Genomic DNA, 55326 nt, shown 5'->3' with positions numbered 1-55326 from the left:
CATGCGCGGCGATGTCGGGGAAGGAGACTTCGATCGGATACGCGTGCGTGCTCATTCGAGTCCGCCCTGGCAGAGATACTTGATAGACAGGTAGTCGTCGAGGCCGTACTTCGAGCCTTCGCGCCCATAGCCCGATTCCTTCACGCCGCCGAAGGGCGCTGCTTCGCTCGCGAGCGCGCCTTCGTTGATGCCGACGATGCCCGCTTCGAGTTGCCGCGCGACGCGGTCGATGCGGCGCACATCCTGGCTATAGAAGTACGACGCGAGGCCGAACGGCGTGTCGTTGGCGGCGTGGATGGCTTGCGCTTCGTCGTCGAAGCGGAACAGCGGCACGACCGGGCCGAAGGTTTCTTCGCAGCTCAACTGCATCTCGGGCGTCGCATCGGCGAGCACGGTCGGCGCGTAGTAAGTCGGGCCGAGTTCAGGCAAGCGCTTGCCGCCCGTCAGCACACGCGCGCCGCGGCTCACGGCGTCGTCGACGTGACGCGCGATCTTGTCGATCGCACGCGCATTGATCATCGGACCGATCTGCGCGGCGGGATCGGTCGCGGGCGCGACCTTGAGCGCGGCGACGCGTGTCGTCAGCAGGTCGGCGAAACGCTCGTACACGCCCGATTGCACGTACACGCGATTCGGGCACACGCAGGTCTGCCCGCCGTTGCGGAATTTCGCGGCGAGCAGGCCCGTGACGGCGGCGTCGACATCGGCGTCGTCGAACACGATGAAGGGCGCATTGCCGCCCAGTTCCAGCGACAGCTTCTTCAACGTGCCCGCCGATTCGCGCGCCAGATACTTGCCGACGGGCGTCGACCCCGTGAACGTGATCTTGCGCACGCGGCTGTCGGCGAGCCAGTCGGCGACGGCGGGCACCGCGTTGTCGCGCGAAGCCGAAATCAGGTTCAGCACGCCCGCCGGCACGCCTGCTTCATGCGCGAGCATCACGAGTGCGAGCGCGGTGAGCGGCGTGTCCTCGGCGGGCTTGCCGACGACCGTGCAGCCCGCCGCGAGCGCGGGCGCGATCTTGCGCGCGATCATCGCGAGCGGAAAATTCCACGGCGTGATTGCCGCGACGATGCCGATGGGTTCCTTGATCGCGCTCATGCGTTTGCCGCGCTGCTGCTGCGGAATGATGTCGCCGTAGATGCGCGTCGCTTCGTCCGCGAACCACGCGACATAGGACGCGCCGTACATCACTTCGCCGCGTCCTTCAGCGAACGGCTTGCCCTGTTCGAGCGAGATCAGTCGACCGAGCGCGTCGGCGTTTTCGACCATCAGCGCATGCCAGCGATGCAGCACGGCAGCGCGGTCCTTCGGCAGCGTATCGCGCCATGCGGGAAACGCACGTGCGGCGGCATCGGTGGCGGCGCGGGCGTCGGCGGCGTGACTGTCGGCGACCTGCGCGATCACCTTGCCCGTCGCCGGATCGGTGACGTCGAAGCGTTTGCCTCCCGCCGACACCACCCACTTTCCATCGATGAAATTGTCGCTGCGGATCAATTCATTCAACTCGTATCGCTTTGTCATCGAAACACTCCTATGCGTATCAGGCGGCATGCATCACGCGAGCCGGTGCGCAATCGCGGCGCCCACTTCAGCGGTGTTGGCCTTGCCGCCCAGATCGCCCGTATGCGGGCCTTCCTTGAGCACGGCTTCGATCGCGGCGAGGATCGCATCGTGCGCTTCGCGCTCCTTGCCCTGACCGTTGCCGAGGAAATCGAGCATCATCGCCGCCGACCAGATCATCGCGACGGGATTGGCGATGCCCTTGCCCGCGATATCGGGCGCCGAGCCGTGCACGGGTTCGAACAGCGACGGGAACGCGCGGTCCGGATTCATATTGGCCGACGGCGCAATGCCGATCGTGCCCGTGCAGGCGGGACCGAGGTCCGAGAGAATGTCGCCGAACAGGTTGGTCGCGACCACCACGTCGAAGCGATCCGGATTCAACACGAAGCGTGCACAAAGAATGTCGATGTGCTGCTTGTCCCACTTCACGTCGGAATAGTGCGCAGCCATTTCGGCGGCACGCGCGTCCCACCACGGCATGCTGATCGAGATGCCGTTGCTCTTGGTCGCCACCGTGATCTTCTTCGCGCGGCGTTGCGCGAGATCGAATGCGAACTTCAGCACGCGCTCGGAACCCTTGCGCGTGAAGATGGACTGCTGCATCACGAACTCGCGCTCGGTGCCTTCGAACATCGTGCCGCCCACCGACGAGTATTCGCCTTCCGTGTTCTCGCGCACGATCATGAAGTCGATATCGCCTGCCTTGCGGCCCGCGAGCGGCGACGGCACGCCTTCGAACAGACGCGCGGGGCGCAGGTTGATGTACTGGTCGAACTCGCGGCGGAACTTGAGCAGCGAGCCCCACAGCGAGATGTGATCGGGCACGGTGTCGGGCCAGCCGACGGCACCGAATAGAATGGCGTCGACATCGGCGAGTTGCGCTTTCCAGTCGTCGGGCATCATCTGGCCATGCTGCGCGTAGTAGTCGCAGCTCGCCCACTCGATATGCCGATAGTCGAACCCGATGCCATAGCGCTTGCTGACGGCGTCGAGTGCGCGCAGCGCTTCGGGCATCACTTCCTTGCCGATGCCGTCGCCGGGAATCACTGCGATGCGATAGTTGCGGGTCATATGCGTCTCCTCGTCGGGAAAGTGTCGGAATTGAGTCGGGAATGTTCGGCATCCACTGCCATAACGGCTAGTCTATTCCTGAATAACCGTCATAAAATCGCGCTTTCGGTTAAGCCACTATGCACGAACTGTGAATAAATCGCCGAACCTCGACGACCTGCGCGTGTTCTGCACCGTCGCCCGCCAGGCCAGTTTCAGCGCGGCGGCGGATGCGCTGTCGGTGTCCGCCGCGTATGTGAGCAAGCGCGTGGCCATGCTCGAAGCCGATCTCGGCACGCGGCTCTTTCACCGGTCCACGCGCCGCGTCGCGATCACGGACGCGGGCGAGCGCGTGTACGCGTGGGCCGAAAAGATTCTCGACGACGTCGACCGACTCGTCGAAGACGTGTCGACCACGCGGCGCGTGCCGCGCGGCACGTTGCGCGTGTCGAGCAGTTTCGGTTTCGGCCGGCACGTCGTGGCGCCCGCACTCGCGCGGCTCACCGAGCGCTATCCGCAACTGAGCGTGCGGCTCGACTTGTTCGATCGCATCGTCGACGTCGCGGGGGAAGGCTTCGACCTCGACATTCGCATTGGCGACGAGATCGCCCCGCATCTGATCGCGAAACGCCTCGCATCGAACCATCGCGTGCTGTGCGCGGCGCCTGCCTATCTGAAGCGGCACGGTACGCCGCGTCAACTGGCGGATCTCGGCGCGCATCAATGCCTCGCGATCAAGGAGCGCGATCATCCGTCCGGCATCTGGCGTCTGACGGAGCGCGGCGAAACCGTGTCCGTGAAGGTGACCGGGCCGCTCTCGACCAATCATGGCGAAGTGGCCGTGCAATGGGCGCTGGCGGGGCGCGGCATCGTGCTTCGTTCGATGTGGGACGTGCGCGGGCTGCTGGACAGCGGCGCGCTGGTGCAGGTGCTGCCGGGCGTCACGCAGCCCGCGAACGTGTGGGCGGTGTATCCGGCGCGGCTCGCTTCGTCGGCGAAGGTGCGTGTGTGCGTCGACTTTCTGGCAGACGAGTTCGGCCGTCTGGCCGAACCCGGCGCGCCTCAGTGATGGTTCTGCGAGAAGAGCGTTTCGAGCGGGTAATGCGTCTTGATGAACGGCGTCTTGATGATCACGTAGCTGAAGTATTTCTCGATGCCGATATCGCGCTCCAGCAGCCCTTCGATGATGCTCTGATAGTGGCTGACGCTGCGCGTGACGAACTTCAGCAGATAGTCGTACCCGCCGCTCGCCAGATGGCATTCGACGATCTCGTCGACATCCTTGATCGCGTTGACGAACTTGATGAAGTCTTCGCGGCGATGGTCGGCGAGCGTGACCTCGGTGAACACGATCTGCACGTCGCCGAGCTTCTCCAGCTGGATCTGCGCGCCGTACCCGACGATGTAGCCCGCCTTCTCCAGCCGCTTCACGCGGATCAGGCAGGGACTGGGCGATAGCCCGACTGCGTCGGCCAATTCGACGTTCGTGATACGCCCTCGCTTCTGCAGTTGCGAGAGGATGCGCAGATCGATTCGGTCCAGCTTGCAGTCGGTGCTCATCGTGAGTCGGTCGGTCCCGCATGTCGAAGGGTCGGTCGATGTTATCACGCAGCCGCGCGGCGTTTAAATTCGTTCGAACCCTTCAATGCGGCACGCACATCGGCTTGTGCGAGTACGTCGTCGAGCGTTTTTTCGAGGCGCTCGAACAGCATGTCGAACTCGCTTTCCGTGTAGCACAGCGCCGGCGCGAAGCCGAGGATGTTGTCGCCGAATGCGCGGAACACGAGGCCGTTCGCATAGGCGGATGCGGCGATGCGATCGGGCAGCTTGAGCGACGCGTCGAAGCCCTGTTTGCTGCTCTTGTCCGACACGAGTTCGAGCGCGCCCAGCAGCCCGCGATGCCGCGAGTCGCCGACGAGGGGATGCGCAAGCAGCGCGTCGAGCCCCTGCGCGAAGCGCGGCGCACGGGCGATGCCGTTCGCCAGCAGCCCGCCTTCGTGATACAGACGCATCACTTCGAGTCCGATCGCCGCGCTCACAGGATGCGCGGAATACGTGTGCCCGTGGCCGATCGCCGCCGTGACGTCGCCGCCGTCGGCGATGCCCTGATAGACGGCATCCGACATCAGCACCGCCCCCATCGGCGCATAGCCCGCCGTCAGGCCCTTGGCGACCGTCATGAGGTCCGGCTCGACGCCTTCGGCTTCGCACGCGAACAGCGGTCCCGTCCGGCCGAAGCCTGTAATGACTTCGTCGGCGACGAACAGGATGTCGAGCTTGCGGCACGCGTCGCGCATCGCTTTCAGCCAGCCGACAGGCGGCACGATCACGCCGCCCGAGCCCTGGATCGGCTCGCAGAAGAACGCGGCGACGTTGTCCGCGCCGAGCGCTTCGACCTTCGCTTCGAGCGCGGCGACGGAGGCTGCGATCAGCGCGGCGTCGTCGGCGAAATCGTTACGGTACGCATACGGCGACGGGATGTGATGCTGCGTCGGCAGCGGCACGTCGAAGTGGCGATGGAACGCGGGCAGCGCGGTGAGCCCCGCGCCGATCGACGACGAGCCGTGATACCCGCGTTGCAGCGCGACGATGTGCTTCTTCGACGGGCGGCCCGTTGCGTTGTAGTAGTGCGTGATGAAGCGCAGGGCGGAGTCGACGGCATCCGAGCCGCCCAGCGTGAAGTACACATGCTGCAGCGACGCGGGCGACAGTTCGACGAGCTTCGCGGCCAGTTCGATCGCCGGCTCCGAACCGAAGTGGAAATAGCCCGTCGCGTAAGGCAGGCGGGCCATCTGCTTCGTGGCCGCGTCGACGATGCTCTGATGGCCGTAGCCGGTGTTCACGCACCAGAGGCCGGAGAAGGCGTCGAGCAGTTCGTTGCCGTCGATATCGCGCAGGAACACGCCCTGCGCGGAGTCCAGCACGGTGACGCCGCGCGCTTCATGCGCGCGATAGCTGACGACGGGGTGGATCAGATGTTTGCGGTCGGCTTCGATGAGCGATGGGTTCGGCATGGTGCGGTTCTCTTCTCGGAATGGGCTGCGGACCGTTCCATACTACTGAGAGAGCCTGATAGGCCGATGCGCCAATTAAATCGCGGAAAAGCGCAAATGCGGCTTTTTGCGGGGCGCGCGCAGCATTTTGTGCTGTGCGCGGTTCGAGGCGTCGCGAACGCGTCTAGTAGCCGCGCTTGCGGTCGATCTCGCCCAGCATCGGCAGGCCGTCGCGATGACGGCGAATGTTGTCCAGCACGACATCGACGGCCGTCTCCGGGCGCGTCGCGCTCGCGATATGCGGCGTGATCCGCACGCGCGGATGTGTCCAGAACGGATGCGACTCCGGCAGCGGCTCGGGATCGGTCACGTCGAGTATCGCGTTCTGCAATTGGCCGCTGTCGAGCGCATCGAGCAGATCCTGCTGGTTCACCTGCGGACCGCGACCGACGTTGATGAACGACGCGCCCTTCGGCAGCTTGCCGAACAACTGCCTGTCGAGCAGGCCGCGAGTTGCATCGGTGAGCGGCAGCAGGCAGACGAGGATATCGGTGCGGGCCAGAAAGGCATCGAGCGCGTCCACGCCCGCATGGCATTCGACGCCTTCGATGCTATGCGCCGAACGGCTCCAGCCCGCGCACGGAAAGCCGAACAGGCGCAGCCGTTCGAGGACGGCCGTGCCGAGCATGCCCAGCCCCAGCACGCCGACGCGCCGCGTGGCCGCCGCGCGCACGGGCAGCTCGCGCCAGACGCGCTGGCGCTGCTGGAGCGCGTAGTCGAACAGATCGCGATGAATGGTGAGGACAGCCTGCGTCACATACTCGACCATGCCTTCGACGATACCCGGCTCGATCATCCGTACGACGGCGATATGCGGCGGCACACGCGACAGATCGAACTGGTCGATGCCCGCGCCCACCGAAAAGATCACTTCGAGATTCGGCAGCGTGCGCGCCGGGTCGTCGGGTGGCTGCCACGCGGCGAGATAGCGGACGGACGCCGCGTCGCCGATGTCGGGCCACAGGCGAAAGGGAATCTCCGGCGCGTTGTGCGCGAAGCGTTGTGCCCATTGCTTGCCGCGTTCCGGGTCGGCCTTGTAGAGGAGCGTCATGTTCTAACCGAGAGCCTGGTTGACGATGGCGAACTGCGTGACGGAAGGGTCGCTGGCAGGCGCGCCGTTGCGCGACATCTTGACGACCGTGTCGACGCGTTTGAGGCCCAGTTCTTCGAGCCATTGCATGAGGCCGCTGTCGCCGGGCGTGTCGATGCGGGTGAACGCGCCGGCGTTTGCCGCGAGGCAATGCGCGATCAGCGCCTGCGCATGGCGCGTCGAATCCTCGCCGGTGTTCCCGGCGACGACGGGGCCGATCGCATGTCCGCGCCCGAAGGGCCGCAGCAACGCGAATCCGGCGATTTCGCCGTTGCGTACCAGGGCGACGCCTTGTGCAATGCCGAGCAGCGCGGGCAGCAGCGCGCTGCGGTCGAGGCCGCTCGCGCGCGATGCGAGATCGATCAGGCGCGGCGTGTCGGCGGCTTGCAGCGCACGCAGTCGTTCGCCTTGCGCCAGTTCGATCTGCGGCACGCGAAAGTCGACGGCCTGATGCTGGTGGATCGTCCCGATCGCATTGAAGCCGAGCTTCTCGTAGAGCGGCTGGCCGGCGGGCGTCGCGTGCAGCACGGTGGTCCGTGCGCCGAGCGCTTCGAGCAGACGTTCCATCAGTTCGCGCCCGATGCCTCGCCCTTGCTGGTCGGGCGACACGATCACCATGCCGAGCGACGCGCCGTCTGCGCCGTACTTCCAGCACAGCGCCGTGCCGGCTACCCGGTCTTCGCTCTCCGCAACGAAGCCGCTGCCGACGCCGGCGACGAAGCGCCAGTCGTCCGCGCGATGCGGCCAGCTGACCTGCAGCGACAGCGCGTGCGCAGCGGCGATGTCGTCGGCGGTGAAGGGGCGGAAGGTGACGGGGGCGGGCTTCGGAACAGGTTGGGGCGCGGACACGAACGGCTCCTCTGGCTGGATACGCCCGTCACTGTGTCATGCCGCACGCCTGGCGGCTAGGACGATCCTGTTATGCGGCGCTGATGCGTGCCTTTTCATGCTGGCCGAATCGTCATTCGCGAGCCGTTTTGCGCGCCGCCGCAAAGCCTGCGGACCAGGCCTTCCCGCGAGAAACAACCCGCCGCGATGCGGTCTATCATGGTAAGGACAGCATTTGTCAGCGCAGGAGCCCAACATGCCCTCCGATCCGCCCGCCAAGCCGGCGGGGAAACCTCTCGACCCCGCACGCACCTCATCCGGCAAGCCGCCGGCCAAACCCGCGAAAGACGACCTTCCCGACGCCGCCGCGGCCGAGCCCGTCCCGCACGAGCATCTTCCGAGCCGAAGCGACGACAACTGATCCGCGCGCCGTTCCTTCGTAGCTCGTTCCGGTTCGAACCGGAAGGGAGCGAATCATGAAAAACATACTCGTAGGCTATGACGGATCGCCGTCCGCGCGTCACGCGGTGACCTTCGCCGTCGATCTCGCGAAGCGCTTCGATGCACGCCTGCATGTGCTCGTCGTTGCGCGCGCGCCGGACTGGGGCGCGATCGAGCTGGAAAGAAAGGAAATGGTCGACTACGAGCTGCGTCACGCGAACGAAGTGCTCGACGACGTCAAGGCCAAGCTCGCGTCGTCGAACGAATACCCCGACTTCGATCTCGTGATCGGCCAGCCGGCGAAGGAGATCGTGCTCTATGCCGAGCAGCACGACATCGATCATCTCGTCGTGGGCCATCGCGGCCATACGCCGTTCGACCGCTGGCTGATCGGCTCGGTGGCGCGTCAGGTGCTCGCCTATGCGCCGTGCGCCGTGACCATCGTGCGCGATCCCTCGACGATGAAGAAGCGTCACGCGAAGTCGGGGCAGCACGCCGCCGACGAAATGCCGCTCGTCTGAAGCCTGCCTGGACGAGCGCTTGCGCAGCCCCGGCGAGGGTCAAGCGCCGGTGTGTGCCGTATCGCGTCCGAACTCGCAGGGCGCGGGCCGCGTGCTGAAGCGCGGCTCTTCGATCCATGCCGCGAGCCAGTCGTGAAACTGACCCCAGTCGTCGGCGAGGTCGAGTTCGTGTGCGCCCGATGTGGCGCAGGAGTCGTGGTCTGCCTCGTCGCCGATCCACGCATAGACCACGCGCGAGCCGTTCCACCACCCGATCATTCCGTCCGTCAGTTCGGCGATTGTGGCGGTCGGCATCGCGCGTAACATCTGCGACAAACGCGAATCGAATGCTTCGAACTTCATGTGCGGCCCCTCAATGCACGGTGCCGAAGAACGCGATCGCGCCTTCGACGGGTGTCAGTCCGGCCTTGAAGTAGCCTTCGAGCCGGTCGGCGATCGCTTCGTCGAGCGTGAAGGGCGGACGAACGAAGCCCACCTTGAACGCGTGGTCGTACCAGTCGCTGATCCATGCGCGCAAGTCGATGACGTATTGCGGCAGTGCGTTCGTAGCATCGTCAATCATGTGCGTCTCCCGTCTGATGCTGTGCTTCCTTCGCGAGCCCGATGTCTCGCGGACGAGTCAGGCCGCGATGCGGCACAGGCCCATCTCGGGACGGCGCCGGTCCGGCGGAAACACATGCCACGTGCCGTCGGCGTGGCGAAAGAAGAACAGCGAAAACGACCCCGTCGGCCGTTCGAACTGGATGCAGACCCGGCAGGTGCCACCTGTTCGCGAACGCTCCAGCAGACGCACGCGTGCCTTGTCGCCGCGCGTCGAGCCCACCAGTTTCTCGACCTGAAAGCGAAGTGATGTGTTGCCCGCCGTCATGCGTATCCCCTCGATGCCCGATGAACCGATGCTAGGGGCAACGCCATTCGCATCCAATCGGCGGCGGCGGAATGTGCATTCAGGAAGTGCTGATTTCAAGCGTCAGGATTTCCCTGGTCGAAAGCGCGCCTTTCTATGACTTACAAGGGTTTTTACGCACCGGCGGCGGGTTTGGCGCGCTGACGGCGTTCAGGATTTCCTGACACGGGAATCAGGATGTCGCACGCGGATTTTCCAGCCTGCGCTGACTGCGACAGAAAAACGGCTCGCGGATGATGAGTCATCGAAACGCCTTACCGGGTTCCGCGTCATGATTGCCTATCCGTCCGAACGTGAGAACGTTGTAGAGCAGGTTGGTTCGCTCTGTTTGCGGCTCTTCGATACATGGTGCGAAACGCGCAGCGTCACCGCGCTTGCGTACCTGATGCATTGCTGGCCGCTGATCGACAGCACGCCTGCCGCGTTGCGGCGTCTGGGCGAAACGATGCGCGACCTGCAACGCTATCACGGCGATCAGCTCGACGACGAAGCCTTTCACGCGCTGTGCGAAATGGCCGCGCTGATCGACGAGCTGCTCGGGCGGCCGGCGCGCACGGTCAGGCTGACGGTGCCGGGCGAAGTGCCGGAAACGATGGAGTAAAGATCGGACGTTTGAAACCCAGTGTGGGCGCGGTAGACCGTTGTTTGGCATCGAGTGCAGAATAGGACAACCAGAACGGCGGCACTCGCGGGGTGATATGGCTCTCGACAGGTTCGACGCATGGTGGAGCGGGTTCCGTTACGTGCGGCGCAGCGTGGTGCTGCGGCTGCTCGGGACGGTGCTCGCGTTCAGTTGCGCGATCACGCTGATTCTGACCGCGCTGCAGCTCTACCGCGACTACGAACGCGGCTTCGAGCAGATTCAGAATCGGCTGGTCGATATCGATCGGAGCTATCGCGACAGTCTGGGCGAGGCGCTGTGGCGTCTCGATCAGCCGCAACTGAAGCTCGAACTCGACGGGATGCTGCGGCTCGCCGATATCCGCGCCGCCGAAGTGCGCGAGGTGCCCTCGTTCAGTTCTTCGATGGTGGTGAGCGTGGGCGAACGCGCGCGCAGTTCCGGCATGAGAGTCGCGCGCGAGTTCCCCCTCATGTATCACGTGCAGGACAGGATGGAGCAGATCGGCACGCTGTATGTCGAAGCGACGCTCGCCAACCTCTATCACGACCTCGCTCGCACCGCGCTCGTGATCCTCGTGAGCCAGGGCGCGAATACGTTTCTGGTCGCGCTGTTCACGTTTTACATTCTGTCGCGGCTCGTCACGCGGCATCTCGCGGCGATCGCGCACAGCGTGATCGACTACGACTTCCACGAGCCGCCGTCACCGTTCGTGCTTCAGCGCAAGCCGCCGCGCGAGCCGGACGAACTCGATCGCGTGGTGTCGGCATTCAACGCGATGGGAATGCGGCTGCATCGCGCCTATCTCGACGAGCGCGAAGCGGCCGTCGAGCGTGAAGCGCGGCACATGGCGGAAGCCGCCAACCGCGCGAAAGGCGAGTTCCTTGCGAACCTGAGCCATGAATTGCGCACGCCGCTTAACGGCATTCTCGGCTATGCGCAGATTCTCGGACGCGACGACACGTTGAGCCTGCGTCAGCGCGACGGCGTCGCTGTGATCCAGCAAAGCGGAGAACATCTGCTGACGCTGATCGACGAAACGCTCGATTTCGCGAAGGTCGAGGCGGGCAAGCTGCGCATCGAGATTTGCGACGTGCCGCTTGCGGGTCTGGTCGATACGATTCGCGAGATCATCGGCGTGAAGGCGGAACAGCGGAGGCTCGCGTTCGAATGCAGCATCGCAGCGGACGCGCCATGCGGCGTGCGCGCGGACGAGCATCGCTTGCGGCAGGTGCTGCTCAATCTGTTGTCGAATGCCGTGAAGTTTACGGATCGCGGCGAGGTGCGCCTCTTCATCAGGCGCGGCGAAAGCGGCGCGGTTCGCTTCGAGGTGCATGACACGGGCATCGGCATTTCCGCCGAGTATCACGAGACGATCTTCATGCCGTTCGAGCAGGCGGGCGGTAAGGAACGCCGCGCGGGCGGCACCGGGCTGGGGCTGGCGATCAGCCGCCAGTTCGTGCGCGCGATGGGCGGCGAGGTGAAGGTCGACAGCGTCGTCGGGCGCGGCAGCGTGTTCTGGTTCGAACTGCCGTCCGCGCTCGTCGAACCGCGCATCGCGCACGCGGCGAGCGCCACGGCGATCGTGACGGGCTACGCAGGCCCGCGTCGCAAGGTGCTCGTGATCGACGACGTGCAGGTCAACCGGACCGTCATCGTCGAACTGCTGACGCGAATCGGCTTCGCCACGACGGAAGCAGCGAGCGGCGCTGACGGCATCGCGATCGCGCAGGCGGAACGTCCCGATCTGATCCTCACGGACATTGTGATGCCCGGCATCGACGGTCTCGACGTGACGCGCCGTTTGCGCGCGATGCCCGGGTTCGCGTTCACGCCGATCATCGCCATTTCGGCGTCGCCGTTCGGCACGGACGGCGCCAGGAGCCTCGCAGCGGGTGCGAGCGCGTTCATCACCAAGCCCGTCGATTTCGACGTACTGCTCGCGCGCATCGGCGAACTGATGGGAATCGAGTGGATTCGCGCCGTCGTGCAGGTGGACGCCGGGTTGGATCTGCCGGTGACTTTTCCGTCAGGCATGGACGCCGACGCGATGAGCGAGTTGCACCGGCTCGCACGCGACGGCAACATGAGCGGCATCGCGCAATGGGCGGAACGGATCGCAGCAAGCGATCCGCCGCACGCCGCGTTCGCTGCGCGGCTGCATCAACTGGCGCGCGCGTATCAGTCGAAGGCGATCCTGCAACTGGTGGAGCAGTATCTCGAAGGGAACACGGCGTCATGAGCCATCTCGCCGCTTCCGACGCGCAAACGGGGACGATCCTGATCGTCGACGATACGCCCGCCAATCTCGGCGTGGTGGTCGAGAGTCTGGAGGCGCGCGGCATCCGTGTGCTGGTCGCGCTCGACGGTATCGAGGCGCTCGAACGCGCGGCGTTCGCGCAGCCCGATCTGATTCTGCTCGACGTGAAGATGCCAGGCATCGACGGCTTCGAAACCTGTCGACGCCTGAAGCGCGACGCGCGCACACGCGACATCGCCGTGATCTTCATGACCTCGCTGACGGGGGACGAAGACCGCGTGGAAGGCTTCGCGGCGGGCGGCGTCGATTACGTGACGAAGCCGCTGCGCGTCGACGAGATGCTCGCGCGTGTCGGCGTGCATCTCGAACTGCGCGCGATGCATACACAACTCGTCGCGCAGAACCGGCAACTGCTCGCCGAAGTGGCCGTGCGCAAGGAAACGGAAGCGGCGCTCAAGCAGGCTCGCGACGATCTCGAACGGCGCGTCGCGTTGCGCACGGATGAACTGGCGCGCGCCAACGCGAATCTGCAGTCGCAGATCGACGAACGCCGACGCGCCGACGCGCGCTTGCAGGCGAGCGAGGCACGCTTTCGCGCGATCGTCGAAACGAGTCCGGTGCCCTTGTGCATCACGTCGATGCCCGACGGGCGCATCCTGTACACGAACGAACCGCTGCGCGCGCTGTTCGGCATGAACGCGGGCGTGGCAGAGAACATCGCGGATTTCTACGCCGACCCGCTCGAACGCGAGCGGCTGATCGATCATCTGAGAACGGAGGGCAGTCTGCGCGACACAGAAGTGCGATTCCAGCGTCCCGACGGGACGCGGTTCTGGGCGATGGCGACGGCGCGCGTTGCGACCTACGACGACTCGCCCGCCATCTATGTCGGCATGAACGACATCACGGGGCGCAAGCAGATGGAGCAGGAACTGGTCGAATCGCGCGAGCAGCAGCGCGAGTTGTCCGCGTACATGGAAGGGATCCGCGAAGAGGAAAGAAAGCGCATCGCGATGGAGATTCACGACGAGCTCGGCCAGTTGCTGACCGCGCTCAAGATGGACGTCTCGCTGCTGAAGATGCGCCTCGGACAAGACCCGGAAGCGACCAAAAAAGCCGACGACATGCGCGAACTCGTCGAAGGCACGATCTGGATGGTGCGCAATGTCGCGAGCCATTTGCGGCCCGCTGCGCTCAACTTCGGCATCGTGTCCGCGCTGGAGTGGCTCGTCGACGAGTTCAACCGGCGCAACGCGATTCCCTCGGAACTGCGCATCGAAGGCGGCGAGCCCGCGCTGTCGGACGCGCACGCGACGGCCGTGTTCCGTATCGTGCAGGCGTCGCTGACCAATGTGGCGCGGCATGCGAACGCGACGCGGGTCGACGTGTCGCTGGTTTCGAAGGCCGACCGGCTCGAACTGCGCGTACGCGACGATGGTCGCGGCTTCGACAGGGAGATGGCGCGCCGCGAATATTCATATGGGTTGCTTGGCATGTATGAGCGTGCACGGCTGATCGGCGCGACGCTTTCTATCGACAGCAGGCCGGGCGCCGGCACCACGGTTTCGATTCACATTCCGCTCGATGGCGGCCTCAAAACATGATCAGGATACTCATCGCCGACGACCACGCGATCGTCCGTGGCGGACTCAAGCAGATCATCGCGACGACCAGTGACATCGTCGTCGCGGCGGAAGCGGCGCAAGGCTCGGAAGTCGTCGACAAACTGCGCACCTGCGCCGTCGACCTGCTGCTGCTCGACATGACGATGCCGGGCATCAGCGGCGTCGATCTGATTCGCCGCGTACGGGCGGAGCAGCCTGCGCTGCCCGTGCTGGTGCTGAGCATCCACGACGAGGCGCAGGTCGCGTCGCGCGCGCTGCGCGCGGGCGCGACAGGTTATCTGACCAAAGACAGCGATCCCGACGTGCTGCTCGCGGCGATTCGCAAGCTCGCGGACGGCGGGCGTTTCATCGATCCGAAGCTCGTCGATGCAATGGTCTTCGAGACGCATCGCGGCGACATGCCGCCGCATGAAGTGCTCTCCGACCGCGAATTCCAGGTGTTGCAGATGCTCGCCGCAGGCAAGAGCATCAACGAGATCGCCGACATCTGCGCGCTCAGCGCGAAGACGATCAGCACGCACAAGATGCGGCTGATGCAAAAGCTCGGCCTTGCCAACAACGCCGAGGTGATCCGTTACGCGATCCGGCACGGGCTGATCGTCGAGTAGACGTGGACGCTGCGCCCATATGCGATGCGCTTGAATGCGTCGAGTAAGCATTGCGTCCGCAATATGTCAGCGGGTTTGTCCGAATGTCGACGCCGGGATGGTCCGTGACACGATCTGCTCATGCTCGACATTGCGCGAGCGACCCGCACGTTCCTGTATTCGTCGTTACGCGTATTTATGCATCGCAGGCGTTTCATTTTCGCCGCGGCAAGTGCCGCGGGCGCAGCGCTCACTGCGCGAGCCGCACCGGGCGAACACTTCGATATCGTCTATCCACAGATCAGGCCCGGCAGGGATGTGCACGCGGCGTTCGCGCTCGCCACGCTCGATCTCGCGATGAAAGCGGCCAACGCGACGTACACGACGCGCCAGCTCGAACTCGTGATGGAACGCGGCCGCGCGCTCGCCGAACTCGCGAGCGGCACGACCATCAATCTGCACTGGACGAGCATGGAGGCGCAGGCCGAGCGCGGCCTGAACGTCGTGCATATTCCGATTCACCGCGGGCTCATTGGCTACCGCGTATTTCTGATCCGGCAGGACAGGCAGCCTGATTTCGACAGGATCGAAACGCTCGACGATCTTCGCTCGATGACGGGCGTGCAGGGGCTGGGCTGGATCGATACGGAGATCATGCGCAAGGCGGGGCTCCCAGTGCAAACGCCCTCGACCTACGAAACGATCTTCAAGATGGTGGAAGCCAGGCGCGTCGACTACTTTCCGCGCGGTGTGATCGAGGCGTACCCGGAGATCGAGTCGCGCAAGGAAACGGAGCCGAGCCTGGCTGTCGAGAACCGTTTGCTGCTCGCGTATCGCTCGGATTTCCTCTTCTACGTATCGCCGAATCACGAGCGGCTCGCGGCGACGATCGCGCGAGGTTTTGCAGCGGCTTGGCGCGACGGCTCGTATCTGAAGCTGTTCAATACGCATCCCTATATCCAGAATGCGCTGAAGCGCGCGAATCTGGGCGGCCGGAAAATCATCCGTCTGGACAATCCGTTTCTGTCGGATGAGGATCGCGCGATTCCCGATATGTACTGGTTGCATCTGTAGCGTGCCGGGATCGGCCGAAAGCACGAATTGCGCTGTAATTCGTGCTCTGATCGAAGCTTAAGCGGCCTCAAGGTGGCGGCCGGCATGCCGAAAACCAGTGCATGGATATGGATCACGTACAGGCGCTGTTTCAATCTGCGCACGAAACCGCAAAAACCATCGTGAAGGCTCGCGGATGGCGCGACAGGACGAATCCCTCACTCTATGACCGTATTTTCTATGCGCTTTTGGCTAATCATCTGGATGAAGCGGAAGAAGAGGAGAGCGATGGGGACCGCGACGATTAGCGCTGTCGCGCGTTGGCAATGTGCGCTGCTTTGAAGCAGAAAAACCACTCGGGTTTAAATAGATCACAACATGATATAAAATGGAAGTGACCTTCGGGCGGCTGCAGCATGAACGGGAATTCGCCACCGATGCGGGCGGACACCATCCGCGCCGCAAGTTCATACCTCCAGGAAGTAGCGAGCGTTTTCCCCGGGGACGCAACCGCCACGAAGGCCCTGAAATCACTACAGGGGAGTCGCCTTGCTCGTCACCTTCCAGTCACCGGCCACGCCGGACGTCATCATGCTCCGCGACCTCGCGCAATATCTGCTGGGGTTGATCGGCAAGCGGCTCGACAATCGGGGCGTTATCGCACACGACGATCTGCCCGAAGCCATCCGTCGCCTCGAAGAAGCGATCGTCGACGACAAACAGACGGCCGCCGCGTATGAAGCGTCGGTTGCGTCAAATGCCGAACGTCATCAGCACGCAGGCTTTTCGCAGCGCGCGTGGCCTTTCCTCGACATGCTGCGCGAAGCGCGCAGGCAGAACGCCGATATTCTTTGGGGACTCTGACCGCTCAGGGCGCGGTGTCGGGTGAAACTTCGAAGAGAATGCCGCAACCCACGCGGTCCAGGAGTTGCGCGTGACGTTCTCCCGTCCACCAGCGCGCGAACGGTCCGAGATGATGATGGCCAATCACGATCAGATCGGCGCGCAGCCTGTCGGCCATCGTCGCGATGCGGTCCACGGGATCGCCTACGCAGAAATGTCCCGTCGCGCTGACGCCGCACGCGGATAACCGTTCGATACCATCGCTCAGTACCTCACGTGCCGCCTGTTCGTCGATGTCGAATGCCATCGCCGAGAGCACGTCGTAGCCGCTCGACCACCACGACAAATCGACTACCGAAAGCAGGTGCGTTTCGGCATCGAGTTGCTGCGCAAGCGATGCGCCGCAGCGCAACGCACGGCGACCCTCCGACGTGCCGTCATAGCAGAGCAGAATGCGTTTGAAAGGAATCACGCGGGCGCTCCCATTGGCACTTTATTCACCGAGCCGCTCAGGTGATGAGCGGCACGGCCTCGATCAGCGCAATACCCAGCAACGCGCCGATTGCCGCGCCGATCAGCTTCGGGTGCCATCGATCGAGATGCGTCGCCGTCAACAGCGTGCCGACGAGAATCACGCCGAGCAATGTGAACGAACCGACGAGAAAAGCGATTTCGAAGTCGCTGTTGATGACCATGATGTCGTCTCCCTGATCCGGATATCCGCTGCATCCTTTGTTTTGATTATATATCACAACGTGATGTAAGTGATCCGGGTCAATTGCCGTCCGCAAGGGGTTTCCGCATGAGCAAAATGCGACGTCGAACCCACGTTTTGACCAACCCGACCGGCCGGTTGCTGTTGCAAATTGTCCCAACATGTAGAAAAACGGAACAACAACCCAGGGTAACTACTGACGTAAGAGTGTGGAAGAATTGTCAAATGATGTGTTTAGAATGATGGTTCTAATGGTGCTTCGCACAAACAATGTGTGGGTTGCGAACACCCATGCTATTTGCATTGCACAGTGCGGCCCCGCTGTGTATGTCGCAAAGAGCTAATTAGTAAGACTAACGGAGTCGCATCAATGAACACTCGGAATTCCGCAGGTGTCATATCGGCTTGGGAGCCCGGCATTTCTGCTTCCTACGCGTGGGCCAATCCCGTCGTTCGGGAAACGCAAGCGGTTGTAGCACTCAATCTGCATACGATTAACCAGTTGAATGGCGAAGCGCTGAAAGCCATGAGCACGCTCGGCAGTGCCCGCAGTCCGGCCGATTGGCCCGCGCTCCAATGGAGCGCGGCGAACGCCGTCGTCACCCTGCTTGCGGGATACGGCAGCGAACTGGGCAGCATCGTTTCGCGGCTGAATGGAGCACTTCAGGAAGTCGGACAAACACAATCGAAAATGAACGACATCCAGGTACGCTCCTTCGTCGACGCATTTCAGAGCCGCACACAAGCGGCTGCATCCGCAGTGACTTCGGCGGTTGCGACGGCGCTTTCCAATGCGCCTGCGCCCGAAGCGCTCGCACGACAGCAAACCGAAGACGCGATCGCGCGCGCCTCGAGCGCCGCCGTCACGCGTCCGCACAAAGCGGTTGTCGATTAATCACCTTAAGCACAGGCATACGCCGGATCATCTACCGACACGCGACGTCGCAGTGAATCGCGAAACGCGCATGCCGCACTGAGCGGCGAAGATAAAGGATCAGTCGGGGAGACCAGTCAACGGCTGCATCTGCGAACCAGCCGGTTGAGCATCGGGAAGTTTCGCATTGAACGTCTGATAGGTGTAAAGGATGACTAATCGAATTGCTGTGGTAACGGGCGGCATGGGCGGTCTTGGCGAGGCCATCAGTATTCGCTTGCACGATGCGGGCTACCGCGTGGTCGTGACGTGTTCGCCCGGCAACACGTGTAGCGACGAATGGCTTGCTTCGATGGAAGCGGCGGGCCGTGCCTTCTATGCGTATCACGTCGATGTCGCCGACTACGACTCATGTCACGCATGCATCGCGAAGATCACGGCGGAGATCGGTCCCATCGACATCCTCGTGAACAATGCCGGCATCACGCGCGACATGACGCTGCGCAAGCTCGACAAGGTGAACTGGGATGCCGTCATGCGCACGAATCTCGATTCCATTTTCAACATGACGAAGCCCGTCTGCGAAATGATGGTCGAGCGCGGTTGGGGACGTGTCATCAATATCTCGTCGGTGAACGGCTCGAAAGGATCGGTCGGGCAGACCAACTATGCGGCGGCGAAAGCGGGCATGCACGGCTTCACGAAGTCGCTTGCGCTTGAAGTGGCGCGCAAGGGCGTGACCGTCAACACGATTTCGCCCGGCTACCTTGCGACGAAGATGGTGACGGCGATTCCGCAGGACATCCTCGATTCGAAAATCCTGCCGCAGATTCCCGCCGGCCGTCTTGGCAAGCCGGAAGAAGTGGCGGCGCTTGTTGCGTTTCTGTGCTCGGACGATGCAGGCTTCATCACGGGTGCGAACCTGGCCGTGAACGGCGGCCAGCACATGAACTGATGAATTGATCTTGTATCGACAATAACAAGGGCTCGCTCATGCCGTCAGGAAGACGGAGTCAAGGCCCGACAAGGAAGAAGTGGTGGAGACAAAACAACAGCTTTATCAATGCCGGTGCACGAATCAGGTCGTCGTCGTGAACCGGACTTTTGGGCCGCGAACGCCTGCGGATCGCGATGCGGGCCGCTTCCGGGAACTGGTTTTCGAGCAGTGCATGCATGCGATCAATTGTCCGAAGTCCGGCCAGTGTCCGCTATGAAAACCTCGCGCGTTGCCGCAGGTGCAGTTGCTACAGGGGATGGCAATGAACGAAACATGGATTGGTGTAGCGCTTGGAGGATCCGTGCTGTTGATTGCGTTGCTGTCGATGGTGCAGCACTACCGTCGCGAGCGGTTGCGCGCGGAGTTGCTGAAGAATCTCGATCACCATAGCTGGTGCCGCTTTTCGCGCGCGCGACGTTGAATGATCTGAACAGCGGTTGAACTACGCTGCCGCGATGCTGATCGTGCGCGCGACGTCGACGACGGCAAGACGTATCGCGTCGATCAGCGCGCGCGCAGCGGGCGACGGCGTGCCCGCCGCGCGCAGCGTCAGGCCGATATCGCGCCGCGTGTTGTGCAGCTTCACATCGAGCACGACCAGTTCTCCTGACTGACATTCATAGTGCAACTGCTGCGCGGACAATGCCGCCAGCATGTCCGTGCCGAGCAGCAGGCCGCGTATCACTGCGAGGTCGGCGGTTTCGACCGACGGCATCGGCGGCCTGAGTTTGACTCGTTTGAATTGCGCTTCGAACAGGCCGCGCGCGGGTGCATGACTGCGCGGCACGATCCATTGCACGTCCTGCAGGTCGGCAACCGTCAGGCCGCGCTCGTTCGCGAGCGGATGCGAGCGGCGCGCGAGCACGACCATATCTTCCGACATCAGCCGCTCGTTCATCAGGCCACTCGACGCGTCGTTCTCGCGCAACGCGCCGAGAATGAAATCGATATCACCGGCACGCAGCCCTGCAACCAGCGTTTCGTACGCGCTTTCGTCGGTGATGATGCGCACGCCAGGATGCTTCGCGCTCATGCTCGCGATCGCTTTGGGCAGAATCAGCGTGCGGCCGAGCGGCAGCGCACCCACCGTCACCGCGCCCTGAATATAGCCATGCAATGCGGCGATATCGTCGGGTACGTGACGCAGTTCGTTCAGCGCGCGCCGCACGTGTAGCAGAAATGTCTCACCTTCCGTCGTCAACAGAATGCCGCGCGGACTGCGATGAAACAGTTGCAGTCCCGAACCGCTTTCGAGCACGCGAATCGCGGTGCTCACGGCGGGCTGACTGATGCCGAACGCTTTCGCCGCGCTAGGCATATGCCGATGGCGCGCGAGCGCGGTGAACAATTGCAGGCGACGCGTGTTGAGCAGATAGGCGGGCAATGAACCTTCCGCTGCGGGACGTCGACGCGCCTGACGCGCGGCGCACCATTGCGCGAGTTCTTCGAGTTCCGCGAAGAGCCGCTCGCAGCGATGCAGCACGGCGCGGCCGACGGGTGTCGGCAGCATGCCGGAAGGCTTGCGATCGAAGAGCGGTTCGCCGAGGGCGGCTTCGAGTTCCTGAACGGAACGCGTGACGGCCGACTGAGCGCGAAACAGCGCGGACGCCGCGCGCGTCGCGCTGCCCGTATCGGCGACGAGTTTGAAGGCGCGCAACTGCGCGATGTTGAGAAAGTCTTTGCTGCTCACGGAATAGCCCGTTAGGAAATGCGGATTGCCGGAATCGACAGTGTCGGCGTCATGCCGCGCCCGCGATCAGATGCAGCGCGGGCAACGACAGATTGAGGCTTTCCTTCGATATATGCGTATGTTCCTTCATCAGTGCTTCGACGCGCGCGCCTTCGCCGTTGACGAGCGCGCCGACGATCGCATGATGCTGACGGTGCGCGTAATTGAGCATTGCGTACTGACGTTCCCGCGCGGATACGTCGAAGGCGATCGTCGATGGTGCAACGAACGGGATCTTGTCGTTGAGGCTCAACGCAGCGCTGATCGCGGCGTTCTGCGCGGCTTCGACGATCAGCGCATGGAAGCGGCCGTTCATCTCCGCGTAGCGCACGTCGTCGCCTTCCTTCAACGCGCCTGCATTGAAGATGTCATCGCCTTCGCGCAGACACGCATTCAGCGACGCAGCAAGCGCAGCGGACACGCCGCTCTCCGCGACCGTGCGTGCCGCGAGACCTTCCAGTACGCCGCGTACGTCGATCGCGTTCAATACGTCGCGTACACCGAAGCGTCGCACGACATAACCACGCGCGCCCGAACGTTCGAGCAGGGCTTCGCCCGCCAGCACGCTCAATGCGTAGCGCAGCGGCGTGCGCGACACGCCGAGCCATTGCGCGAGCTGTGCTTCGACGAGGCGCTGGCCGGGCGCCAGCTCGCCCGACAGGATCTTCTCGCGCAGCGTTTGCACAATCGCTTGCTGTGTTGTCTCGTTCATATGTTTCTACTCATTGGCTGGTCAGTATAGCGGTGCTCGCGTCGCCATCACAACGCTTATACAGGCGATTGCGACTTGGCTCGCTTGCCATCTGTTCTGTTTATCGGCGCCTAAGTCTGCGAGTTCGGGAACAGTCGCGTCGAACGCGGTGACGGGATACCAAAGTGCTTGATCCGTCTGGGAAGCAGCGTGGGCAAGATCCGTTGCCAATCCCTCCAGAGCCCTGTCTTACTGAATCTATCCGGGGTTGCATGTGGTTTACCCGCACTACCTCGAAAGCGTGCGGCGTCTATATCGTTGTATCCCAAGATAGCCGCAAGTCCAAGGCTCACATCGACGAGCGGCCGATCCATTCGGCGTGCGAGCGCTGCGCAACACGAAGTAACGGAAGACACGGAAATGTTCGACGACGACCACGCCAGAAGCGTCCTCTTCGATTGCTGCGCGCGAAGCCGCTAACTGTCCTTTAGTCGCTTTTCTCTTCGACACAACAAGACCCCGGGTTCGGCAGAAACACGGGGCGGGGTATCTATTTTCCGGAGACATCCATGCAACCCGCAGAATCAGTCGACATCAAGGCGTTCATCGACGCGCGGAAGATGTCGGCGTACCAGTGGCTCGTGCTTTTCCTGTGCTTCTGGATCGTCACGATGGACGGACTCGACACGGCCGTGATGGGTTTTGTCGCGCCCGTCATCATGCATGACTGGAGCGTGAGCCGCGCCGCGTTCGGCCCCGTGATGAGCGCTGCAATGGTGGGCCTTGCCGTAGGCGCGCTGGTCGCGGGCCCGATGGCGGATCGCATCGGACGCAAGAAGGTGTTGATCGGCTCCGTGTTCTGCTTTGGCTTTTTCAGTCTGCTGTGCGCGTTTGCAGAGACGCCCACGTCGCTTGTCATTCTGCGCTTCCTCACGGGCCTCGGTCTCGGCGCTGCGATGCCGAACTCGACGACGCTGCTGTCCGAGTACGTGCCGTCGCGCAGCCGCTCGCTGCTGCTGACGATCATGTTCACGGGCTTCAACTTCGGCTCGGGTGCGGGCGGCTTCGCCGCTGCGTGGCTGATTCCGCATCTGGGTTGGCGTGCCGTGTTCCTGTTCGGCGGCATTCTGCCCATCCTCAGCGTGCCGCTGCTGATCTGGCTGCTGCCGGAGTCCGCGCGTCTGATGCTGGTGCGCAAGGTGGTCGCCCAGCGCATCGCGCGCACGCTCGGACGCGTCTGTGGTCACCGGTTCGACGAAGACGTGCGCTTCACCGCACCGGAGCCTGTCGTTGCAGCGAAGGCGCCCGTGCGTATGTTGTTCGCAGATGGCTACGCAATGAGCACGCTGATGCTGTGGGTCACGTATTTCATGGGCCTGCTGATCATCTATCTGCTCACGGGCTGGCTGCCGACGCTCATCAAGGACGCCGGCCTTCCCGTCGAACGCGCTGCCGCGATCACGGGCATGTTCCAGCTGGGCGGCACGTTCGGCGCGGTGGCAGTCGGCTTCGCGATGGACCGGATGGATCGCAATGCGGTGATCGGCGCGGCCTATCTGTTCGGCGGCGTTTTCATCTTCGCGCTCGGCATGGGCACGCTCACGTCCGGCATGCTGCCCGTGCTCGTCGCTTGTGCGGGCTTCTTCATGAGCGGCGCGCAAACGGGTCTCAACGCGCTCGCGCCGAGCTGCTACCCGACGCGTGCCCGCGCGACAGGCGTCAGCTGGATGCTGGGCTTCGGCCGGCTCGGCGGCATTCTGGGTTCGCTCGTCGGCGGCGCATTGCTCTCGCTGGGCTTCAGTTTCGCGGCCGTGTTTTCAGTGCTCGCCGTGCCCGCCGTGATCGCTGCCTTCGCGATCGTGATGAACCGGTTTGCGTTGCGCTTCATATCGAGCCCTGTTGCCGATGCGTGATATGCGCGACTGATATGTCGCGATCGGATCGAGCGGATGCGGAACGTGACGCTCGATCAAACAAAAGAATCCAAACAGCAGTAAAACCAGGAAGATGGAGGTCAGAAGAATGAAGAGGAGTACCAGCAGCGCAAAGGCAGTCGTCATCGGGGCTGCGCTCGTCGGCAGCGTGCCGGCATTCGCGCAAAGCAGCGTCACGCTGTACGGCATCGTCGATAACGGGCTTGCTTACCAGAGCAGTTCGACGTCGCTCGGCTCGACGAGCGGCGGACACTCGGTCGTCAAGATGACGCCGGGCGTGTGGGCAGGCAGCCGCTTCGGCTTGAAGGGCGGTGAAGATCTCGGCGGCGGTACGCGGGCGATCTTCCAGCTCGAATCGGGCTTGAATTCAGCGACGGGCGCGGCTCAGTACACCAACGCGCTGTTCGGCCGCCTTGCGTATGTCGGCGTGACGAACCCGACCTACGGTACGTTCACGGCAGGCCGTCAGTACGCTTCGTATTACCAGCTGCTGTCGCCGTATAGCCCGACTACGTGGATCACGGGCTTCTATGGTGCGCACCCTGGCGATATCGACGGTCTGGACACGATCTACCGCGCGAACAACACGCTCGAATACACGTCGCCGAAGATGTACGGCCTGACCGTGAGCGGTTCGTATTCGCTCGCCGGCGTGGCAGGCAGCGTCAGCCAGGGCTCGACGTGGACGACGGCTGTCCAGTACGCGATGGGTCCGATCGGCCTCGCAGTCGGCTTCTCGCGCATCAACAACTCGACCTCGGGCGGCGGTACGTGGGGCTCGGATTCGACGACGTCGAACGGCGGCTCGCAGATCGGCGTATCCGCGCTGACGAACGGCTACCAGACCGCGCGTGCGCAACAGCGCTTCGCAGTGGGCGGCGGCTATACCTTCAACAGCGCGTGGGACATCACGGCGACATACTCGAATGTCCAGTACATCCCCGGTATCAATTCGAAGTTCACGGACACGGCGATCTTCAATACGGGTGGTCTCGTGCTGCACTGGAAGCCGGTAACGGTGTGGGATTTCGCTGCAGGCTACAGCTACACGCGTGCCACGCAGGCGAACGGCATCAAGGATAGCGCGACGTATCAGCAGTTCAATCTCTCGCAGTACTACTCGCTGTCCAAGCGGACCGGCCTGTATGCGCTCGAAGCCTATCAGCGCGCAAACGGCAAGACGCTCGGCACGAACGGCTCGAGTCAGATCATCGACGCGACCGCGACGATCGGCGATGGCTTCAATACGACGCCGTCGTCGTCGGGCACCCAGTTCGCGTTCGGCCTCGGCATCATCCACCGCTTCTGATGTAACGCGCAGCGTCCGTCGTGTCCGGTATCGGTGACGACGGGCGCTTGCGTGCCTGCAAGGACAAGCGAAACATTCGCGGTGTGGTAGCGTAGCGGCATCCGTCCGCTACGCTTATCGCACATCATGTCCACCTTTTCCAGCAAAGTCCCGCGCGTCCTGTTGACCAACGACGACGGCATCGACGCGCCCGGTCTCGCCGTACTCGAAGCCGTCGCCGCCGAACTCGCCGACGAAGTGTGGGTCGTCGCGCCCGAACACGATCAGAGCGGCACGTCGCATTCCATCAGCCTGCATTCGCCGCTGCGCGTGAGCCGCCAGGGCGAGCGCCGATTCGGCGTCGTGGGTACGCCGGGCGATTGCGTCGTGATGGCCGTGCGTCATCTGATGCGCGACGCGCCGCCGACGCTCGTGCTGTCCGGCATCAATCGCGGCGGCAACCTCGGTGTCGAGACCATGTTCTCCGGCACGGTCGGCGCGGCCATGACGGGGCTGCTGCTGGGCCTGCCGTCGATCGCCCTGAGTCAGACCTTCCGCGACCGCGAGAACGTCCGCTGGGACACGGCGCGTGCGCTCGCGCCCGGCGTGATTCGTGAGTTGCTCGCCATCGAGCACGACGCGCCCGTGTGCCTGAACGTGAATTTCCCCGATATCGATGCATCGGCTGCGGGACCGCTGACGCCGACGAAGCAGGGCGTGGGTCTCGTGGAAGGCATCGACGTGTTGCCGCATGTCGATCCGCGCGGGCTCGAATATCACTGGCTGCGATTCCAGCGCGGTCCGCGCGAGAATGCGCCCGACAGCGAAACGGCCGTGGTCGCATCGGGGCGCGTGTCGGTGACGCCGCTCTATTTCGATCGCACGGACGAGACTACCTTCGCGAAGCTCGCGGCATCATTGAAGGGGTGAAGCCTGCGTGCGCGTTGCGCCGCGCATGATGCACACGGCGCAACGTGTGTGACGATCAACCGCGTCGATGCTTCGACAGCGTGATGGTCTCGAACAGTTCATACGTGCCCGTCGGCGTCGTATCGGCGCCGGGCGCGTGATAGTAGTTCATCGTGATCGACGTCTTGCCGCCGTGCGAGCCCGGATCGTAGTCGAACACGGCGATGCCGTAGCCCGTGCCCGTATCGCGCTGCGCCGACCAGATCGCATCTTCTAGCGCATCCGCGCCGGCGCGCGTGAACGTGCCCGCTGTGGTGCCAGGAATCGGGCGATTGGGCTTCGTGAACACCTTGGCCTGCGGATTGCCATTGCCCGTGTCGACGCCATACACGTCGAGCGGCGCGCTCGTGCCGCCACCGCCGAGAATCAGATGGATCGTGCCGTGGCTCGTATCGAACGTGTTGCCGTTGCTCGCGTGCGAATGCACAACAGGCTTTGGTTGCAGCGTGTCGACCTTCTCGCCCGTGGTTGCGTCGATGCCCGCGTGGTGGTTGCAGCCGCGCACGGGATAGCTGCGCTCGTAGTCATGATCGTGACCGCACAGCACGAGGTCGACGCCATAGCGGTCGAACAGCGGCAGCCACGCTTCGCGGATGCCCTTGTCGGAGCCGTTGCCCGTCTTGGATGACGTCAGCGCGTCCTGATGCATCTGTACGACGATCCAGTCGATGTCGTCATCGTCCTGCGCATGGCGCAGCGTCTTTTCGAGCCAGCGCGTCTGCTCGCCGTCGCTGTAGCCGCGCACGTAGAGCGACGTGCCCGGCGGGATGGAAGGATGGCCGGTGCTCGCAGCGGGCACGAGCGGCGCAGGGCCCGCGACGAACGCGGCTGCATCCTGATACACGACATCGTCCGCATCGAGCGAGATGAACAGTACGGAACTCACGCGGAAGCTGTACCAGCGGCCCGGAAAACGCGTGCCGTTTTGCGGCAGCGTATAGCGCGTCAGATACGAATCGAAGCCTTGCGCGCCGTTGTTGAATTCGATTTCGTGATTGCCGGGGCACGGCATCCACGGACGATTCGCCGCCGACGTCTGCGCGTTGTTGCCGAAATCGCGCCACACGGCCGGCTGTTGCGTCGGGTTCAGGTTCGCGTAACAGAGGTCGCCGTTCAGCAGGTGAAAGAGCGGCTGGAAACGTTCGACGGCTTGTACCGCGAATCGGCTTTGCGGCGACGACAGCACCCAGTTGGTATTGGGCGTCGCGAGATCGCCGTAGCTCGTGAAGCGAAACGCCGTGCGGCCGCGCGGCGCGGTCGTGAACGATGCAGAGAACGGCGCGCCCATGTTGCTGTCGTTGTCGGCCGTGACGTCGTATTGATATGTCGTCGCGGGTTTCAGGCCGTGAAGCCGCGCGTGATACGTGAACACCACTTCACCGTTCAGTCCGTCCGTGTACGTGCGCTGCACTGCGTGGACCGTTTCCTTCCGGTCGCCGCTCGCGCCGAAGCGCACGCGCGGATTCGCGGCGGCCGCCGCCGAGCCCCACGACACCACCACTTCATTCGTGGGATCTTCGCCCCACGTCAGATGCACCTGCTCGGGCGTGCCGTCGGGTGTCGACGGATCGGCTTTGGCTGTGCCTGCGAAGGTGCCAGCCGCCGTGGCGAAGCCGGAAGCGCCCGCGAGCTTGAGAAAGCCTCGGCGCGAGAAGGTGGCCGACTGCGTGTTCGTGGTGGATTGAGCGTCGTCGGCTTCGACGGGCGTTGTATCGGGGGTGTTCTTGTTCGACATGTCGTTTGTTCTCGTGGTGGACGGCAGACGACGCACGGATACGCAACGGCGCGGGCGCGTCGATGCTGGAAAGGAACGGGAAGGAAGCGTGATTCCGGGCAACACGATATTCCCAAACCTGTTACCCCGCTGTGACAGCGCCGCCGCGACTGGTATGCATGAAAAGCCCGCGATCGAGTATTAAAGCGCCATTGCGATGATGTGATAGACGATTGAAATGCACATGTTTTCATCACGTATACGCGAACCCTAAGCGGCGCTGGTGTTGTAACGATGCACACGTATAAAGGGAATTAAATGCCGGCGTTACACTTTTCCGCCGCCACACCGTGAATCACGCTGTCGAATTCACGTTTGCTTACACACGCACACATCTTCGCTTTGCGATTTGCATAGAGTGATTCCCAAGATACGACGCTGGGAGTGCCTGATGAAAGCAAGAATCGCATTGACGATGCATGGCCGTTTCAGTCGAACTGCGCGTGTGGGGCGCTGCACATCATGACGGAAGCCTATGAACAACCGCTCGATGAAGACGTGACCGTGCACGTCGAGGAACAGCCGTCGTCGAAGGGCACGTGCGTGACGGTGCAGGCGAACGGCAGGTCGATGTCCGCCGAATACAGCGAACTGACGGGGCAGCTTTGCCTGAGACAGGACGGCGTGATGGTGCAGGAGTGGTTTCCGCCGCACTCGTGGTTCGCGATCGCATCGGTCGCGGGCGCGAGCCGTTGGGGCACGCAACCGAGCGCCGACGATCTGCATGCGCTGATCCGCAACGAACTGGTGACGCGGCGGGGCGAGTAGCACTCGCAACGCACGGGACGATGGTCGCTGCGCAATAGTATGATGCCTCGCATGTCCGCGGCTTCCGCAAGCGGATCGGTTCATGCGAGGAGGGCAACGTGACAGTCTCCCGATTGCGCAATATCCCGGGCATCGGCGTCGACAGAATGGGCGATGCCGCCGACGCGACGAAGAATCGCAACATCCTGCGGCTCGAGAACCTCGACACCGACCTGAGGCCACCCGCCGAAGCGATCCGGCGCACGCACGATGCCGTCGACGATGACGACGCCAACAGCTATCTGCCGTTCACGGGGCAGACCGCATTGCGCGAGGCGGTCGTCGCGCGAATGAAGCAGTCGACGGGCTTCGACTACGACGCGAGCAGCGAGTGCATCGTCTCCGCCGGGGGGCTCGCGGGCATCCTCAACGTGTTGCTGTCGATCCTCGATCCCGGCGATGAAGTCGTACTCACCGATCCCACCTACGCGGGCCTCATCAATCGCGTGCTGCTGGCGGGCGGCGTGCCGAAGTTCGCGCGCCTCATGCCCGCCGCCGACGGCTGGCGGCTCGACATCGATTCTCTCGCAAGCGCAGTGAGCCCGCGTACGCGAGCCTTCCTCATCATGTCGCCGTCGATGCCGAGCGGTTTCGTCGCGAATGCAACGGAATGGAATGCGATCGCCGATCAATGCCGCCGCGCGGATGCATGGCTCGTCTACGACGCGGCCATGGAGCGCATCCTGTTCGACGGGCGCCGCGCGATTCATCCTGCTTCGCTGCCGGACATGCGAGCGCGCACGTTCACGGTCGGCTCCGTGTCGAAGGAATACCGGATGATCGGCTGGCGTGTCGGCTGGATCGTCGGCCCTGCACGCATCATGAACGACGTGAGGCTGGTGAGTCTGTCGAACGTGGTCTGCCAGGTAGGCATTGGCATGCCGGGTGCGACTGCCGCGCTCACATCAGCCGACGATGGCGTTGCACAGTGTGTTGCCGAGTGGCAGGCGCGGCGCGATTTTCTGCTCCATGCACTGTGCGATCTGCCGCTGGTGCGGCCCGACGGCGGATGGTCGCTGCTGATCGACACCTCGCAATTCGGCTTTGCGCCGCCCGATGCGTCGCGTCTGCTGCTGGACAAAGGCGAAGTCGCCGCGACGCCGATGAACGGCTGGGGGCCGCAAGCGCAACGTTATCTGCGCTTCGTGTTCGCCAACGAGCCCGTTGCGCGTCTCGAGGATATCCGCGAGCGCGTGTGCGCCGCGTGGGGCGTCTGACAAGCCGCTACAGCCGCTCAGTCCGCCCGCATCCAGCGAAGCACCTGATGCCAGTGCGCGTCGTTCATCGCGCCGAACCAGTCTTCGTGATTCGCGTCGGGCAACAACATCAGATGCGCGCCGGGATGCGTGCCCGCCAGCCGTTGCGCATGGCTGATGGGAATCAGCGTGTCCTGCTGCGCGCCGATCACGACGAGCGGCCCGTCATAGTGGGCGAGCGCGGCGACGGAATCGAATGGATCGTGCAGCATCCAGCGCACGGGGAATATCGGGTAATGCGTCGAGGCGACGCTCGCGAGCGAGTCCCATGGCGTGATGAGCGCGACGCCTGCCACGGTGGCTTCATTGCCTTTGATGGCTTGCGCAGCCATCCCGGCGCCCAGCGATTCGCCCACGAGATAAACACGTCCGGGCCATTGCGCATGCACCGCACCTAGTGCGTCCCGCGATGCGGCCAGCGCCGCCAGCATCGTGCGCTTGCCTTGACGGCTTCCTTGCCCCGGATACTCGACCACGACGACGCGATAACCGTCGTGCACGAAGATCTCAGCGAGCGGCAACTTGTTTTCCGCCGTTTCCGCATTGCCGTGGAAGACCATGAACGTGCCGCGCGGCTGCGCGGTGTCAGGCGTGACGAGATACCCCGCATATTCGCCATTGGCTCGCCACGGCTTGACGTCGTAGCCGGCATGATGGCCTGTCGGCGGACCGGCGGCGTCGAGCGACGCGGGCAGCAGCATGCGGTCCTGCATGAAGTAAAGCGCGACCAGCGCGACCACATAGGCCGCGAGCGCGATGCGAATGCATAACGTAATCAGCGACATGCCCGATGCCCGTCACTCGTCGTGAATCTGATGAATCCGCGATTCGACGAACCGTCGAAGCCGCTGCCGGCTTCGAGCAGGTCGTCGGGACTTGTCTATCTCCGCTGTGGCGGAGGGAAACCGGCAATGAGGCTATGCGTGCGCGTGACGGTCTTCTTCGAGTGCTTTCAGGCGTGCTTCGCCTGCGTCTTTTGCGGCCGCGCGGTTCTTGTATGTTTCGTCGGAAACGATCGTGCGTTTTACTTCGCGTGCGCCGAAATCGACGAGTGCGATCACCCACACATAGTCGCCCGCCTGTTCGGCCGTTTGCACGAAGGCGCGTACGTCAGCCTTTTCGTCTGCTTTCATCGTGACCTCCACATGAAGTTGTGCACCAACAGCACGCAGCATGGTGAATGCCCGCGCGGCGCGCGCGGAGGCCGTGCGGCCGGTATGCACGTGAAACGATTCTAGCCGATGAAATCGTCTCCTACGAGGCAGGTCACGCCCGTGCTGTCCGGCGTGCTTCGGCCGGTAATGTGGCTGATGTATGCTGCTGGTTTTTCAGGCAGATCGACAGGGAAGAGGGGACACATGCGGCGCGTCGTATTCAATCAGAAAGGTGGTGTCGGCAAATCGACCATCGTGTGCAATCTGGCGGCCATCAGCGCCAGCGAGGGCTTGCGTACACTCGTCATCGATCTGGATGCGCAAGGCAATTCGAGCCAGTATCTGCTGGGCTCGCAGGCCAGTGATGTGCATCCCAACGTGGCGGGTTTCTTCGAAACCGCGTTGACGTTCAGCTTCAAGCCGATCGACGTGACGTCGTTCATCCATGCGACGCCATTCGAGAATCTCGACATCATGCCCGCGCACCCGGATCTCGATACGCTGCACGGCAAGCTCGAATCGCGCTACAAGATCTACAAGCTGCGCGATGCGCTCAATGAACTGGACATGTACGACGCGATCTACATCGATACGCCGCCCGCGTTGAATTTCTACACGCGCTCCGCGCTGATCGCAGTCGAACGCTGTCTGATTCCGTTCGACTGCGACGACTTCTCGCGGCGTGCGCTCTACACGCTGCTCGACAACGTGAAAGAGATCCAGCAGGACCACAACGATGCGCTGCATGTCGAAGGGATCGTGATCAACCAGTTCCAGCCGCGCGCGAGCCTGCCTCAGCAGCTGGTCGACGAACTGGTGAGCGAAGGGCTGCCCGTGCTCGGTTCGCGACTGTCGTCGTCCGTGAAGATCCGCGAGTCGCATCAGCATGCCAAGCCCGTGATCCATCTCGATCCGAAGCACAAACTCACACAGGAATATCTGGCGCTGCATCGCGAGCTGGCGGGCTGAAGGGATTACGCGGCGCAGTCAATCCTTACCAAATTCCAGAGCCCATTCACCAGACTTATCGTATCGATTCGAACGGTCGTGCGCATAGAATCGCCTCCAGACCCACACAACAATGGAGGAGACGATGAGGCCATACCGGGCCATTGCCATTGCGGCCGCGCTGTTGACGGGCACGGCCGCGCATGCACAGAGCGCGGGCAGTTTCGTTGCGAACGTCGGCTGGTTTCATCTGGCGCCGCAGGTGTCGAGCCAGCCTTTCAGCATCACCGCGGCCGGCACGACGACGACTGCGAGCGGCTCGGGCGCGGATATCGACGGCGCCGATACGATCGGCTTCACGGCGACGTATTTCGTCACCGATCACATCGCAGTCGAAGGTGTGTTCGGCGTGCCGCCGAAGTTCACGCTGTCGGGAACGGGCACCCTCTCGGGGCTCGGCGAGTTGGGCAAGGCGTATGAATGGAGCCCGACGCTGTTGCTGAAATACTATTTCAACGACGCGCAAAGCCATTTCCGTCCGTATCTCGGCGCGGGCGCGGCGTATGTCTGGTATAGCGGCGTGAAGCTCAGTTCGGCGATGTCGAGCGGCGCATTCCTCTACTCGTCGACGTACGGCACGGCGCTGGAAGGTCAGACGACGGCGAAACTGAGCAGTTCGTTCGCGCCCGTCATCAACGCAGGCTTCACGTATAACTTCGACAAACACTGGTCAGCGGGTGTCTCGCTGTCGTATATGTGGCTGTCGACGCGCGCAACACTGACCACGCATTCGGCGGCAGTCGGCACAGTGACGAGCACGTCGAAGATTCACGTCGATCCTATTGTTTCATTTGTATCGGTCGGGTATCGCTTCTAAAGAAAACCTGACTTCGTTGTTTTCCAAAAAAGGCAACCGGGGGCCCGTCAGTACGACGGGCTTTTGGTTTTTTAGCGGGCCTTTAGCGGGCCTTTAGCGGGCCTTAAGCTGGCCTTTAGTGGACTCCTGGTGGACTTTTTAGCGGTCTGCCGACCGCTTCAGTAATTCTCGACGATGGCGTGATTCAGCCCGAATGCCTTCAGCATATCGAGTACGCGTTCGGACACCACGAGTCGCGAATCGTGGGCAATGCCGAGGTCGTTGTGTCCTGCCACGCCTGTCACCGATAGCCAGAGAAACTCCGGCAATCTACGCTCCGGATAGATTTCTCTAAACGAGTCGCTGACCGTCAATTCGAGTTCGCGGCACTCATAGCCGCTCGCGTTGGCTTCATTCAGCGCGCTTGCAGCTTCGCGCGTGACGATGAGGGCGGGAAAACTTTCCAGCAGCGCATCGCCTAGCCAATTGATAATCCGGTAATGCAGTTTAGTAATGGCTGGCGGATGGACGCTTGAATCCAGCACGGTGTGCTTTCCAAGGCCGCCCGCTACTTCGGGTTCGACATAGTAATATGCCATATCGCGTTTGAGATCAGAGTGATCGCTAATTTGGCTCACTTCCGGTTATAGCATAATGGCGATCAGAAATTTTTTCCCGATACGAAAGGCAATGTAATAGCGCGGAAGAATGGCGCAATATTACGCATCGGGCATAAAACATCGCATGAGTAGGGTTTGGATTATTAGTCGTGGGTAACCGCTACTGAAGACAGGAGCAGCCGCGCACATGACGAAGCTCACAACGACGCAAAGTCCGGGTGCTGACGGACCAAACGGTCCGCATGTGTTCAGCTTCGCCCCGAACGGCGACGGCTTCCTGCTGAACGGCAAGCCGTTTCAGATCCGCAGCGGCGAATTGCATCCCGCGCGCATTCCCGTCGAGTACTGGCTGCACCGCATTCAGATGGCAAAGGCGATGGGGATGAACACCATCGCGCTATACGTGATGTGGAATTATCACGAGATGCGCGAGGGCGCATTCGACTTCCAGAGCGACAATCGCGACATCGAAGGCTTCATCCGCCTTTGCCAGGCGGAGAACATGTGGGTGCTATTCAGGCCGGGACCCTACGTATGCGCCGAATGGGATCTGGGTGGCATTCCGTCGTATCTGCTGAAACACCCGGATATCCGCCTACGCACGGATTACGCGAGCGACGCGCGTTATATGCGCGCTGTCGAGCGTTACATCGACGAACTCGTTCCTCGCGTGCGGCCGTTGATGGCGGAGAACGGTGGCCCGATCCTGATGATCCAGATCGAGAACGAGTTCGGTTCGTTCGACAGCAATCCGGCTTATCTGGAGGAACTCAGGCAGTTGTGGATTCGCGGCGGCATCCACGGACCGTTCTATACGGAAGACGGCCTCGTGCAGCTGCAACAGAACCTCTCGTATGTTGCGGATGGCGCGATCGCGTTGAGCAACGGCAACGCGGCGCAGATCGACGCGGTGCGCAAGGTCTTTCCTTCCGTGCCGGCCATGGCGGGCGAGGTCTATCCGGGGTGGCTCACGCATTGGGGCGACAGCGTATTCCAGGGCACATCCGTCGATCTGTCCGCCACGCTCGATGAGTTGATGCGCAAGAACCAGTCGTTCAATCTTTACGTGATTCATGGCGGCACGAGCTTCGGCTTTTACGCGGGCGCGAACGTAGACGTGGACTCGGACGAATATCAGCCCGACATCACGAGTTACGACTACGCCGCGCCGATCAGCGAGCAGGGCGTGGCGACCGCGCGTTACATGGCGTACCGCAGCATCATCGCGCGATATCTTTCGACGCCGTTGCCCGATGTGCCCGCGCCCATCGCAACGATTCCCGCGATGGATTCGAACGGCGTTCGCCGATTGATGCCGCGACGGTATGCGTCCCTCTGGGACAATCTTCCCGCTGCGCTTCCGCTCGCGGACACGATGCAGCCGCAGCCTTTCGAGATGTATGGCCAGGCATTCGGCTTCGTGCTGTATCGGAAGAAACTGGCGCGCTATGCGGGCGGTGCGCTGGACATTGGGGATGTTCACGATTACGCGACCGTTTTCGTCGGCGATCAGTACGCGGGTGCAGTGTCGCGCGCGCGTGTACAGGAGGATCTGGCTTCGCCACGGAAAATAATGCGTCGCCGGCCGGTCGCATTGCCTGATGCATCGTCCCGTCAGCAAGAGGCGGCTGTGCTGGAGATACTCGTCGAAGGCATGGGCCGGGTGAATTACGGGCATTCGATGATCGATCGCAAGGGCATAGTCGATCCCGTCGTCATTCATGACGCGTCTGGCGCGAGCGAGATTCCAGACGGCTGGGAAGTCGTGCTTTTGCCAATGGATGCTTCGTTCATCGAGAGCTTGCGGCCCGTCTGTTCCAGGCCGAACAAGCCGGGCATGTTCTTCGTGGCGACGCTGCCGATCGATGCCGTCGGTGATGTCTATCTGGACATGAGCGAATGGACCAAAGGCATCGTGTGGGTCAATGGGCGCAATCTCGGGCGATACTGGCATATCGGCCCGCAGATGCGGCTCTATTGCCCGGCACCATGGTTGAAGCCAGGTGACAACACCGTATTGATCTTCGATTTGCACCAGACCGAGGCGAAGCCTGTGAGTCTCGCGTCGTCTCTTTCGTAGCGTAGCCGTTAGACGGGCGACAGTTCGAGCGTCAGCACTTGAAACGGATCGAGGTGTATGGCTTGCGGGCGTTCCGCGTCCCATCGTGTTGCAACGTTCACATCGCCTTCGATAAACGGAAACCGCGTGCTGAACTGACCTTCGATACCATCCGGCAGTTCGAGATGTGTTCGCAGATCGAGCACGAAGTCTTTCGCAAGATCATCCGGATTGCGCAGCGTCACGATCGCTTTGGACGGCGTCCACGCAGCCCAGCCGTAAACCTCGAGTTCATCCGGCGCGCCGCCGATCCAGTGGCAATCGCGCAGAACGTCGGCATGAGCGCGCGCCCAGCGGGCAGCATCGGCGAGCGCATCCCAGTCGCGTGCATGCAGCAACGACGGCGTGACGTACAGTTCCTGCAACTGCGTCCCGCTGCCAAAGTATGAATGCACTTCGTGCGCAAATGCTTGCGAGGGATCGCTGTTGAGTTGCGTGTTGGCCTGCGCATAAATGATGCCGTGAAGCATCAGCGAATTGAGCGGAAACAGCGGGCTTCGACACACGACATTGCGATACGTTTGCGCGTCCCGATACGTGATCCAGCGTTCGCGCTCGCTGCCTTTACCGGCGAAACCGTAGTCCGCGCCGTCGCGCCAGATCGAGTCGACATAGCGCAGCCAGAAGGGTGACGCTTGCGTGCCCGTAGACAGATTGACGAATACATCGCGCTTTGCGCGGCGCATGTCGTCGATGAGATCTATTGCTGCATCCCAATCGCTGTTGAAGCGGCTGCCGGCGACGACCCTATTCGCGTTGCCCGTGCCGTCGAGCTTGAAATGATTGACGCCGTGTTTCGTGAGCAGATCCAACGCGACTTCGTGAAAGCGGCGATAGTACGTTGGACCTGAAAGCGCGAAGCCGTCGCCGGCCGTTTCGTAACCTGCCGCGCGGCCGCGTGTCACGCGCTCCGTTCGAGGAGGTCCATAGCCGCCCCACGGCGACAGCCACACGCCGGGTGCTGCGCCATAGCGTGCCGCTGCCTCTTTCAACGGTATGAAGCTATCGGGAAACGCATCGCTGAACGTCCAGCTACCGCTGTAATCATCCCATCCGTCGTCGAACAGGAAGGAATCGAGTGGCACGCCGCGCTTGTCATGCAGTTCGTGGCCTATCGTGTGAATGCGGTCGATGGCCTGATCCTGCGTGTAGGTCGTGAGGAAACCGATGTCGTACCAGGAGTTGTAGTGCAGGAAAGGACGATAGGGCCGCGCCCGTTCACGCTCTATGTAGGCTGCGAAATCGCGGCGCAACTGGCCTTCGCGAAACACGCCTGCAACAGCGGAATACGCGAGCGTCTTGCCTTTTTCGAGCGGCAGTGTGCGCGTGACGGTGAAGCAGGCCATGCCGTCGCGCACTTCGCTTTCCGCCATCGGAAGCTCGAAGCCGACATAGACATTGCCGTCGACGACAGGTACTGCTGCGAGGTCGCCGGCTTTCCAGGCAGACGGCGCGTGAGTCCGTAGCAGCGCAATGGATGTAACGTGCTCGTCGCGCAGCAGTGCAGTGACGGACAGGTGCTGGCGTAGATAAGGCGCCCCCTCGCGCTGCTCGACGCACCATTCGACACGCAGGCGGCGCTCGCCGTCACTGAGCGTCGCGACTACGCGCCGGCCTGCATGGCGTTCGGCTTGACGCAGCGCGTCGATATCCGCAGACAGCGTTTCCTCGCGCAATGGCGCGACGAGCCGCAACTCGGCCGCGCCAAACATGCTGCCATCCGCTAGCATGAGAACGAACGGCGCATCGACCTGCAGCATGCGCCCATGCACAGGATCGACCACGCAAACGCTGCATAGCGCACTGTCCGCGATGATCCAGTTCAGTTCGATCGCGGTATTGCCGAACGTATGACGATCGCCTTGCACACGCAAGACGGGCGCGTCCGGAATGTCGAGCGATGTGTGATGAGCGTGCATGACGCGCCTCGCCGATCACTTCACCGTCTGAAGCACCTCGAATCCTTCGAATTCCGGATGGCCGAGATAGAGCGCGCGCGTCTCACCGCCCGCATTCCGATGCGCGGCGCGAAACGCCTCGGATTGCGTCCATGCCTCGAACGCCGCGCGATCCGCCCACACCGTGTGACTCGAATACAGCACGTGATCCTCGCGCTGCGGACCCTTCAGCAGATGAAACTCGACGAAGCCCGGCACATCCTTCAGATGCGTGTCCCGCGTCGTCCACACCTCCTCGAATGCGCCTTCCGAACCCAGCGCCACCTTGAACCGGTTCATTGCAATGAACATGACCTTCGCTCCTGAATGACTGCGATGTGCCGCGAAATTGCTCTTCGAGTGAGTATACGCACAAACGTGCATACCATCGCGCAAGCGCAAGGCGATCAGAAGGCAATCAGGAAACGATCACGCGCATCACCGCTCGCGCGCCCACTGCGCGAAGCCCGCGCATACCACCAGCAGCGAGCCCGTCGCGAAGAACACGGAGTGCATGCCGAGATGCACGGCGATCTCGCCGCCGATCACCGGGCCGAGCACCTGGCCGCTGAACTGCGCCGATTGCAGATAGCCGAGCATCTGTCCCGTGCGGCTTTCATCGACGGCATGGCGTGCGAGCTTCGCGATTGCCGGCAAGAGACCGGCGAGCGACATGCCCATCAGCGCGCGCAACGCGGCCAACTGCCACCATTGCTGGACGAACGCTTGCGGAATCATCACGAGGCCCGTCACGACGAGGCAACCGATGATCACGTTCCAACCGCCGATCCGGTCCGCGAGTGCGCCGAGGCGCGCGGCCGTGAACATGCTGCCGAACGCCGAGCACGCCATCACGACACCGGCAATGCGAGCCAGATGATCCGGCGCGACGCCCAGGCTGCCCACATAGACCGTGATGATGGGTTCGATCGACATGTTGGCGAGCAATACCATCATCGCCGTTGCGAGCAGTGCGCCGATCACGGCGTAACGGGTGCGCGGCGCATTCGCGTCGGCTGCGGCGTGGGCGGCTTTGCGGCTGGTATCGGTGGCGGGCTGGAAGTCTTCCTGAACGACGAAGATCGTCAGCAGCGCGGCGACGGCGATCACCGCGCCGCCCGCGAAGAACGTGCCGCGTATGCCGATCCAGCCCGGCAGCAGGCCGCCGATCAGCGGGCCGACGAGGGCGCCCGCAAGCGCGCCCGTCGACAGCAGGCCCAGCGCCCAGCCCGCGCGTTCGCGCGGCGCCTGTGTACCGACCATGACGGTCGACGCTGACGCATAGCCGCCGACCAGACCCGCAACCAGACGCAGCCCGACGAGTTCATAGACGTTGTGCGCAACCCCGATCAGCGACATCACCACGGCCATGCCGACAGCCGCGCGGATCAGCATCGGCTTGCGTCCGTAACGGTCGGCGAGACGGCCCCACAGCGGCGCCGTGACGGCCGTGCCGAGGAAGGTCGCACCGAACGCGACGCCCGACCACTGGATCACATCGGCCTGCGATGTCACGCCAAGTTGCTTCACGTAGAGCGGCAGAAACGGCAGCAGCATGCTCAGGCTGACGAGCGTCGTGAACGAACCGAACACGCAGACGAACAGATTGCGCATCCAGTACTGCTGATTGCGCTCCGTGTAACTGAAAGTCGGGACATCCGGTGCGTTGCGCAGCGAAACGGAGGTCGTGGGCTGGTTCATGCTATCTATCCTTCGATGAAACGTTGCAGGTATCTCAAACCCTTTCCGGGTCGCCGCGCAGCGCCGCGAACAGGTCGACGGCGAGCGCGAGTGCGAGCGCCGCCGCGCCGATCATGAACAACATCGTGTAATTGCCGCCGTTCTGCGTGAAGAGGAACGACATGCCATACGCGGCGCCCGCCTGTAACACCGCGAATGCCGTGGTGGCCGTGCTCCACGCGCCTTTTTGCGCGGCGGGATGATGCGCGAGCAGTTCATTGACGCGGCCGAGCGCGAGCGGCACGACACCCGGCACGGCGGCGCCCATCAACACGCTGGAGGCGATCAGCGGTACGGGGCCCGTGCCGATCAGCGGCAACGCGATGGCGACGATCTGGATCACGAATGCGGCGCGCAGTGCGGGTCCGAAACCCGCGCGGTCGGCGAGATGTCCGCTCAGCAGCGGACCCGCAATCGCACCGAGGCCGAACAGCACCCAGTATTGCGCGCCTGTATCGAGTCCCTTGCCGAGCCCGCGCGATACGAAGTCGACGAGAAATAGCATGTGCGGCACGAGCCCGACTGCGTTGAGCGCGTACTCTGCATAGAGCGCGCGCAGGGTGAAGCCGCCTGGTTTCGAATGCGTTGCGTGATGCCTGTGTGCCGTGGGCACAGGCGCATCCTGCTTCGGCCAGCCATTCCATGCGGCGAGTGTCAGCAGCAGCGCGATCGCGCCAAGTCCGAGCCACGTCTGCGTCACGCCTTCGCGCAGCAACAGCGGCACGACTGTGCCCGATGCGGCGATGCCCAGGCCGATGCCCGCGAAAATCGCTCCGCTCACGAGGCCGCGGCGCGATGGCGGCACGTGTGCGAGCACAGTCGGTGCGGCCAGCACCATCAACGCGCCGCCTGCAAGGCCAGACGCGAAGCGCCATACGAAGAACCACACGAACGACAGCGGGAACGCGCAAGCGACGAATGCGATCGTCGCCAGCAACATCATCGCGCGCAGCACCGTCGCTGCATTGGCGCGCTTCGCGAGGTAGCCGCCCAGCAACGCGCCTGCCAGGTAACCGCCCAGATTCGCCGCGCCGAGATAGGCAGCGGTCGATGCCGCGAACCAGTGCGCGTCGATGATGGCGGGAAGCAGCGGCGTGTACGCGAAGCGTGCGAGCCCGATGCCGACGAGGCTCGCGCTCGCCCCCGCGACCGTGCCGCGTGTGATGTTGAAGACAGGCGGTGCCGATACTTCAATAGCTGTGTGCTGCATGGTTGACTCCGTGCTTCCTTCACGTCTGCGTGCTGCGTTATCAGGAGCCGACGTTGCTGCCGCCGTCCACGTGCAGAATCTCGCCCGTCACGAAACCTGCCGATTCCAGATAAAGCACGGCCTCGGCGATATCCGCGACCTCGCCCAGATGTCCAAGCGGATGAAAGCGGGCTAGTGCTTCGTGTCGTTCCTGCGGATGCAGCGGCGTTTTGATGACACCGGGCGCGACCGCGTTGACGCGAATGCCGAGCGGCGCGTATTCGATAGCGAGCGATTTCGTCACCGCATTCAGACCGCCTTTGGTCAATGCGGCCATGGCGGCGGGCAACCCGGCACGCGGGCGGTCGACGAGGCTTGCCGTGATGTTCACGATGTGCCCGCTGCGCTTGCGGCTCATTTCCGTCAGCGCGCGCTGCGTGATGTGAAAGAAGCCGTTCACGTTGGTCGACATGACGGCGTCGTAGTCTTCGGGCGTGTACGCGTCGAAGGGCTTGGCGATGAAGATGCCCGCGTTGTTGACCAGCGTGTCGATCCGGCCGAAGCGTTCGAGTGCGAGTGCGATTACGCGCCGTGCGGTCTCGGCATCGGCGATATTGCCCTGCACGGTGGCGATATCCGGATCGTCGCTGGGACGAATCGAACGGGACGTTGCGACGACGCGGAAGTTGCGGTCGCGATACGCCTTCACCAGCCCTGCGCCGATACCTTGCGACGCGCCCGTGACGATCACGACTTTCTGTTCGGCACCCATGAATTGCTCCTTGAACTCATTGGGCCATTCAGGCCCGATCTCGATGGAGCAAGTCTAGATTGAGTCGACTACCGAGAGAATCCACGCGCGACGGCAGACATTCTTCCGCAGTCCGGTTTAATCGCGGTCCGTCGCGCGCTGGAGCTGCTTGAATTGGCGGCGCAGGCGCGGCGTGGCGAAATCGACGAAGGCGCGCACTTTCGGCACCGAAAGCCGGCCGTGCGGTGTCAGGAGATGAACGGGCAAGGGCGCGTGCTCGCTGTCGCGCAGGACGATCCGCAGTTGCCCGTCCTTCACCTGCTGCGCGATGTGATAGGAAAACATGCGCGTGACGCCGCGTCCCTCGACGGCGGAGGCGGCAGCCGCGTCGATGCTGTTGACGATCAGGCGCGGCGAGAAGTTGACGACTTGCGGCACGGTCGAGCCTTCCGACGGCGGAAAGCTCCACGAGTCGAGGCCGAAGTGCGTCATCGAAATGATCTGATGTTCCGCGAGGTCCGCAGGTTCGCGGATGCGCGGATGCTTCGTCAGATAGCGCGGTGCTGCCGCCACGACGCGCCGCACTTCGCCGACGGGTATCGCCACCAGCGTCGAATCGGGCAGATGCGCGATGCGCAGCGCGACGTCGATGCCTTCGTCGATGAGACTGACGGGCCGGTCGAGCATGTGCAGGCGCACAGAGACGGCGGGATACGCATCGATGAACTCGTCGAGGATCGGGCGCAGCAGGTCCTGGCCGGCGGCAACGGGCGCCGTGACATTCAGCAGGCCGCGCGGCGCGGAACGTTCGCCCGCTACCAGCAGGTCGGCTTCCTCCAGATCGGTCAGGATGCGCCGGCAGGCGGCCGCATAACGTTCGCCGGCTTCGCTGAGCTTGATGGTGCGCGTGGTGCGATGCAGGAGCGGCGAGCCGACGTGCGCTTCGAGGAACGCAATGGCGCGGCTCACGGCGGCAGGCGAACGGCCGAGCCGGCGGCTCGCGCCGGCCAGGCTGCCTTCGTCGAGCGTCGCGACGAACACCTTCATTGCGTCAATCCGGTCCATGATGCATCGCTCAGAAATCGTCGGCGGCGCGACGTTGCACGGAAGTGTACAGCGGCGCGTGCATCCGGCAAGAACGAGGGTGGGACGTGTGCGTCAGCGATGCGAGGCGACGAGCCAGCGGCGCAGATCGACGGCATCCTGGAAGTGAGCCTGCGCGTCGGGATCGCCGAGCAGCACGATCAGCACCGGATGGCCGCGCACGTTCGTCACGATGATCAGACAATGGCCGGCCTCGTTGGTGAAGCCGGTCTTCTGCAGCCCGACATGCCACGACGCACGATGCACGAGCGGGTCCGTGTTGCGGTACATCAGCGGCCCGTCCCCGCCCAGCACCAGCTTTTCGTGAGCCGTCGAATAGCGGCGGATCACGCGGTAACGATAGGCCGCGCGCACGAGCCGCGTGAGATCGCGCGCAGTCGAAACGTTATGCGGCGACAGTCCCGTCGGATCGACGAAATGACTGCGCGACATGTGCAGCCGCTTCGCCGTGTGGTTCATCGCGCGCACGAAGCCCGGCCGCCCGCCCGGATAGTCGCGGCTCAATGCAAACGCGGCGCGGTTTTCCGACGACATCAGCGCAATATGCAGCAGCGTGCTGCGCAGGAGCAGCGAGCGAACGGGCAGACGCGAACGCGACCATTTCAACCGGTCGACGTCGGCATCCGTGACACGCAGCGGCTTGACCATCGAGCGCTTCGAGTCGAGCACGACCATCGCGGTCAGCAGCTTCGTCAATGACGCGATGGGAAGGCGTTCGTCGGCGTGTTTCGCATAGAGCGTGCGACCCGTCGTCATATCGACGACGATGGCGGCGCGTGCCTTCACGGCGGGTTTGAATATGACATGCCGTGCATGGGCCATCGCGGGCACGAGGCTCGCGATCAGCAGCAGCGTGAGGAAGAGATGGAATTTCAGCACGTCGGTTGAGGGAGCGGCACGGTGTGTTCCTGGTTGTGAGTGTCGTCAGAGCAGAGCGGCGAGACGGTCGGCTTCTTTTGCGAACTGAGCGCGCTCGGTTGCGTCGAGCGGATTCTTGCCAGGCAGCGCGACGGTCAACGGATCCTTCGGCACCGAATCGACATGCACTTCATAGTGCAGATGCGGACCCGTCGCCCAACCCGTCGATCCGACATAACCGATCACCTGGCCGCGCCGTACCTGGGTGCCTCGATGCAGTCCTTTCGCGAAGCGCGACAGATGCGCGAATACGGTCTGATAGGGCGGTGGATTACGCAGCACGATCACCTTGCCGTAACCCGTTTGCCTGCCGATGAACGCGACCGTGCCGCGAGCCGTCGCATGAACGGGCGTGCCTGCGGGCGCGGCGAGATCGACGCCGTCGTGGCTTTGCCAGCGGTGTGTGACGGGATCGAGGCGGCGCAGCGCGAATTCCGACGACACACGCTCATACGCGAGCGGATAGCGCGAGAACGCTGGCGTCGTGCTCGCGCCGTCCTTCGTGTAATAGAACGGCTTGCCTTCGAGGTTGCGGTACAGAAACAGTTCGTGCGACGTCGAGCCCGTTGCGATGCGCACGGCAAGCGGCGTTGCCGGCTGCGATTGGGCCGATGCGTTGCCCGCTTCGGGTGGATCGACTACGAGGCTGATCGTGTTGCCCGCCTTGAGGTCGCGGCGGAAGTCGATCTCGCCCGAGAACGCATGCGCGAGCAAGGCAGCGGTGCGGCTGTCGAGTCCGAGCCGCTGGGCCGCTTCCGCGAAGCTGCTTTTGATGGTCGCCGACCTGACGACGGGTTGCGGCGTTGCTTCGGAAGCAGGCGCGGGAGCGGCAGGTTGGGGTGCGGGTTGTGCAGCGCGCGCCGTATCGGCGGCTTCGCGGTTCGGCGACGCGGACGGCGCGCCGGCGGCATCATCCTGATCGACGGAATGCTTCGCGTGCTGCGGCGAGAAGATCAGCGCTGCACAAACTGAACTGAGCGCACACACGAGAATGACTTTGCCACTGCGCGCCGACGGCGCGACAAATGCGGGAAGGGGCATGATCGAAGGTCGAAACGGCGGGTACTGCGATGGCGGTTGCACGAAGCAGACATCGTGCGCGAACTGACAGACGCGTGGCGTCGAGGTGAGGAGGTAAAACGGGTGCTGCCGTTACTCGAGCTGCAGGCAGAGCGCGGTAAAAATGACGGCAAACCGGAAGGGCGTATCGAACGGCATGTAAAGAGTGCGGCGAGGTTGCCGTGCAGTGAAAGGCGACGGAGCGCTCACCTTAGCCGGCAACACTTAAGTGAATCTTAAAGCGGGCTAATGTGTGCGCTTCGCGTCGCGCTGTGCAGTTCGATGATCGATTGTGAAGGCACGCTTATGAGGTGCCGCCATTCGATCCGGCAGGCCACAGAAAGAGCGTTTGCGTATGTCCCGACGGCGTTATATCGACCACACGCTGTTGCGTCTTGCCGTCGTAGCTCGCGCTGATCCTGTAGCGTCCAGCCGGTAGCGACGCCAGCATGAATGGACCCTGCGCGGTTGCGTTCAGTATTGTCGTGCCGTTCATGTCGGTGATGTGGACGGGAACGTCGGCGAGGTACTCGTTACCCTGATTCGATTTGCCCGCGAATTCGAGCACGAGCGGGTATTGATGCATCACGTCCTTGAGCGCAGCCGACTGGTCGCTGCCGATGCCGCCCGACAGATACGTCACCGCGCCCTGTCGATGAAGCGGCGGCAGATTTTCCGTCGCGGCAAACGCGACATTCACCGCCGATTGCGTGAGCGCGAGTGTGACGGCAACGAGGCCTGCTCTGGCGAACCTGTTCATGACGATCTCCATCGTGAAGGGTAAGGCCGTTCAATTGCAGATGCGCTTGAACGGGGCGAGTGTCTGCAATCTAGGCACCGTGGATTAAACGTGGCTTAAAGCGTGCGATCTGGGCGCCGGGCACGCGACCGTCGGCAAGCCGGGCACGTTCCTGATATCCGTGCCCACCGACTTCTCACGGAGACGCTGGATCAACCCAGCAGTTCCGAGATCTCGATCAGATTCAGATCGGGATCTCGCACATACACCGAGCGGATCTTCTGTGTCGCGCCCGTTCGTTCGACAGGGCCTTCGATAATCGGCCAGTTGCATGCCGCAAGGTGTGCGATGACCTGATCGAGCGGCACCGAGGCGATGAAGCACAGATCCAGCGCGCCCGGCACGGGCAAATGCGCCTTCGGCTCGAATTCGCTGCCGCGTACGTGCAAATTGATCTTCTGGTTGCCGAAGCGGAACGCGATGCGGCCCGCGCCGAACGTTTCCAGTTGCATCTGCATGACCTGCGTGTAGAACCGCGTCGTGGCTTCGGCATGGGTGCAGGTCAGCACCAGATGGTCGAGATGATCGATCATGAAAGGGCTCCTTGCGTGTGAATCATGAATCAGCGTGTGGGTGCAAGCTTCGTTGTTTGCACGCGCGCGACATACAACGTCAGCGTTCCGCATACGGCGAGCATCGCGAAGCCGAATCCCGCGACCGACGGCCATTGGCCGTTCTGCCAGAACCAGCCGCCCCACGAACCCAGCACGCTCGAACCGAGATAGTACGCAAGCAGATAGAGCGAGGTTGCGTGTCCTTTGGCGCCATCGGCGAGTTGTCCCACCCAGCCGCTTGCCACTGAGTGCGTGATGAAGAAGCCGATGGTCAACACGATGATGCCGAGCACGACGGGCACGAGCGCATGCATCAAGGTCAACGCGAGTCCGAGTGCCGCGACCACGACGCCCGCCGTCAGCACGGGACCGCGTCCGCAGCGGTCGGCGAGTGCGCCCGCACTGGACGCCGCGACGATACCGAACAGATACGAGCAGAAGATCAGGCCCGTTTGCGTCGCGCTGAGATCGAACGGCGCGGCCATCAGTCGAAAGCCCGCGTAGTTGTAGACCGTGACGAACACGCCCATCACGAAGCATCCCATTGCGAACACGGCGGGTAAGGTCGACGCCGTCAGATGCTTGCGCCACAGCGCTATATGATGCGCGGGGCTCAGATCGGAGCGGCGCACGAAGTTGCGTGACCCAGGCAGCAACAACACGAATGCGATCGCTGCGATCACGTCGACGATGCCGATGGTCAGCATGGCGGTGCGCCACGACAGATGATCGCTCATATAACTCATGCCTACGCGGCCGATCATGCCGCCGAACGCGGTGCCGCCGACATAGAGACCCATCGACAACCCGAGCCCGCGCGGATCGATTTCCTCCGCCAGATAGGCCATCGCCACTGCGGGCACGCCGCCGAGCGCGAGCCCTTCGAGTGCGCGGGCGACGAGAATGCTGTGCCAGCTCGCTTCGAGTGCCGCGCAGACGTTGAAGAGCGCGGCGAGCGTCATCGATACGAAGATCAGGCCGCGTCGTCCGAAACGCTCCGATAGTGCGCCGGCACAGAGAATCGAGAACGCGAGGAAGCCGGTCGACAACGACAGCGCCAGAGAACTCTGCGCCGCGCCGATATGGAATTCGCTGGCGAAAACGGGCAGCAACGGCTGCACGCAATACAGCAGCGAGAACGTGGAAAAACCTGCGAGGAACAGCGCGATGCTGATGCGGCGAAAATCCGCCGAGCCGGGCACCACGCCGGTTGATGCGGGGCGCGTGGGTGCGCCGGGTAACGCGACGCGCTCGGGCGTCGCAACGATAGAGTCGGAGTTCATGGAACAGGATTGACGTTCGGCTGTGACGCATGCATTGTCCTGCTCGACCGCTATACTGTCCAATATATGAAAATGCGTAACACGATACGTTTGAGCACTAGCATGGAACTACGTCATCTGCGTTATTTCATCGAGGTTGCAAGCGAGGGCAATTTCACGCGCGCCGCCGAAAACCTCGGAATCGGACAGCCGCCACTCAGTCAGCAGATCAAGAGTCTGGAACGCGAACTGGGCGTCGAACTGTTCCGCCGGACGCCGCACGGCGCGGAGTTGACCAACTCGGGCACCGCGTTTCTGGTCGAGGCGCAACGCGTCATAGCAGGTGCGGAGCGCGCGGCGCTGGCGGCACAACGCGCATCGCGTGGCGAAACGGGGCGATTGCGTATCGGCTTCACGGGGTCAGCGGCGTTCAACCCCGTCGTGCCCGCGCTGATCCATCGTTTCAAGCTCCGCTATCCGACCGTCGATCTGACGCTCGAAGAGGCGAATACCCCTGCGCTGCTGCAAGGTCTGTTCGACGACCGGATCGACGCTGTATTTTTCCGGCCCGGATCGACTCAGCCGGAGAATGTGCAGATGCATCGCTTCGCCGACGAAGCGATGAAAATCGTGCTGCCATCGGCGCATCCACTGGCCGGCAAGAAGCGCTTGCCGCTGACGGCACTCGCCGCCGAACCATTCGTGCTCGTGCCGGGGCCGGCGGGTGTCACGCTGCACGACGAGATCGTGCGGGCGTGCGGCGAAGCGGGCTTCAGTCCGCAACTCGCGCAGCCTGCGCCGCAGGTATCGTCGGTGATCAATCTGGTGGCGGCGGGCCTCGGTGTGTCCATCGTGCCCGCCGCGATTGCGCAGGTGCAGGTGAAGGGCGTGCGTTACCTCGACGTGCAGGGCGCGAAAATGCGGGCGCGTCTCGCGCTGGGTTGGCGCGAAGGGGACGTGTCCGCTGCGCTCGGCAATCTGGTCGGGTTGCTGTGACGGCCTAACCGTTCACATCGATCAGCCGCATGCGGCGTTCGAGTTCGACGATATCGACGGCCGCAGCGAGGTAAGCGTCGCGGCGGCTGTGTTCGGCGCAGTCCAACAGCTTGCGCAGCGCGAGGAAAATGTATGCGAACATGGCGTGCTCCTGATGCGGGGTGGTCTCGCACACAGTTGCATCGAGCATGCCATCGGGAACTGGCCTTGTCGCGCGGGCTCGGCGGGTTTGCGCGGTAGGAAAGTGTTCGAGGCCGGCCAACGCTCTCGACGCAACAGTTTGCTTGCACCATGCTTCCATTCGGATAACCGTCTGAGGTTGCGGCCGCATTCGAGAGTCCGTTCGTGAACGTTCGACCCGAGGAGAATGGCTTGACGCAGCTAGACAAACTCGAAGGCTTCGACGAAAGCGTCGCTGCGCTGATGCAGCAATGGAACGCACCGGCTGTGGGTGTGGCTGTCGTTGTCGATGGCGAGCCTGTTCTGACGCGTGGATATGGTTTTCGCGAGTACGCAAAGCGTCTGCCGTTCGACACGTCGACGCGCTTTCCGATTGCGTCGAACACGAAACTCTTCGTCGCGCTTGCGGCCGGAATGCTGGTCGAAGAGGGCAAGCTCACCTTCGACGGATCGCTCTGCGATGTCCTACCCGAGCTGCGCTTTCACAACGACATCCTCACACGTTCCGTGACCTTGCGCGATCTGCTCGCGCATCGCACGGGCATCACGCGTCACGACATGATGACGTTCGGCGCGGCAGCGACGCCGAAGGACGTATTCAACCGCCTGCATCTGATGAAACCGAGCGCAGGGCTGCGCGAGACCTTCATCTACAACAACGTCATGTATTACGCGGCCGCTCATGTGATCGAGCGATTGAGCGGCATGTCATGGACCGACTTCGTGCGTGAGCGCATGCTCGAGCCAGCGGACATGCGCGACACGTCGTTTCGTTTCGCCGCGCTGCTGGAAGAGCCGAACCTCGCGGTAGGCTATACCGAGCGACGCGACAGCCGCGAACTGCGCAAGCTCGACACGAAGCGCACGGATGATCCACCGTGGCCGTCGGGCAGCATGGTGTCCACACTCGACGATATGTCGCGCTGGCTGACGTTGCTCATCGACGATGGCAAGGCAGGCGAGCGGCAGGTGCTACCGAAGAGCGCGTTGCACGAAACGATGGTCCCGGCAATCCCGCTGCCGAACGCGGCGACCCAGCTATACGGCTGGTGGGAATCGTTGAACGGAACGTATGGCCTCGGCAGGCAGACGGAGGTCTATCGTGGACATCTGGTGGCCTTTCACGGCGGCGACTTGCGCGGTTTTCATTCGAGGGTCTCTGTTTTGCCGAGAGAGCGGATCGGCGTAAGCGTGTTCGTGATCGGCGATCATTGCGCCATGTTGCGCGACGTCGTTCACTATCAACTCTGCGAGCGTTTGCTCGGCCTGGATATCACGCCGTGGAACGAGCGCTTTATCGAGCTTGCGGCATCGGCGCGACAGGCGATGTCGCAGGCGGCCAGCACCCGGTACGCAGACCGGATCGACAACACGACGCCATCACATCCGCTGGAGCACTATGCCGGCGACTACGCGCACGACGCTTACGGCACGATCTCGATCGTGCTGGAAGACGGCCGTCTGCGCCTGACATTCCGCGATCAGAACCTGCCGCTCGCGCATTATCACTACGAACGCTTCGACGCCGAAGCAGACGATCCCGAAGACGACGCGCGCTGGCGCATCAATTTCCAGTCGACGCATGAAGGCGACATCGACCGCTTCGTCACGAAGATCGTCGAGAATGAAGTCGTTTTCGTGCGCAAGGAATTTGCGCATGCGTCTGCCATGTTGCAGCGTTTCGCGGGCGCTTTCCAAACGGCAACCGGAATTCGCGTCGAGGTGCTGGAGCGCGACGACGGTACGTTGTGGCTGCGCGCGCCGGGCCAACGCGACGAACGCTTCGTCGCTGCGCGCGACCACGTGTTTCGCATTGCATCCGCACCGGGCTCGACGTTCGAATTCATCGAAAGCGACGGGCAAATCGTTTCGCTGGATCAGATGACAGGTGCGGGACGTTTCGTGCTTCGCAAGATGTGAAGCGCACACGGATACATCGCCATGCACGGTCAATCCCGCCTCAGCACGCTTCGACAGATTCCCGCCAGCATCTGGGTATTAGGCTGCGTGAGCCTGTTGATGGACGTCTCGTCGGAGATCATTCACAGCCTGCTGCCGATGTTCATGATGGCGAGCCTCGGCGCGAGCGCCGCGACGATCGGCCTCATCGAAGGCATTGCGGAGGCGACGGCGCCGATCGTCAAGGTCTTTTCCGGCACGCTCAGCGATTACCTCGGCAATCGCAAATGGCTCGCTGTCGCGGGTTATGGACTCGGGGCATTGAGCAAGCCGCTGTTCGCGCTCGCACCGGCGATCGGCCTCGTCGTGACGGCCCGAGTGATCGACCGGATCGGCAAAGGCATTCGCGGTGCGCCGCGCGATGCGCTAGTCGCCGATGTCACGCCGCCGCATCTGCGCGGCGCAGCGTTCGGACTGCGGCAGTCGCTCGATACCGTCGGCGCGTTTCTCGGGCCGCTGCTTGCGGTCGCGATCATGCTGGTCTGGGCGGACAACTTCCGCCTTGCGTTCTGGCTCGCGGTAATTCCAGGCGTGCTGGCTGTCGTGTTGCTGAGTGTCGGCATCGACGAGCCTGCGCGTGAGCCCGGCGCGAAGCGGGTCAATCCGATCCGGCGCGAGAACATCGGTCAACTCGGCGCCGCGTTCTGGTGGGTCGTCGCGATCGGCGCCGTGTTTGCGCTCGCGCGTTTCAGCGAGGCTTTCCTCGTGCTGCGCGCAATGGGTAGCGGTGTGCCCGTCGCGCTGGTGCCGCTCGTGATGGTCGCGATGAACGTCGTGTACTCGCTATCGGCGTATCCGCTCGGCAAACTCGCCGATACGACGAGTCATGTCAGACTGCTGATCGCCGGGCTCGTGATACTCGGCGCGTCCGACATCGTGCTCGCACATGCCGCGCACTGGAGCGTTCTGCTCGCAGGCGTCGCGTTGTGGGGGCTGCATATGGGCATGACGCAAGGACTGCTCGCGACGATGGTGTCGCATAGCGCACCCGCGCATTTGCTCGGCACGGCCTTTGGCCTATTCAATCTGCTGAGCGGGCTGGTGACGCTGGTATCCAGTGTGATCGCCGGTGCGCTGTGGGACAGGGCCGGCGCACCCGCGACGTTTTATGCGGGCGCTGCCTTTTGCGCGATGACGATCGTGCTGCTTATCGTAAGTGCCGCGCGCGCGTCCAAAGGGTTTCTACGCTGAAAGTTTCGGACGGGTCAAGTCAAATGAGCTGTCAGCTAAAGTTATTACCGCGTCAGCAATAAGCCTTCTTCTATCGATTTATGCTTTCGGCGAGTAATCGAGATTACGTAATTACTCGTAACATGAATATTTCTGGTATTCAATTTGTAATGACCAGGAGATGAAATGGAAGGAATCGATTTTCAATAAAAAATATAGATATAAATCAATGTATTGCATGGGATTGGCGGTTCGAAATTGACGGCATGGCAAGCCTCGCCTACGCACTTCAGGAAGGCAAATATTCCAGATGAAAAGCTAAAGCAATATTTGGCAACGTCGTAAACCCCTTCGAGCGGCGACACAAGGCATTGAATAAATCCTTGGCGCCGCTTATGTCGATCCTTGATATAGAACCGAAAGGGGCTCAAATGCTGAACATCAATACGAACATCATGTCGTTGACGGCGCAGAACAACCTGGAGGGCTCGCAAAACGCGCTCTCGCAGGCGATCAACCGTCTGTCGTCGGGCAAGCGCATCAACACGGCGGCCGACGATGCGGCGGGCCTCGCCATCGCGACGTCGCAGACGGCATCGATCAATGCGTTGACGCAAGGCGCCGCCAACGCGAACAACGGCATTTCGATGGTGCAGACCACGAACGGCGCGCTGCAATCGGTCGTCGACAATCTGCAGCGTATCCGTCAGCTGGCAGTGGAAGCAGGCGACGGCTCGCTCGATTCAAACGCGCTCGCCAATCTGCAATCGGAAGTGTCGACGCGTCTGACGGAAATCACGCGCGTCGCGCAGCAAACGACCTTCAACGGTCAGTCGGTGCTCAACGGCATCGGTTCCGTCAACTTCCAGATCGGCGCGTTCAACGGCCAGCAGATCACCGCGGACTTCGGCTCGCAGCAGTGGGATGCGACGTCGCTCGGCATCAACACCCTGAGCGTCGCGACGGCGTCGGGTGCGCAAGCCGCGATGAGCTCCATCGACAACGTGCTGACGAGCGTGAACACCTTCCAGGCAACGCTGGGTGCAACGCAGAACACGTTCCAGGCTGCAATTTCGACGACGCAAACGGAAGCGACGAACATGAGCGCGGCCGAATCGCAAATCACCGACGCCGACTTCGCGACGGAAACGGCGAACCTGTCGAAGGCTCAGGTGCTGCAGCAGGCGGGCATCTCGGTCCTCGCGCAAGCGAACTCGATGCCGCAGCAGGTGCTGAAGCTGTTGCAGTAACAGCATCGCGCCGTGCATGCTGTGGCGCGCGAACGGTATGCACGGTACGGTTTTGTCATGGGAACGCCTCGATTTTCACGGCGGCGCGCTGGCCTGGATCGACAAAGCCAATATCCTTGTTTTGCAGACGCGCTTCGACTTCGAGTGCATCATCGGGCACGACCTCCATCAGCGTCTGCGCGGTCGTAACCACACCACCCAGCGTATGTACCGACAGCTGCTGCACCGTCCCCGAAACCGGCGCGGCGAGACTTAGCAGCGCCTGACGCGTCTGCGCCTTGGATTCGTCGTCGCGGCTTTGCGTGATCTGCTGTGTGGCTTTCTCAAGTTAGTCGAGTTGGTCGCGGCGGAACTTTGAGGCCGTTGCCTCGACCTGGGCGTCGCGTGCGGGTCGCTCCAGTTGATGGCGGATTTCCTGGACCAAACGCCATACGGCCAGATAGCGCCGCGCGAGGTCCGCGAGCGCCTGCAATTTCACTGAACTCATCATCTGAGCCATCCTGCAACGAGACGAGATGCGCGTAATAGCCGCCGTGACGCAGGAGCGATTCGTGATCGCCTGCTCAACGATCCTGCCGTGATCCATTGCGATGATCCGGTCCGCCGTCCCTGTCGAGTACGAGAGCCGGTAATGGGGAGCGTGAAAGGCTGCCCGGACGCAGCGAAACCTTCCGGGCCTTCATTCCGAGTGTGCGTGCGGACAGGACCAGGGAATCGGTATCGAACAGGCTGTTGCCCAGTCCGGAGGCGTGGCGTAGCTGCGCGCCGTCGGCAGCAATACTGTGGAAGCGTGCGATGACGACGAGCGCGGCGAGGCCCGGATCACTCGCGTGTGAATCCGGGCCCAGGTCGGGAGCATTCATGTATCAGGTGGTGTTGGCAGACACAGGCGACCCGCGAACATCGATGCGGGTCGCCCGTTCGCCTTAAGGCAGTCGATCAGTGAGCGTTGGACACGAGAAGCATCTGGGGTTCGTTCTGTGCAGGCATGGCGGACGCGACTGTCCCACCCGACGGAGGAGCGGCTCCAAATGAAGCCATGCCGGCCACGAGCGCCTGCATCTGCGCTTCGATGGAAGCGGCGGTGTTGCCACTCGCGCCGGAAATTCCGCTTCCCGCGAGCGCGACGCCCGCCATATCGCCCTTCGTGCCGTCTGTCCGCGTGAACGAGCTGTCGTTCAGAATCTCGTTTCCGTTGTCGTAGCGGTCCACCTGCACACCGTTGAGGTCCAGCGACGCAATACCGAGGTCGCTCAGGCTGTAGAGCTGGCCGCTCTGGAACTGCCCCGTCCCCGTTGTGTCGACCCAGACCTTGAGGTTGCTCCACAACGCATCTGTCGCCGTCAGCGTTGAGCCGGCCGAACCATCGACATTCTGCGCCAGCGCCTTCAGGTCATCCATGCTGTCAATGAGCTGGTTGTCCCGGGTGATTGTTGTGGTGTTGCCAGAATCGTTGGGATCGTAGACGAGATAGCCCTCGCCAGCCGTGCCCCATGCTGTCTGCACGGCCTGGCCAGTGTTGTTGATGTCAAAGGTCGCCTGTGAGTCCGCCGTGGCCGTTGTTTCGACCTTGCCGCCGTTCAGGTTCAGGATGACGGGGTCAATGTCGTCGTCCTCCCAGTCGGAATCACCCATCGCGTCGTCATCCTCATATTGCCATCCCTCGTCGGAGTAATCAGACATGGCTGATGAGCCTGAGCCGTTGTACCAGTTCCCGTTGTCGCTGTCGTACCACGCCGTCTGTAAGCCCGTCTGGCTGTTGAACGTCGCCCCGCCGGTCATGACTCCGCTAGTCGGATTGAACATCGCGATTTCATTGAAATATAGCCCGCCGTTGGCGAACTCCTCTTCATAAGGGTGCGGCCCCGCTCCGTTCCAGAGGTCGACGCTGTTCAGCGCGCCGCTGGCGCTATTGAAGTTCTCGCGCTCGGTCTCGGCCTCCGTTCCCGTATTGAAGTCTGAAACCTGATAAGCGTACGATCCGCTGTTGAACCACGCCCCCTCGGTTTCCTGATGGGCCGAGTTGTAGAACTCTTCATCGGTCTCTTGATTGCCGCTGAAACCGATCGAATCATTCACGTAACTGTTGTTGTACTGTAGCGCGCGGTAAAAGGTGCCAGACGCGTTGTAGAGCAGTTCGTCGCCGGAACTCAGGTTGATGCTGTCGCTCTGTCCACCGAAGACGCCCACGATACCCATGCCGTTTACCGTATAGCCCGAACCACTTGCGAGTGCGACGATGTCGCCCGAACCAAGCAGATTGACGCTGTCACTGCCGCCAGCGAGGCCGGCCGTCGAACCGCTGTCTAGTGTCACGCTGCCGCCGGATTCGCTGACCTGATCGTTGGTGCCGGCGAGCCAGAAGTTACCGCCGGTTCCCGTGTCGCTAATCGTGTCGTGGTTACCGGAAATACCCGCTGTGTCATTGGCGGCAGCATTCAGAGTGATACCGCCGCCGGAAACATCAATGCGTGAATTGGCGAATTCGTCGACTGTGCCGGTCACGCCATTGAGGAATCTCACGATATCGTCGTTGGTCGTCGTGGCATTCTGGCCGTTGAGGCCGGTCCAGACAGTTGTCCCCGATCCGCTGACGTTGGCCGTTTCACCGTAGCCCGCCAGACCAAGCGCGTCATTGGCGCCCAGATTTGCCGTGATGGAATTGCCGTTCACGTCCACGTGCGAGTTATCGAATTCGTCGACCGTGCCTTTGACGCCGCTGGCGAAGTTCACGCGATCATCAGCGGCGCCTGATGCGCCGAAGCCGTTCAGGCCTGTCCAGACGGTGGTGCCCAAACCGTTGACATTGGCCGTCTCGCCATAGCCCGCCAGACCAAGTGCGTCATTGGCGCCCGCATTTGCCGTGATCGAGGTGCCGCTCATGTCTACATGCGAGTTGTCGTACACGTCGACTGTGCCGACCACGCCGCTGGCGAAATTCACACGATCGTCAGCGGCGCCGGACGCGCCAAAGCCGTTCTGGCCCGTCCAGACGGTGGTACCTGAGCCGTTGACGTTTGCCGTTTCACCATAGCCCGCCAGACCAAGCGAATCATTGGCGCCCGCATTCGCCGTGATGGAGGTGCCGCTCATGTCTACATGCGAGTTGTCGTACACGTTGACTGTGCCGACCACGCCACTGGCGAAGTTCACGCGGTCGTCAGCGGCGCCGGACGCGCCAAAGCCGTTCTGGCCCGTCCAGACGGTGGTACCTGAGCCGTTGACGTTTGCCGTTTCACCATAGCCCGCCAGACCAAGCGAATCATTGGCGCCCGCATTCGCCG

58 protein-coding genes and 2 pseudogenes (1 of these 60 only partly in view) are annotated in these 55326 nt (G+C 62.7%); 26 read left to right on the top strand and 34 right to left on the bottom strand.

Features of this window, described 5'->3' with window-relative positions; all coding sequences use genetic code 11:
* The 3 genes in view from G3N95_RS09245 to G3N95_RS09235 are tightly spaced (at most 33 nt apart) and all read right to left on the bottom strand, a layout consistent with a single transcriptional unit that may run on beyond the window.
* On the bottom strand, positions 1–55 hold the 5' end (the start) of the coding sequence (locus G3N95_RS09245) for a M14 family metallopeptidase (protein WP_205969690.1). 923 nt of this gene lie to the left of the window's left edge; the window shows 55 of its 978 coding nt (coding positions 1–55); the start codon lies at positions 53–55; the stop codon falls past the left edge of the window.
* The gene (locus tag G3N95_RS09240; protein ID WP_205969689.1) at positions 52–1524 is read right to left on the bottom strand and encodes an NAD-dependent succinate-semialdehyde dehydrogenase; all 1473 of its coding nucleotides are present in this window, start codon (positions 1522–1524) and stop codon (positions 52–54) included. The genes G3N95_RS09245 and G3N95_RS09240 overlap by 4 nt, the downstream gene beginning before the upstream one ends.
* 33 nt (positions 1525–1557) lie before the next feature.
* Positions 1558–2637 (bottom strand): tartrate dehydrogenase, encoded by a 1080-nt coding sequence (locus G3N95_RS09235; RefSeq protein WP_205969688.1) that lies wholly within the window; start codon positions 2635–2637, stop codon positions 1558–1560.
* 130 nt (positions 2638–2767) lie between these two features.
* Between G3N95_RS09235 and G3N95_RS09230 the strand changes: the two genes are divergently transcribed.
* On the top strand, positions 2768–3685 hold the full coding sequence (locus tag G3N95_RS09230) for a LysR substrate-binding domain-containing protein (RefSeq protein WP_205969687.1): 918 nt from the start codon (positions 2768–2770) through the stop codon (positions 3683–3685).
* On the opposite strand, the gene G3N95_RS09225 is transcribed toward G3N95_RS09230, so the two are convergent.
* The 4 genes from G3N95_RS09225 to G3N95_RS09210 form a co-directional block, all read right to left on the bottom strand.
* The gene (locus G3N95_RS09225; protein WP_205969686.1) at positions 3679–4176 is read right to left on the bottom strand and encodes a winged helix-turn-helix transcriptional regulator; all 498 of its coding nucleotides are present in this window, start codon (positions 4174–4176) and stop codon (positions 3679–3681) included. The two genes, G3N95_RS09230 and G3N95_RS09225, sit on opposite strands and share 7 nt — an antisense overlap.
* A 44-nt stretch (positions 4177–4220) precedes the next feature.
* The gene (locus G3N95_RS09220) at positions 4221–5630 is read right to left on the bottom strand and encodes an aspartate aminotransferase family protein (protein WP_205969685.1); all 1410 of its coding nucleotides are present in this window, start codon (positions 5628–5630) and stop codon (positions 4221–4223) included.
* A gap of 163 nt (positions 5631–5793) precedes the next feature.
* Positions 5794–6720, bottom strand: a complete 927-nt coding sequence (locus G3N95_RS09215; protein ID WP_205969684.1) for a glyoxylate/hydroxypyruvate reductase A — start codon at positions 6718–6720, stop codon at positions 5794–5796.
* A gap of 3 nt (positions 6721–6723) precedes the next feature.
* Positions 6724–7608, bottom strand: coding sequence for a GNAT family N-acetyltransferase (locus G3N95_RS09210; protein WP_205969683.1), 885 nt, complete (start codon positions 7606–7608; stop codon positions 6724–6726).
* Between the two features lie 235 nt (positions 7609–7843).
* Between G3N95_RS09210 and G3N95_RS09205 the strand changes: the two genes are divergently transcribed.
* On the top strand, positions 7844–8008 hold the full coding sequence (locus G3N95_RS09205; protein ID WP_205969682.1) for a hypothetical protein: 165 nt from the start codon (positions 7844–7846) through the stop codon (positions 8006–8008).
* Between the two features lie 55 nt (positions 8009–8063).
* A complete protein-coding gene (locus G3N95_RS09200; protein WP_205969681.1) occupies positions 8064–8549 on the top strand; it encodes a universal stress protein in 486 nt (161 codons plus the stop codon).
* Between the two features lie 39 nt (positions 8550–8588).
* Here G3N95_RS09200 and G3N95_RS09195 read toward each other — a convergent pair whose 3' ends face one another.
* From G3N95_RS09195 to G3N95_RS09185, 3 genes are read right to left on the bottom strand one after another with little or no spacing between them, the layout of a single operon-like run.
* A complete protein-coding gene (locus G3N95_RS09195; protein ID WP_205969680.1) occupies positions 8589–8891 on the bottom strand; it encodes a hypothetical protein in 303 nt (100 codons plus the stop codon).
* A 10-nt stretch (positions 8892–8901) separates the two neighbouring features.
* Positions 8902–9111, bottom strand: coding sequence for a hypothetical protein (locus G3N95_RS09190; protein WP_205969679.1), 210 nt, complete (start codon positions 9109–9111; stop codon positions 8902–8904).
* A 57-nt stretch (positions 9112–9168) separates the two neighbouring features.
* Complete coding sequence (locus G3N95_RS09185) at positions 9169–9417, bottom strand: hypothetical protein (RefSeq protein ID WP_205969678.1); 249 nt, start codon at positions 9415–9417, stop codon at positions 9169–9171.
* Positions 9418–9488: 71 nt separating this feature from the next.
* Here G3N95_RS09185 and G3N95_RS40855 point away from each other — a divergent pair, with 71 nt between their 5' ends.
* From G3N95_RS40855 to G3N95_RS09150, 8 genes are all read left to right on the top strand, one after another.
* A complete protein-coding gene (locus G3N95_RS40855; protein WP_277398001.1) occupies positions 9489–9620 on the top strand; it encodes a hypothetical protein in 132 nt (43 codons plus the stop codon).
* Between the two features lie 107 nt (positions 9621–9727).
* A complete protein-coding gene (locus G3N95_RS09180; protein WP_205969677.1) occupies positions 9728–10057 on the top strand; it encodes a hypothetical protein in 330 nt (109 codons plus the stop codon).
* Positions 10058–10154: 97 nt separating this feature from the next.
* Complete coding sequence (locus G3N95_RS09175) at positions 10155–12317, top strand: ATP-binding protein (RefSeq protein ID WP_205969676.1); 2163 nt, start codon at positions 10155–10157, stop codon at positions 12315–12317.
* Complete coding sequence (locus tag G3N95_RS09170) at positions 12314–13939, top strand: response regulator (RefSeq protein ID WP_205969675.1); 1626 nt, start codon at positions 12314–12316, stop codon at positions 13937–13939. The genes G3N95_RS09175 and G3N95_RS09170 overlap by 4 nt, the downstream gene beginning before the upstream one ends.
* Complete coding sequence (locus G3N95_RS09165) at positions 13936–14568, top strand: response regulator transcription factor (protein WP_205969674.1); 633 nt, start codon at positions 13936–13938, stop codon at positions 14566–14568. Before G3N95_RS09170 ends, G3N95_RS09165 begins: the two co-directional genes overlap by 4 nt.
* 120 nt (positions 14569–14688) lie before the next feature.
* On the top strand, positions 14689–15621 hold the full coding sequence (locus G3N95_RS09160) for a hypothetical protein (protein WP_241018335.1): 933 nt from the start codon (positions 14689–14691) through the stop codon (positions 15619–15621).
* 101 nt (positions 15622–15722) lie between these two features.
* Positions 15723–15908, top strand: coding sequence for a hypothetical protein (locus G3N95_RS09155; RefSeq protein WP_205969673.1), 186 nt, complete (start codon positions 15723–15725; stop codon positions 15906–15908).
* Between the two features lie 241 nt (positions 15909–16149).
* The gene (locus G3N95_RS09150; protein WP_205969672.1) at positions 16150–16464 is read left to right on the top strand and encodes a DUF1840 domain-containing protein; all 315 of its coding nucleotides are present in this window, start codon (positions 16150–16152) and stop codon (positions 16462–16464) included.
* 4 nt (positions 16465–16468) lie between these two features.
* Here G3N95_RS09150 and G3N95_RS09145 read toward each other — a convergent pair whose 3' ends face one another.
* Positions 16469–16915, bottom strand: a complete 447-nt coding sequence (locus tag G3N95_RS09145) for a universal stress protein (RefSeq protein WP_205969671.1) — start codon at positions 16913–16915, stop codon at positions 16469–16471.
* A gap of 37 nt (positions 16916–16952) precedes the next feature.
* Positions 16953–17138: a hypothetical protein gene (locus tag G3N95_RS09140; protein ID WP_205969670.1), complete on the bottom strand. Its 186-nt coding sequence runs from the start codon at positions 17136–17138 to the stop codon at positions 16953–16955.
* Positions 17139–17528: 390 nt separating this feature from the next.
* Between G3N95_RS09140 and G3N95_RS09135 the strand changes: the two genes are divergently transcribed.
* Both G3N95_RS09135 and phbB read left to right on the top strand, forming a co-directional pair.
* Positions 17529–18053, top strand: a complete 525-nt coding sequence (locus G3N95_RS09135) for a phasin family protein (RefSeq protein ID WP_205969669.1) — start codon at positions 17529–17531, stop codon at positions 18051–18053.
* Positions 18054–18243: 190 nt separating this feature from the next.
* Entirely contained in the window at positions 18244–18987 is a 744-nt protein-coding gene (gene phbB / locus G3N95_RS09130) for an acetoacetyl-CoA reductase (RefSeq protein WP_205969668.1), read from the top strand.
* A gap of 58 nt (positions 18988–19045) precedes the next feature.
* Here the strand turns inward: phbB and G3N95_RS09125 are convergent, their stop codons facing one another.
* Positions 19046–19207 carry a hypothetical protein gene (locus G3N95_RS09125; RefSeq protein WP_205969667.1) on the bottom strand — a complete coding sequence of 54 codons (162 nt, stop codon included), beginning with the start codon at positions 19205–19207 and terminating at the stop codon, positions 19046–19048.
* Between the two features lie 84 nt (positions 19208–19291).
* On the opposite strand from G3N95_RS09125, the gene G3N95_RS09120 reads away from it, so the two are divergent.
* On the top strand, positions 19292–19450 hold the full coding sequence (locus G3N95_RS09120) for a hypothetical protein (RefSeq protein ID WP_167538900.1): 159 nt from the start codon (positions 19292–19294) through the stop codon (positions 19448–19450).
* Between the two features lie 21 nt (positions 19451–19471).
* On the opposite strand, the gene G3N95_RS09115 is transcribed toward G3N95_RS09120, so the two are convergent.
* Both G3N95_RS09115 and G3N95_RS09110 read right to left on the bottom strand, forming a co-directional pair.
* Positions 19472–20719: a LysR family transcriptional regulator gene (locus G3N95_RS09115; RefSeq protein WP_205969666.1), complete on the bottom strand. Its 1248-nt coding sequence runs from the start codon at positions 20717–20719 to the stop codon at positions 19472–19474.
* A 49-nt stretch (positions 20720–20768) separates the two neighbouring features.
* A complete protein-coding gene (locus tag G3N95_RS09110; RefSeq protein ID WP_205969665.1) occupies positions 20769–21470 on the bottom strand; it encodes a GntR family transcriptional regulator in 702 nt (233 codons plus the stop codon).
* Positions 21471–22018: 548 nt separating this feature from the next.
* On the opposite strand from G3N95_RS09110, the gene G3N95_RS09105 reads away from it, so the two are divergent.
* The 3 genes from G3N95_RS09105 to surE all read left to right on the top strand — a co-directional run bounded on the left by G3N95_RS09105 (position 22019) and on the right by surE (position 25601).
* On the top strand, positions 22019–23362 hold the full coding sequence (locus tag G3N95_RS09105; RefSeq protein WP_205969664.1) for an MFS transporter: 1344 nt from the start codon (positions 22019–22021) through the stop codon (positions 23360–23362).
* Positions 23363–23471: 109 nt separating this feature from the next.
* A complete protein-coding gene (locus tag G3N95_RS09100; RefSeq protein ID WP_205969663.1) occupies positions 23472–24692 on the top strand; it encodes a porin in 1221 nt (406 codons plus the stop codon).
* A 126-nt stretch (positions 24693–24818) separates the two neighbouring features.
* Complete coding sequence (surE, locus tag G3N95_RS09095) at positions 24819–25601, top strand: 5'/3'-nucleotidase SurE (RefSeq protein WP_205969662.1); 783 nt, start codon at positions 24819–24821, stop codon at positions 25599–25601.
* 55 nt (positions 25602–25656) lie between these two features.
* On the opposite strand, the gene G3N95_RS09090 is transcribed toward surE, so the two are convergent.
* Positions 25657–27375: a metallophosphoesterase family protein gene (locus G3N95_RS09090; protein WP_205969661.1), complete on the bottom strand. Its 1719-nt coding sequence runs from the start codon at positions 27373–27375 to the stop codon at positions 25657–25659.
* A 501-nt stretch (positions 27376–27876) separates the two neighbouring features.
* Here G3N95_RS09090 and G3N95_RS09085 point away from each other — a divergent pair.
* The gene (locus G3N95_RS09085; protein ID WP_205969660.1) at positions 27877–28182 is read left to right on the top strand and encodes a hypothetical protein; all 306 of its coding nucleotides are present in this window, start codon (positions 27877–27879) and stop codon (positions 28180–28182) included.
* A gap of 98 nt (positions 28183–28280) precedes the next feature.
* Entirely contained in the window at positions 28281–29438 is a 1158-nt protein-coding gene (locus tag G3N95_RS09080; RefSeq protein WP_205969659.1) for a pyridoxal phosphate-dependent aminotransferase, read from the top strand.
* Positions 29439–29455: 17 nt separating this feature from the next.
* On the opposite strand, the gene G3N95_RS09075 is transcribed toward G3N95_RS09080, so the two are convergent.
* The gene (locus G3N95_RS09075; RefSeq protein ID WP_205969658.1) at positions 29456–30262 is read right to left on the bottom strand and encodes an alpha/beta hydrolase; all 807 of its coding nucleotides are present in this window, start codon (positions 30260–30262) and stop codon (positions 29456–29458) included.
* A 132-nt stretch (positions 30263–30394) separates the two neighbouring features.
* Entirely contained in the window at positions 30395–30610 is a 216-nt protein-coding gene (locus G3N95_RS09070) for a hypothetical protein (protein WP_028368844.1), read from the bottom strand.
* A 225-nt stretch (positions 30611–30835) separates the two neighbouring features.
* On the opposite strand from G3N95_RS09070, the gene G3N95_RS09065 reads away from it, so the two are divergent.
* Complete coding sequence (locus tag G3N95_RS09065; RefSeq protein ID WP_205969657.1) at positions 30836–31600, top strand: ParA family protein; 765 nt, start codon at positions 30836–30838, stop codon at positions 31598–31600.
* 124 nt (positions 31601–31724) lie between these two features.
* Positions 31725–32456, top strand: a complete 732-nt coding sequence (locus tag G3N95_RS09060; protein ID WP_205969656.1) for an OmpW family outer membrane protein — start codon at positions 31725–31727, stop codon at positions 32454–32456.
* A gap of 158 nt (positions 32457–32614) precedes the next feature.
* Here the strand turns inward: G3N95_RS09060 and G3N95_RS09055 are convergent, their stop codons facing one another.
* Positions 32615–33034, bottom strand: coding sequence for a hypothetical protein (locus tag G3N95_RS09055; protein ID WP_205969655.1), 420 nt, complete (start codon positions 33032–33034; stop codon positions 32615–32617).
* A gap of 208 nt (positions 33035–33242) precedes the next feature.
* Here G3N95_RS09055 and G3N95_RS09050 point away from each other — a divergent pair, with 208 nt between their 5' ends.
* On the top strand, positions 33243–35135 hold the full coding sequence (locus tag G3N95_RS09050; protein WP_205969654.1) for a beta-galactosidase: 1893 nt from the start codon (positions 33243–33245) through the stop codon (positions 35133–35135).
* Between the two features lie 8 nt (positions 35136–35143).
* Here G3N95_RS09050 and G3N95_RS09045 read toward each other — a convergent pair whose 3' ends face one another.
* From G3N95_RS09045 to G3N95_RS08995, 11 genes are all read right to left on the bottom strand, one after another.
* Positions 35144–37093: an enterotoxin gene (locus G3N95_RS09045; protein WP_205969653.1), complete on the bottom strand. Its 1950-nt coding sequence runs from the start codon at positions 37091–37093 to the stop codon at positions 35144–35146.
* Positions 37094–37108: 15 nt separating this feature from the next.
* Entirely contained in the window at positions 37109–37423 is a 315-nt protein-coding gene (locus tag G3N95_RS09040; RefSeq protein WP_205969652.1) for an antibiotic biosynthesis monooxygenase, read from the bottom strand.
* Between the two features lie 126 nt (positions 37424–37549).
* The gene (locus tag G3N95_RS09035) at positions 37550–38812 is read right to left on the bottom strand and encodes an MFS transporter (RefSeq protein WP_205969651.1); all 1263 of its coding nucleotides are present in this window, start codon (positions 38810–38812) and stop codon (positions 37550–37552) included.
* Between the two features lie 34 nt (positions 38813–38846).
* Positions 38847–40061, bottom strand: a complete 1215-nt coding sequence (locus G3N95_RS09030) for a YbfB/YjiJ family MFS transporter (protein WP_205969650.1) — start codon at positions 40059–40061, stop codon at positions 38847–38849.
* Positions 40062–40101: 40 nt separating this feature from the next.
* The gene (locus tag G3N95_RS09025) at positions 40102–40812 is read right to left on the bottom strand and encodes an SDR family oxidoreductase (RefSeq protein ID WP_205969649.1); all 711 of its coding nucleotides are present in this window, start codon (positions 40810–40812) and stop codon (positions 40102–40104) included.
* Between the two features lie 117 nt (positions 40813–40929).
* Positions 40930–41856, bottom strand: coding sequence for a LysR family transcriptional regulator (locus G3N95_RS09020; RefSeq protein ID WP_205969648.1), 927 nt, complete (start codon positions 41854–41856; stop codon positions 40930–40932).
* A gap of 93 nt (positions 41857–41949) precedes the next feature.
* On the bottom strand, positions 41950–42774 hold the full coding sequence (locus G3N95_RS09015) for a serine hydrolase (RefSeq protein WP_205969647.1): 825 nt from the start codon (positions 42772–42774) through the stop codon (positions 41950–41952).
* Between the two features lie 45 nt (positions 42775–42819).
* Positions 42820–43854, bottom strand: a complete 1035-nt coding sequence (locus G3N95_RS09010) for a peptidoglycan DD-metalloendopeptidase family protein (protein ID WP_205969646.1) — start codon at positions 43852–43854, stop codon at positions 42820–42822.
* 322 nt (positions 43855–44176) lie between these two features.
* Positions 44177–44632, bottom strand: a complete 456-nt coding sequence (locus G3N95_RS09005; RefSeq protein WP_205969645.1) for a carboxypeptidase-like regulatory domain-containing protein — start codon at positions 44630–44632, stop codon at positions 44177–44179.
* A gap of 191 nt (positions 44633–44823) precedes the next feature.
* On the bottom strand, positions 44824–45204 hold the full coding sequence (locus G3N95_RS09000) for a VOC family protein (protein WP_205969644.1): 381 nt from the start codon (positions 45202–45204) through the stop codon (positions 44824–44826).
* A gap of 29 nt (positions 45205–45233) precedes the next feature.
* The gene (locus tag G3N95_RS08995) at positions 45234–46508 is read right to left on the bottom strand and encodes an MFS transporter (protein ID WP_205969643.1); all 1275 of its coding nucleotides are present in this window, start codon (positions 46506–46508) and stop codon (positions 45234–45236) included.
* A 102-nt stretch (positions 46509–46610) separates the two neighbouring features.
* On the opposite strand from G3N95_RS08995, the gene G3N95_RS08990 reads away from it, so the two are divergent.
* Entirely contained in the window at positions 46611–47483 is an 873-nt protein-coding gene (locus G3N95_RS08990; protein WP_205969642.1) for a LysR family transcriptional regulator, read from the top strand.
* Positions 47484–47487: 4 nt separating this feature from the next.
* Here the strand turns inward: G3N95_RS08990 and G3N95_RS08985 are convergent, their stop codons facing one another.
* Positions 47488–47625 carry a DUF3563 family protein gene (locus G3N95_RS08985; protein WP_205969641.1) on the bottom strand — a complete coding sequence of 46 codons (138 nt, stop codon included), beginning with the start codon at positions 47623–47625 and terminating at the stop codon, positions 47488–47490.
* A 230-nt stretch (positions 47626–47855) separates the two neighbouring features.
* Here G3N95_RS08985 and G3N95_RS08980 point away from each other — a divergent pair, with 230 nt between their 5' ends.
* The 3 genes from G3N95_RS08980 (at position 47856) to G3N95_RS08970 (ending at position 52042) form a co-directional block, all read left to right on the top strand.
* Positions 47856–49583 carry a serine hydrolase gene (locus G3N95_RS08980; RefSeq protein WP_205969640.1) on the top strand — a complete coding sequence of 576 codons (1728 nt, stop codon included), beginning with the start codon at positions 47856–47858 and terminating at the stop codon, positions 49581–49583.
* 21 nt (positions 49584–49604) lie between these two features.
* Complete coding sequence (locus G3N95_RS08975; RefSeq protein ID WP_205969639.1) at positions 49605–50813, top strand: MFS transporter; 1209 nt, start codon at positions 49605–49607, stop codon at positions 50811–50813.
* Positions 50814–51223: 410 nt separating this feature from the next.
* Positions 51224–52042: a flagellin domain-containing protein gene (locus tag G3N95_RS08970; RefSeq protein ID WP_205969638.1), complete on the top strand. Its 819-nt coding sequence runs from the start codon at positions 51224–51226 to the stop codon at positions 52040–52042.
* Between the two features lie 58 nt (positions 52043–52100).
* On the opposite strand, the pseudogene G3N95_RS40850 reads toward G3N95_RS08970, so the two are convergent.
* The 3 genes and pseudogenes from G3N95_RS40850 to G3N95_RS08955 form a co-directional block, all read right to left on the bottom strand.
* Positions 52101–52415, bottom strand: a pseudogene (locus G3N95_RS40850) (HlyD family efflux transporter periplasmic adaptor subunit); the annotation flags it as partial.
* A gap of 190 nt (positions 52416–52605) precedes the next feature.
* Positions 52606–52905 (bottom strand): cysteine peptidase family C39 domain-containing protein, encoded by a 300-nt coding sequence (locus G3N95_RS08960; RefSeq protein ID WP_205969637.1) that lies wholly within the window; start codon positions 52903–52905, stop codon positions 52606–52608.
* 76 nt (positions 52906–52981) lie between these two features.
* A pseudogene (locus G3N95_RS08955) lies at positions 52982–55326 on the bottom strand (hypothetical protein); the annotation flags it as partial.

The sequence above is a fragment of the Paraburkholderia sp. Tr-20389 genome, assembly GCF_017104565.1.
Lineage (GTDB): Bacteria > Pseudomonadota > Gammaproteobacteria > Burkholderiales > Burkholderiaceae > Paraburkholderia.
Note: the sequence above shows the minus strand (reverse complement) of the source record. Positions and strands in the feature narration are given on the sequence as shown.

What these genes read in the sequence shown, in the direction of transcription:
- G3N95_RS09240 (WP_205969689.1), bottom strand. Translation starts at nt 1,524, where the DNA reads ATGACAAAGCGATACGAGTTGAATGAATTGATCCGCAGCGACAATTTC.
- G3N95_RS09235 (WP_205969688.1), bottom strand. Translation starts at nt 2,637, where the DNA reads ATGACCCGCAACTATCGCATCGCAGTGATTCCCGGCGACGGCATCGGC.
- G3N95_RS09225 (WP_205969686.1), bottom strand. Translation starts at nt 4,176, where the DNA reads ATGAGCACCGACTGCAAGCTGGACCGAATCGATCTGCGCATCCTCTCG.
- G3N95_RS09220 (WP_205969685.1), bottom strand. Translation starts at nt 5,630, where the DNA reads ATGCCGAACCCATCGCTCATCGAAGCCGACCGCAAACATCTGATCCAC.
- G3N95_RS09215 (WP_205969684.1), bottom strand. Translation starts at nt 6,720, where the DNA reads ATGACGCTCCTCTACAAGGCCGACCCGGAACGCGGCAAGCAATGGGCA.
- G3N95_RS09205 (WP_205969682.1), top strand. Translation starts at nt 7,844, where the DNA reads ATGCCCTCCGATCCGCCCGCCAAGCCGGCGGGGAAACCTCTCGACCCC.
- G3N95_RS09200 (WP_205969681.1), top strand. Translation starts at nt 8,064, where the DNA reads ATGAAAAACATACTCGTAGGCTATGACGGATCGCCGTCCGCGCGTCAC.
- G3N95_RS09195 (WP_205969680.1), bottom strand. Translation starts at nt 8,891, where the DNA reads ATGAAGTTCGAAGCATTCGATTCGCGTTTGTCGCAGATGTTACGCGCG.
- G3N95_RS09190 (WP_205969679.1), bottom strand. Translation starts at nt 9,111, where the DNA reads ATGATTGACGATGCTACGAACGCACTGCCGCAATACGTCATCGACTTG.
- G3N95_RS09185 (WP_205969678.1), bottom strand. Translation starts at nt 9,417, where the DNA reads ATGACGGCGGGCAACACATCACTTCGCTTTCAGGTCGAGAAACTGGTG.
- G3N95_RS40855 (WP_277398001.1), top strand. Translation starts at nt 9,489, where the DNA reads ATGTGCATTCAGGAAGTGCTGATTTCAAGCGTCAGGATTTCCCTGGTC.
- G3N95_RS09180 (WP_205969677.1), top strand. Translation starts at nt 9,728, where the DNA reads ATGATTGCCTATCCGTCCGAACGTGAGAACGTTGTAGAGCAGGTTGGT.
- G3N95_RS09175 (WP_205969676.1), top strand. Translation starts at nt 10,155, where the DNA reads ATGGCTCTCGACAGGTTCGACGCATGGTGGAGCGGGTTCCGTTACGTG.
- G3N95_RS09170 (WP_205969675.1), top strand. Translation starts at nt 12,314, where the DNA reads ATGAGCCATCTCGCCGCTTCCGACGCGCAAACGGGGACGATCCTGATC.
- G3N95_RS09165 (WP_205969674.1), top strand. Translation starts at nt 13,936, where the DNA reads ATGATCAGGATACTCATCGCCGACGACCACGCGATCGTCCGTGGCGGA.
- G3N95_RS09160 (WP_241018335.1), top strand. Translation starts at nt 14,689, where the DNA reads ATGCTCGACATTGCGCGAGCGACCCGCACGTTCCTGTATTCGTCGTTA.
- G3N95_RS09155 (WP_205969673.1), top strand. Translation starts at nt 15,723, where the DNA reads ATGGATATGGATCACGTACAGGCGCTGTTTCAATCTGCGCACGAAACC.
- G3N95_RS09140 (WP_205969670.1), bottom strand. Translation starts at nt 17,138, where the DNA reads ATGGTCATCAACAGCGACTTCGAAATCGCTTTTCTCGTCGGTTCGTTC.
- G3N95_RS09135 (WP_205969669.1), top strand. Translation starts at nt 17,529, where the DNA reads ATGAACACTCGGAATTCCGCAGGTGTCATATCGGCTTGGGAGCCCGGC.
- phbB (WP_205969668.1), top strand. Translation starts at nt 18,244, where the DNA reads ATGACTAATCGAATTGCTGTGGTAACGGGCGGCATGGGCGGTCTTGGC.
- G3N95_RS09125 (WP_205969667.1), bottom strand. Translation starts at nt 19,207, where the DNA reads ATGCATGCACTGCTCGAAAACCAGTTCCCGGAAGCGGCCCGCATCGCG.
- G3N95_RS09120 (WP_167538900.1), top strand. Translation starts at nt 19,292, where the DNA reads ATGAACGAAACATGGATTGGTGTAGCGCTTGGAGGATCCGTGCTGTTG.
- G3N95_RS09110 (WP_205969665.1), bottom strand. Translation starts at nt 21,470, where the DNA reads ATGAACGAGACAACACAGCAAGCGATTGTGCAAACGCTGCGCGAGAAG.
- G3N95_RS09105 (WP_205969664.1), top strand. Translation starts at nt 22,019, where the DNA reads ATGCAACCCGCAGAATCAGTCGACATCAAGGCGTTCATCGACGCGCGG.
- G3N95_RS09100 (WP_205969663.1), top strand. Translation starts at nt 23,472, where the DNA reads ATGAAGAGGAGTACCAGCAGCGCAAAGGCAGTCGTCATCGGGGCTGCG.
- surE (WP_205969662.1), top strand. Translation starts at nt 24,819, where the DNA reads ATGTCCACCTTTTCCAGCAAAGTCCCGCGCGTCCTGTTGACCAACGAC.
- G3N95_RS09090 (WP_205969661.1), bottom strand. Translation starts at nt 27,375, where the DNA reads ATGTCGAACAAGAACACCCCCGATACAACGCCCGTCGAAGCCGACGAC.
- G3N95_RS09085 (WP_205969660.1), top strand. Translation starts at nt 27,877, where the DNA reads ATGACGGAAGCCTATGAACAACCGCTCGATGAAGACGTGACCGTGCAC.
- G3N95_RS09075 (WP_205969658.1), bottom strand. Translation starts at nt 30,262, where the DNA reads ATGTCGCTGATTACGTTATGCATTCGCATCGCGCTCGCGGCCTATGTG.
- G3N95_RS09070 (WP_028368844.1), bottom strand. Translation starts at nt 30,610, where the DNA reads ATGAAAGCAGACGAAAAGGCTGACGTACGCGCCTTCGTGCAAACGGCC.
- G3N95_RS09065 (WP_205969657.1), top strand. Translation starts at nt 30,836, where the DNA reads ATGCGGCGCGTCGTATTCAATCAGAAAGGTGGTGTCGGCAAATCGACC.
- G3N95_RS09060 (WP_205969656.1), top strand. Translation starts at nt 31,725, where the DNA reads ATGAGGCCATACCGGGCCATTGCCATTGCGGCCGCGCTGTTGACGGGC.
- G3N95_RS09055 (WP_205969655.1), bottom strand. Translation starts at nt 33,034, where the DNA reads ATGGCATATTACTATGTCGAACCCGAAGTAGCGGGCGGCCTTGGAAAG.
- G3N95_RS09050 (WP_205969654.1), top strand. Translation starts at nt 33,243, where the DNA reads ATGACGAAGCTCACAACGACGCAAAGTCCGGGTGCTGACGGACCAAAC.
- G3N95_RS09045 (WP_205969653.1), bottom strand. Translation starts at nt 37,093, where the DNA reads ATGCACGCTCATCACACATCGCTCGACATTCCGGACGCGCCCGTCTTG.
- G3N95_RS09040 (WP_205969652.1), bottom strand. Translation starts at nt 37,423, where the DNA reads ATGTTCATTGCAATGAACCGGTTCAAGGTGGCGCTGGGTTCGGAAGGC.
- G3N95_RS09035 (WP_205969651.1), bottom strand. Translation starts at nt 38,812, where the DNA reads ATGAACCAGCCCACGACCTCCGTTTCGCTGCGCAACGCACCGGATGTC.
- G3N95_RS09030 (WP_205969650.1), bottom strand. Translation starts at nt 40,061, where the DNA reads ATGCAGCACACAGCTATTGAAGTATCGGCACCGCCTGTCTTCAACATC.
- G3N95_RS09025 (WP_205969649.1), bottom strand. Translation starts at nt 40,812, where the DNA reads ATGGGTGCCGAACAGAAAGTCGTGATCGTCACGGGCGCGTCGCAAGGT.
- G3N95_RS09020 (WP_205969648.1), bottom strand. Translation starts at nt 41,856, where the DNA reads ATGGACCGGATTGACGCAATGAAGGTGTTCGTCGCGACGCTCGACGAA.
- G3N95_RS09010 (WP_205969646.1), bottom strand. Translation starts at nt 43,854, where the DNA reads ATGCCCCTTCCCGCATTTGTCGCGCCGTCGGCGCGCAGTGGCAAAGTC.
- G3N95_RS09005 (WP_205969645.1), bottom strand. Translation starts at nt 44,632, where the DNA reads ATGAACAGGTTCGCCAGAGCAGGCCTCGTTGCCGTCACACTCGCGCTC.
- G3N95_RS09000 (WP_205969644.1), bottom strand. Translation starts at nt 45,204, where the DNA reads ATGATCGATCATCTCGACCATCTGGTGCTGACCTGCACCCATGCCGAA.
- G3N95_RS08995 (WP_205969643.1), bottom strand. Translation starts at nt 46,508, where the DNA reads ATGAACTCCGACTCTATCGTTGCGACGCCCGAGCGCGTCGCGTTACCC.
- G3N95_RS08990 (WP_205969642.1), top strand. Translation starts at nt 46,611, where the DNA reads ATGGAACTACGTCATCTGCGTTATTTCATCGAGGTTGCAAGCGAGGGC.
- G3N95_RS08985 (WP_205969641.1), bottom strand. Translation starts at nt 47,625, where the DNA reads ATGTTCGCATACATTTTCCTCGCGCTGCGCAAGCTGTTGGACTGCGCC.
- G3N95_RS08975 (WP_205969639.1), top strand. Translation starts at nt 49,605, where the DNA reads ATGCACGGTCAATCCCGCCTCAGCACGCTTCGACAGATTCCCGCCAGC.
- G3N95_RS08970 (WP_205969638.1), top strand. Translation starts at nt 51,224, where the DNA reads ATGCTGAACATCAATACGAACATCATGTCGTTGACGGCGCAGAACAAC.
- G3N95_RS08960 (WP_205969637.1), bottom strand. Translation starts at nt 52,905, where the DNA reads ATGAATGCTCCCGACCTGGGCCCGGATTCACACGCGAGTGATCCGGGC.